Source organism: Bacillus sp. Y3, from assembly GCF_008123875.1.
In the GTDB taxonomy this organism is placed as follows: domain Bacteria; phylum Bacillota; class Bacilli; order Bacillales; family Bacillaceae; genus Bacillus; species Bacillus altitudinis.
In genome coordinates, this window is the sequence record NZ_VSSC01000009.1 from 57,672 (window position 1) to 115,342 (window position 57,671).

The following is a 57,671-nucleotide window of genomic DNA, read 5'->3' on the forward strand; positions in this document are numbered from 1 at the left end:
ACGGAGCAGCATGAGTCAACAATGAGAGCGCTGATGCGTCAGGTTGAAAGTCAAGGCTATTTAGAACGTGCAGACGAAGTGACAGCCGGTTTACTTGAGCGTGAGCAGCAAGGTGGTTTAGGCATTCCGGGAACTGAGTTTGCTCTTTTTCACTTAAAGCATGATCTCATTAAGAAACCGGTCTTTCATATCTATGATCTTGATGAGGCATATGAGATCAAAAGCATGGATGGCGGGCAACAGCTCATGTCCAGAATGCTCCTCATGCTGGCGCCGCTAGAGCTTGGCAAAGAAGGGTCTGAAATGTTTAGCCTGATCAGTTCATCCATCATTGAAAGCGAAGAAAGCATGGCGCTTTATGGACAAGGAACAAAGGAAGAGATTGAACAGAAATTACATCAACTTTTTTATCAATTTGTCAAAGAGGCAAAATGGTAAGAAAAAAGCCGAGAGCTTATTCGCTTCTCGGCTTTTTTGCTGTGACACAGACAGCGAGGGTGGGACGAATCTCTTCATATTCAACAGAAAACTGATCAAATCCAGCAAATTCTAAGTCATTGAGGATGCTTTCGCCCATTTCTTTTGTCCGATTGGCGTCTGCTCCTTTTTCTCTTGGCTGCATCACAATGACGAGTTTTCCGCCAGGTTTCAAGGTGTGATAAAGGTTGAGTGCGCCAGCCTTTGGGTCATCCCAAATCGTATAATTGTTAACAGAGAGTACTTTGTCATACTGATCCGCCGGCAGGCGCGTTCTTTCAATTTTCCCGACATACAGCCGGACCTGCTTCTCTTTGGATCGTTTCTTTATACGCGAATGCGCCTGTTCCTTCATAGTTGAAGAAGCATCTAGTCCATCAATGTGAAGATCGTCATAATGCTTGAGCATATGTTTGATGCTATAGCCGGGGCCATAGCCTATTTCCAATATGTTTTCACCATCTGATAAATCTAAATGCTGGATCGCCCATTGATTCAGTGCCTTATTTTCATTTGCCATAATAAAACCTGCGATGCTTCCGAGCCAGCCTTTTGGTCTGCTAAAGGTTTTAGAAATGGTTGACAGCATGTGAGAACGCTCCTTTTTTATGTTTATGTAACCGATTTTTCCCATCCTGAAACCTGTCAGTTTTCAAAACGCATTGATGAAGCATAGGGATGTTTGAGTGAAAAAATGAAGTGGTAATGAAAGGATACATCAACAAATCAAGGAGGAGCTTACACATGGATTTACGTGAATACTTAACAAATGGCATTCCGCGCCAAACGCAGGATCAGCAGCCAGGCAGTGAAAGAGAAATGAATCCTGCGCCGATCTATGAGGATGAATCGTATAAAGGGTCTGGTAAGCTAAAAGGAAAAGTAGCGCTGATTACAGGGGGAGACAGCGGAATTGGACGTGCCGTTTCTGTTGCGTATGCCAAAGAAGGAGCTCATGTCGCGATTGTATACTTAAATGAACATGAGGATGCAGAAGATACGCAAAAACGTGTAGAACAGGAAGGCGTTAAATGTTTAACGATTGCAGGGGATGTCGGGGACGAAGCCTTTTGTGAGAAAGCGGTAGAAAAGACAGTTGAAGCCTTTGGGAAGCTGGACATCTTAGTCAATAATGCGGCCGAACAGCATCCGAAAGAACGTATTCAAGATATTTCTAGTGAACAGCTTCACCAAACCTTTAGAACCAATTTCTATTCTTATTTTTATTTTACGAAGAAGGCACTCGATTACTTAAAACCGGGAAGTTCCATTATTAATACAACATCTATTAACCCGTATCGAGGCAACAAAGTGCTCATTGATTATACGGCGACAAAAGGGGCCATCAACGGCTTTACTCGTTCTATGGCACAGTCGCTTGTGAAAGATGGAATTCGGGTCAACGGTGTAGCACCCGGTCCAATTTGGACGCCGCTCATTCCATCTACATTTGATGAAGACAGTGTCGAAAACTTCGGGGCCGAGACCCCAATGGGAAGACCAGGACAGCCTGTGGAGCATGTAGGCTGCTATGTACTGCTTGCTTCGGACGAATCGTCTTATATGACGGGACAGACACTTCACGTCAACGGTGGTTCCTTTATGAATACATGATCAATAGCACGCCGCCCAGCTTTGATTGGGCGGTGTATTTAGTATTTCTTCCGATTCTTCTGTACAGATGAGACAGACCATATGATAATGCCCACAACAACCGCTGCAATAACAAGTGAACTCAAATGGAACATCGTTTCATGATGCATGTTCAACTTCCCCTTTCAATGTGTCCGTTTTTTATAGCATCAGCTAGAAGATGTCTTTTTATGAAAAACACATTTCTTTGTTTAATGAATGGATTGTCGTGGAAACCTAAGAGTACGGATGACATTTTGAAGGAGTGAAGATACATGTCACAAGAAGAGTTAAAGCAAAAGGTAATGAACTTATTAGACGAACAAAAAGTTGGAACATTGGCGACTGTTGAACAAGATAAGCCGCATACCCGCTATATGACTTTTTTTCATGAAGGGCTGACATTATATACACCAACAAGCAAAGAAACACATAAAGCGGATGAGATTGAAAAAAATCCGAATGTTCATATTCTCATTGGTTATTCAGGTGAAGGATTTGGGGACACATATGCAGAAATTGCAGGTAAAGCCACATTAACTGATGATCCAGAACTGATCGACCGCCTTTGGTCTGATGAGATGGAGAAATGGTTTAAAGGAAAAGATGATCCAAACCTAGTGATCCTTAAGATTGACCCAACCTCCATTCGTTATATGAACGAAGGAAACCGGACACCAGCAGAATTATCACTTTAACACTTGCGTAAGTTGGGGGAACGTGTTATAGTTTTATATTAAGTGTTGAAATAGCAAATAAATAAAGAAAGTAAACTTTCTTTTTTCTATGACATAATGAGAAGCAATAGAGCTTCTACTTGATAAGAACGAGACGCTGTCAAAGCGAACAAACTTATTCTTTTCCTTCTGCAACCGCCCCCTATAAAAGCGGAAGAATGGAAAAAAGACGTTTTGATTTACAATTCACACTGGCACGGCTTCGGAGCCGTAAGGACGAATGAGAGGTAGGGCTTTCGTTGTCTTGTTATCCAGAACTTCCATGGCGTTTACTTTCAAACGTAGGTTCACTCGGAACACATATGACACACTGATATGATCGAATCTTAATTCATACACTCCGTGACGGAGATTAAACATTGATTATTTATTTGCATGAAAAGAGTAAGAAACGGGCTGCCATCTATTTGGCAGCCTTTTTAGGTTAAAAGCGGACACCATCCGCATGACATCCCCTTCAAAAAGATTCGCCGTCAACAATAGAACAACGAACACTCATCGACAGAAAGAGGAAATGCTTCATCATCACTCACTTCGCCCTTTCTTCTGATACCTCCAAATCCGGCCAATAAAAAAGAACATCACCGTAAACAAAATAGAGAAGATCAACATGTCCAGCAGTGTCACGCCTCTATCTGGATGCACAACCCCAAACCAAACCCATTGAAGAACAAAAGAGATAGCAAAATAAAAGATGGATTCTTTCATGAAATTCTCCTTTTTACTTGTTTTTTTGACTGTTTAGCCACACCATCCAGATGAAAAAGGAACAAATGGCGCATGCGAGCAAAGTGACAGGCGGCAAGGTGTACCAGCCAGTCAGCCCCTTTACAAAGCACATATAAAAAAAGAAAATGGTAATAGATACGAGCACCCCTTGCTTGAACCAACGGGGAACACGCAGCCAAGCCGCTAGAATGATCGATGATAGCTTATCCATTGAGATAACATCCTTTTTTTGAATCTGATTGGATTTTATCGTAAACAATCAAATATGTAAAATATGGATTTAGAAAGTTGGAATGGTATTCTTCTAGCATGAAACATTCTCGCTGCACTGACGTATAAGAAAAAGGAACTCCATGAAAGGAAGCGATCAAGTGAAAAGAATACCAGTGATTTTCCTCAGGTATATTGTCTTCTTTATTCCAGCAATCATTCTTAGTGTCTTGGTGTGGAACCATTACCAAGATGATTTGTCAGCAGGGAAAGCGACGCAATATGACGTCAAACAAATATTTACATTCGATGAAGGAAAACGAGTAGTGAGTGCTGTATCAAAAAACCAGCAGCTCCATTTTGCAATGTATGATCCTCAATCAGGAAAAAGAATCAGTGAATGGATAACGGAAAGCGATACGTTTAATGAAATGCTGCCATCTATTCAAGGGAACCATCTCTTACTTGCTTTAAAAAATAAAGACGATCAGCTGTTGATCGAAAAACTGTCTCCAAGCGGAGCAAAGAAAGAACTCGTCAAGCAAAACTTACAGATTCCCTCATTTTTAAAAACGAATACATATCAATGGAATGGACGTCTCGTGTTTACAGGAGAAATGGAAGGCGCTGCTGCGGTCCTCGGTGAGCTAAAGAATGGTCAGTTTCATGTCCACAATCTCAGCGAGCTGAAGCTACCAGCAAGACCTGTTTCCATCGATGTCGTCATGAATTCTTTTAGAGGGCAGACCCCATTCCCTATGTTTGAATTGACTTTGAAAAATGACCAGAAGGCGTATGTCAGCGGAATCTCAAACGAGAAGCATCAGCTTGGGGTCTATGTCTCCAAAAGTGCAGAACCGTTTAGCCTCATTGAAGATAAAGTCGTGCAGCAACTGAAAAAAACGATCGGATCATCACAAAACGTGGCTGTCGCTGTCGAATCCAACTATCCAAAAAGACCAAGGAAAGTGGATGCAGAGGGAAGGCTTGGGGAAGTCGTCCCAACACCAAAACCGATGTACCAAACCTTTATCTACCAGCTGAATGAAGAAGAAGTTCTTCTTTTAGGCTCTACAGCAAAGGACGAAGCAAAAGGCAAGCTGACTGGTTATATTTATAATCATCGCACGAATAAGGCGACGTCTGCCAGCAAGCTGTCTCAGTCGTTGTCATATGAATCTTTACAAAAAGAAGATCTCTCTTTTCATAAAAATGTGAAGAGCGATTGGCTCTATTATTCACTTGGCAACCAATTAACGGGGGCATTTGAGGCGAAAAGCAAACAGCTAAAGGAATTTCCTTTGCAAAAGGTTATCTCAATCGAAAATGCCAGTCCAGCCCACCAAACGTCTGTTGACACCTTTATGCAATATGTCATGAAGGGCGGACCACTTATTCTCAACTGGGCGATATGGCTCTTTATCCCACTGTTGTTATTTGTGCTAGCGATCTTCCTGCCACCGATTTTGAGGCTTGTGAGAAAGAACAAGATAAAAGACAGTGTCACATTAGAAGCCAATATTGTATCAGTCAAAGAAACGGGTACCTACATCAACGAACAGCCGCTGGTCAACATGCAACTTCAATTTCAATATGATGGGAAAAATATCGAAAAGGCGGTTAAAACGGTTGTATCCTATACTCAGATACCGCAACCGGGTCAGCGTATCGCCATTCTCTACAATCCGAAAAAGAAAAAAGCGATGCTCTTAAAAGAAGGTGACTTCTCGCAGCCAAGCGAGCCAAAGTTCATCAAAGGCGCTATTTTAAGAAACATAGAATCATATGGAATCGTAGGACGAGGCACCGTCTTATCACTTACATTTGAAGCAGATCAGAAAAGGTATACCATTCCGATGGTTCAAGCAGCTGGTTTTGAATTTAAACTAGGAGAAAAAGCCGATCTCGTTGACATCAGCGGTCAGTTGAAAATGGCAGCCTATGGCCATGAAGTGCGGAATCGATCGGGGAAAGACGTGACATTGACAGGAACGATCCAACGGGTGAAGCAATATCCAGTCACAATTCATGATCAGAAGCCTATTATGCTGGATGTGACGGTTTCTAGCGGAGATCAATCCATTACAAAAACGGTCAGTCAATTCATACCTGACCATATGGAGGTCGCGCCAGGAACTCAAATCACGATGCAGACAAAACAAGAAGAGCTAGATAAAGAAATCAGTCTTATGCAAGAGAAACAAGGAAGTGCAAAAGTGACCCATGTCACATTTTCCGGTGTCATCGGCAACCAGCCGTTAGCGATCATTCAGATTGAGAGAGAAGGCGTGATGTATGAAGTGAAACAGCCAATCGATCCGATCACTAGCGTCTTGCCAGGTGATGAATTATGGGTGGCATATCACGAAATGACACGTCAAGCAGCCATTGTGAAATATGCATCGATTTAAAAAATACGTCAGCGTGTAGAAAAAGGGCTAAAACGAATGTCGTTTTAGCCCTTTTTGATTAAGCTTTTGTATCATACTGGCGAAGCACCTTGTCATAGGCGAAGTTGCCGAAAGGAATGAATGCCGCAAAGAATCCGGCGATGGACCATTTCAAATGCCAGCGAACTTTAAAGGTCACATATGCCAAAATGAGCATATAGATCACAAACAATGCGCCATGAAGAGAGCCCACAATGGTGACCGCCATCGGAATATCCGCAAAATATTTTAGAGGCATGGCAATTAAAAGAAGGGTTAAAAGAGACATACCCTCAATAAAACCCGCCTGTCTCAGACGGCTAATACTTGTATGCATATACAAATCCTCCTGTATAAAAGCTAGTTTCTCATCTTCTAATATAAACGAAAGATCGCCTGAACATGCGATAATCTACGAAAAATTCAAAATATGTTCAACGAATGCTTAAAAAATGGGAAATGACACGCATTACTTTTCGGTTGTTTCAGAGAGTACTTGCTTTAAATGCGCCACATCATGTATGAGGTGGTCTGTCATCGCCTGAACGGCTTCAGCAGCCCGGCGTTCTTTTATTTGAGTGAAAATGGCCGTATGCTCTTTTTGAATCGTCTCGGCCCGAGGCCCGCCGCTAAAATGAAAGATGCGGCAATAATGAATGAGCGCATTCACGTGATTTAATTGTTTAGATAAACGGTGATTGTGACTGGCTTGTATGATTGTTTGATGAAACGCTTCGTGTAACTGAACGATATCCTGAGATGGCAGCTGCTGTTTGATCGCTTCGTCTGCCTTCGTGAGCACCTGTTCAATGTCATCTATTTCTCTATCTGTGGCTTCTTTGCAGGCAAGCTTAACGGCAAGCGTTTCTAAAGCCATTCGGACTTGATAGAGTTCCTCGACATCCCGCTCTGTTAACGTATAGACAGAGTAGCCTGATTTGGGATCAGCGATTAAAAGTTCGTCCTTTTCTAAAAGCCGCATGGCTTCTCTCACTGGTGAGCGGCTTACGCCAAATTGTTTGGCAAGCTGCGTTTCATTGATGCGCTCTCCTGGCTGAAACTGGCCATCAAAAATCATTTGCTTCAGCTGTTCATAAAATTGCATGTGATACGGTGCTGGTCTTTCCATCTCGAATGAATTCATCCCATCATTCCCTCTTTTGTACATCATCTTTTGTCTCATGTTATCCAAGTTCTTCCCTCTAGGCAAGCCTGCATCGAAAAGTCAATATCGTACAATCCAAGAGAAAAAGGGTGTGCTACACTAATGATCAGCTCAGTGAAAAGAGGGGATCGACATGAGAATACTAGAGGAACGAACAGTCCATTTTGATAAGGACTTGCAAATAGAGGCGTATCGCTTTCATGCCATCATCAAAAAGTTCCCAAAACATTTTCATCCATACTATGTGATTGGATTTATTGAAGGCGGTCAAAGACGTATGTTCTGCCAAAATCAAGAATACATCATTGAAAAAGGAGATATCCTTCTTTTCAATCCGTACGATAACCACGCATGTGAACAATTTGATCACATGCCGCTAGATTATCGCAGCTTAAATATTGAACCAGAGGTGCTGGAGAAGGTCTTTCAGCACAAGCCGCATTTTAAAGCCCCTGTGGTTTCACAAAGTGAACTAGCAAAGCAATTATATGACCTTCATCAAATGATCACAGAAGAAGCTCCTGCTTTGAATAAACAGGAAGCCTTTTACTTTTTGATGAAGCAGTTGATCGAAACCTATTCTGATACACCAGAGGAAAAAGCATCAGCAGCCAATGCCAATGAACAAAAAGTCCAAGACGTACAGCAATATATTGAAACACATCTCACGGAAAATATATCGTTAGATGACTTAGGTGAGCTTGTGTCCATGAACAAATATTCATTGCTGCGTGCTTTTACAAAGTTCAGAGGAATTACGCCGTATCGTTATTTACAGACAATCAGGGTGAACTATGCGAAGGAACTTCTCGCCCAAGGAATGAAGCCAATAGATGTAGCTGCTGCCGCTGGATTTTCTGATCAAAGTCATTTGACTCATTTCTTTTCGGAATTTATTGGGCTTACGCCAGGGCAGTATCAGCAAATTTTTGCAAAGCAGGTAACAGCAAAATGAAAAATAAACAGCTTCTTGGTCATCTAGCAGCCATGCTCACCATTTTTTTATGGGGATCTACCTTTATATCAACCAAAATATTATTAACGGCTTTTTCTCCAACAGAGATTTTATTTTTTCGTTTTTTCCTTGGGTACCTTGCCCTGATGATCATTTATCCAGTCACCATGAAGGTGCAGCATAGAAAGCATGAAGGGATGTTTGCGCTCGCAGGGTTATGCGGTGTGGTCTTATACTATTTTTTAGAAAATGTTGCACTTACCTATACGTTCGCTTCGAATGCAGGTGTTATCAGCTCCGTTGTCCCATTTTTCTCTTTTCTATTGTCTTATTATTTATTAAAAGATGAGCCGCTACATAGCCGGTTTTTTATCGGTTTTTTCATTGCGATGACGGGAATTGTGCTGATTAGCTTGAACGGGATGACGACATTCCAATTGAATCCACTCGGCGATGCTTTAGCATTTATGGCTACCATTGTCTGGGCATTTTATTCCATTTTATCGAAAATGATCAATCAATATGGCTACCATATTATTCAGGTGACAAGACGTGTCTTCTTTTACGGGCTGTTATGGATGATTCCACTGATCTGGCATTTTAAGATTCGTTTAGACTGGGAGCGGTTGACGAATCCATCGTTTGCCTTCCACTTGCTGTTTTTAGGCGTCTTTGCATCTGCTATTTGTTTTCTGACATGGAGCTTTTCCGTGAAGACGATCGGTGTGGTGAAATCGAGTATCTACATTTATGGCGTTCCAATCATCACGATGGTCATTTCAATGATCGTTCTCCATGAGAGATTGACCTTCATGTCACTGCTCGGAACAGCTCTGACTTTGGGAGGATTGCTTCTTTCAGATAAAAAAGGAGCAGGTAGAAAAAAACAGCCAGTCCCATTACAGTTGCAGAACAAAAAGGCGCTTTGATCAAAAAGCGTCTTTTTGTTTATTGAAAGAACATGAACTCTTTAGTAAACTCAACTTAATCGGTCGACGGTCGACCATTCATAAGGGGGAGAATACAATGAAACACTTTTCGATTGCGACGATACCTGGTGATGGGGTAGGAAAAGAAGTTGTACCAGAAGCAGTACGTGTTTTGAAAGCGATATCAGAGGTGCATGGCGGTCTGACTTTTTCTTTTCAGGATTTTCCGTGGAGCTGCGAATACTATTTAGAGCATGGCGAGATGATGCCAAAGGATGGATTGGAACAACTGAAAGCCTTTGACAGTATTTTCTTAGGGGCTGTCGGTGATGCCAACTTAGTGCCTGATCATATCTCGCTTTGGGGACTGCTCATAAAAATTAGACGGGAATTTGAACAGGTGATTAACGTTAGACCTGCAAAACAGCTGAGCGGCATCCGTTCTCCGCTTGCTCAGCCAAAAGATTTCGATCTACTAGTTGTAAGAGAAAATGGAGAAGGCGAATATAGTGAAATTGGGGGTCGGATTTATCAAGGGGAGGATCAGCTTGCGATTCAAAATGCCGTCTTCTCTAGAAAAGGGACAGAACGTGCGATGCGTTTTGCTTTTCAATTAGCAGAAAAGAGACGAAAGCATGTAACAAGTGCAACAAAGTCAAACGGCATCGTGCATACCATGCCATTTTGGGATGAAGTGTTTCAAGACGTCTCAAAGGACTACCCTAATGTGGCAGCAGATTCTCAGCACATTGATGCACTCTCAGCCTTCTTTGTCACAAGACCAGAGAAATTCGATGTGATTGTTGCCAGCAATTTATTTGGTGACATTTTGACGGATCTTGGTGCCGCTATCATGGGTAGTATTGGTGTCGCACCAGCAGCCAATATCAATGTAAATGGCAAATATCCATCCATGTTTGAGCCAGTACATGGATCAGCACCAGATATCGCTGGAAAAGGGATCGCAAACCCTATCGGACAAATCTGGACCGCTAAACTCATGCTTGATCATTTCGGAGAGGAAGAATTAGGCACACACCTTCTCGATACGATTGAATCTGTCACAGCAGACGGCTTTTTAACGGCAGATATCGGCGGAGCTTATCAAACACAAGAGGTCACAAACGAAATCATTAAACGATTGAAGAAATAATCCGTCATTAGAACCGCATCTCCACGTCTGCTATAATAAAAGGATGGATAGAAGAAAGAGATGTGAAATCTAGTGTCAAAAACAGTTGTATTAGCAGAGAAACCTTCGGTAGGACGTGACCTTGCACGTGTGCTGAAGTGTCATAAAAAAGGAAATGGTTTCTTAGAAGGAGATCAATACATTGTCACGTGGGCGCTTGGCCACTTGGTGACACTGGCTGATCCAGAAGGCTACGGGAAAGAATTTCAATCTTGGCGCCTAGAGGATTTACCCATTATTCCAGAACCACTCAAGCTTGTCGTGATGAAAAAGACAGGGAAGCAGTTCCAAGCGGTCAAAGCGCAGCTGGCGAGAAAAGATGTAAAAGACATTGTCATCGCAACAGATGCTGGACGTGAAGGGGAGCTTGTGGCAAGGTGGATTCTTGAAAAAACACATGTGAAAAAGCCTCTAAAACGCTTATGGATTTCGTCTGTTACAGACAAAGCCATTCAAGAAGGGTTCAAACGATTAAAAGACGGCAGAGAGTATGATAACCTGTATCGCTCGGCGGTTGCGCGTGCAGAGGCCGACTGGATTGTAGGGATCAACGCAACAAGAGCGCTGACAACGAAGTTCAATGCGCAGTTATCCTGTGGACGTGTGCAAACGCCAACGATTGCTATGATCGCCAAGCGAGAGGAAGACATTCAGCAATTCCAGCCGAAGCTGTTCTTTGGGCTGACTGCACAAGTAGATGGACTGACGCTGACTTGGCAGGATGCAAAGACAAAACAAAACCGTACATTCCAAGAGGATGTAGTGAAGGAGCGCTTGGCAGCCTGTAAAGGCAAACCTGCAGTGATTGATGCACTGAAAAAAACAGCGAAAAAATCCTTTGCTCCAGGATTGTATGACCTGACAGAATTGCAGCGTGATGCCCATAAACGCTACGGTTTTTCAGCAAAAGAAACACTGTCTACACTTCAGCGTCTGTATGAGCAGCATAAGCTCGTCACATACCCGCGTACGGATTCACGTTTCATTTCGGCAGATATCGTGCCTACATTAAAAGATCGACTCAAAGGAATGAACGTTAGACCTTACGCGCAGCATGTGAATCGTATTTTACAATCAGGCATTAAAGCACATAAAGGTTTTGTCAACGATGCCAAAGTGTCAGATCACCATGCGATCATTCCAACCGAGGAAGAGCTGTATCCAGGGGCATTAAGCGATAAAGAGCGTAAATTATATGACCTGATTGCCAAGCGATTCCTTGCTGTACTGATGACCCCATTTGAATATGAGGAAACAACAGTGATCGCCAAGATCGGCAGTGAGACATTCACAGCGAAAGGAAAAATTGTGCAATCAGCCGGCTGGAAAGCCGTGTACGATGATTCCTATGAAGACGAGGAATCAGCCGAAGCAGATCAGCACTTGCCGGCATTAACAGAGGGGCAGTCACTTGACGTACGCCAATTAAAAGAGACAAAAGGCGAAACGAAACCTCCTGCTCGTTTTAACGAAGCGACCCTTTTATCTGCCATGGAGAACCCGTCTGCATTTATGGAGAACAAGGAAAAAGACTTAGTGAAAACCCTTGGCGAAACGGGTGGATTGGGGACAGTGGCCACAAGAGCTGATATCATTGAGAAATTGTTTAACAGCTTCTTAATTGAGAAAAAAGGCAAAGACATCTTCATCACATCGAAAGGGAAGCAGCTTCTTTCTTTAGTACCTGAAGATTTAAAGTCACCTGCGTTAACAGCGGAATGGGAACAAAAGCTTTCTAAAATTGCGAAAGGCCAATTGAAAGCTTCTCAATTCATGAGTGAAATGAAGTCATATGCAAAACAAGCCGTATCTGAAATCAAACAAACGAACCAAACCTTTAAGCATGACAACATGACAGGCACACATTGTCCTGACTGCGGAAAACTCATGTTAAAAGTGAACGGGAAAAACGGCACCATGCTTGTTTGTCAGGATAGAGAATGCGGACATCGAAAAAATGTGGCAAAGAAAACAAATGCACGCTGCCCGAACTGTCATAAAAAGCTTGAGCTGCGCGGGGAAGGCGATGGCAAAATATTTGCCTGTGTTTGTGGTCATAGAGAGAAACTGTCTGTTTTCGAAAAACGCAAATCACAATCCAATCAAAAACGAGCCAGTAAGCACGATGTGTCTAAATATATGAAAAAACAAAAGAAAGTGGAAGAACCAATCAATAACGCACTTGCAGAACAATTGAAGAAACTAAAATTAGATCAATAGTTGTGTAAAAACCCATGTGAATTCGCATGGGTTTTTTGTTTGTTCGAGTATTTTGACATGTTGTTTTTCTGTAAATGGGAATATGTAAGCGAAAAGACTCGTAATTTGGTATAAAATATTTATTTTCATTTAAACAGAAACGCTCTATAATAAATCGTTAGATGCTTAGAGAGAACAAGGATTGAAAGGGGACACGAATGGATACACCCATACATCGTACAGCTATCGCTATACTCATTGTCATTCTACTAGGTGGATGTACCTGGAAACAGCAGCAACATTCAGCTCAACCAGAACCTGCAAAGCCAGTATTGTCAGGAGAGTACTTTATGACTCACCACTTAATGACAGACCAAGGCATGATTCGAACCTCGCTAGCGGAACAGCCCACTTACTTATCAGAATCGCTCGGACTTTGGATGGATTATCTTGTTAGAAAAAAAGATCAAACATCTTTTGATCAACAGGTAGACGTCCTGCGCACTCAATTCTTACTGGAACATGATCTTCTTAGCTGGCAAATCGAATCTCATCAAAAAAGCAAAGTCAATGCTTTAGTTGATGACTTACGTGTAGTAACAGCACTTCAAAAAGCAGATCAATTGTGGCAGAAGTCAGTGTATCAAACCACAGCCAAAAAAATCGCAAAAGCGTTAAAAGACAAAAACATGTTCAAGGGTATGTTGACCGACTATTATGATGCATCGACAAAGCAAACTTCACATACAATCACACTTTCATATCTTGACCCAAAAGCAATCAAAGAACTAGTATCCCTCCACCTATTCACAGAACAAATGATGAACAACCAATTGGCTATTCTACAAAATGCACCGAGACAAAAAGGATTTTTTCCAAAATCCTATGACATAGCGAAGAAAGTCTACTCATTTGATCAGGAAATCAACTTGATCGACCAGCTTTATACGGCTCTTTATGCCGAACGTGCACAGGTTGATACAAAAGTCATCATGAAATGGCTGAAAACCAACTTCCAAAAGGAAGGAAAACTGTATGGACGATATAAACTGAGCACATTACAGCCAGCAGTGACGTATGAATCACCTTCAGTCTATGCACTGGTGATCTTCTATGCACTCAAACAAGGAGAAGATGATTTTGCAAAAGACGTCTATCACCGAATGAAAGAGCTGCAAATCCAAGATCCTCTCAAGCCTTATTACGGAGGCTATATGAACGAAAAAGATACACACTCATTTGATAATTTATTGCCTCTAATTGCAGAAAGGGAGCTTCTAAATGAAAAGGTTATTCAGTAACACCTATCGCACGTATTATACGGTGCTCCTCACGTTTGCGGGACTCATTTTATTTATGGGCTACTTGAATGGACGTGATGCGGAGAGTGTCATGATCATCACACTCACATTTGTCGTGATAGGATGCGGCATTTTATTTGGTATTTTGCCAGCATTGGTTTTTACTTTGTTGATTTTGTTCTTTATAGGAAGCGGGATGTTCTTTACAGAGCTTGGTCACACAAATTCACTCTTTTCTCATCAAACGTTGCAAGATGTCGTGATATGGGGCGTGGCGCTTCTCTTTTTTGCTATTTCTGCTGGAAACGTGCATGAGCGAATAAAAACGATGCGTCACACCATTGACCAACAAAAGAGGGCCATCAAACAATTTGTAGCGATTGACTCAACCACAGGATTTGACAATGCAGAGCGGATGAGGCTCGAGTTATCTGAGGAAATGAAACGAGCAGAACGATATAAACAGCCATTCGTCTTTATCCTTCTTCATATGCACTACTCAGCGGAATTCAAAACATTATATGGAGAAAAAGAAATGCAGCATCTTTTCCAGCAACTCAGTATGAAGATACGCGAAAGTGTGAGAGAAACCGATAAGAAATTTCGATTATCCGAAGAACGAATCGGGCTGCTGCTCACTCACACACCTGCAGAAAACGTCTCGATCGTTCTTGAAAAGCTAAAGGACAAACTGCAAACGCATGTCCTGCTAAATGGTCGTGAAGTGACCTTAACTTTTCATGTCTGTCATTTAACAAGCAGCTCGGACTATCGGACACCAGAGCAATTTTTAGAAGAACTAGAAAACGAGATGATGATGAATGAACTTTAATGTTTTGACGAAATGTTGTTTGTTAATCGTTCTTTTCTCTATGCTTTTGATCAAAGACAGTACATCAGCCGGTGCACTTGAGAAAGAGTCCAGGACCCTCATCGTCTATTCCACACAATCAGGTGAGGCAACTCCATCTGTTCATATGCTTGATGTACTTGTGGGGCATTTTTCCACACGAACGACCATTTTATCTGATGAACAAATAACTGAAAAGAACCTCAATAACTTTCAGCAAGTTATCTATATAGGTGAAGAAAAGAGAACGTTGAAAGCACAAACCATTCGTCTCATAAACGAATCAAAACGCTTAATTGCAATTGGATACAATGCGGAACAGCTTCGCCCATTCTCCAAGCTTACTTTTCACAAACAAGATCACATCAGTCAAATCAAAGATACTGATGATCAAGAATACCGTCAGCTAGAGAGAGGAATCACAGCTCAGACGGTTCAAGGGACAGATCTGCAACGTAAATTCTTAATAAAGAAAAATCAAGCTGAGCAGCCATTTGTGATTCAAACAAAAGAAGGTGTGGCATATGTCGGAATGCTAAATATGCTTCAGCACGACAAGCTACTTGCAGAGGTGCTTGAAAGTCTTCTCCTGCCGGTTTCTAGTCAGACGAAGACAAAGTACTTACAGCTTGGGAAGATTAACCCCGTCACGGATGAGAAGAAGTTACTTGAACTTGGGCGATACGTAACAGCTCGCCATATCCCTTTTCTGCTGGCGGTGACCCCTATATGGATTGATCCAGCAACAGGGGATGAAGTGACGCTGAGTGACCGACCTAAACTTGTCCACGTGTTAAAACAATTGCAAAGCAATGGAGCTAGTGTCGTTCTTCATGGGTTTAGCCGTACGTATCGAACGGAGGAGTCGGGTAAAGGCTTTGAATTTTGGGATGTAAAGTACGATCAGCCCGTTACGTCAAATGAACCAGAGAAAGCTGATCAGCAGCTTAACAAAAGCTTTTTTCCGAATGAAAAAGATTTTAATGCGTATATCACATCCAATCAACATCAAGAAGCCATCTATACAGAAGAAAAGCTGACAAAAGGCATTGAACTGCTCACGCAGCAGGGGTTATATCCACTTGCATTTGAAGTGCCGAATGACGCCATATCCCTGCAAGGCTATGAAGTGATTTCCCGCCATGTGTCCAGTCTATTTGGACAGGTGCAGCTCTCAGGCCGTACATGGAAAACAAGAAGTGCATCACCGTTTTTGTCGACACCCGCCATGCTTCATGGCATGACTTTATATCCTGAACAGTCTATAGATACAGCGTCTGACCAAGAAGGTGCAAACATACTGGCTGAGCAGACAATTCAATCCATGCAGCATATCCAATCCGCCGCCATTGGGCTGTCCTACGATGTGGAAGCGGGGATAGATGGTCTGCAAGAGTTAATCACACAAATGGATGCGATCCCTTCTAGTGAATGGCTAGATTTAAAGAAAACAAAACAGACTGTTGAAACCCCGCATGTCCAGATCAAAACAACAGGAAATGGACATATTCAAATAGAGCAATCCAATATAGCTGAACCAAAAACAAACAAACGAAGCGGGATGGAAAATATGCTTCGAATGCTCACAATGGTGGTGCTGCTCTTTATTGTGGCATTTGCTTTTTACACATTGTATTTAAGGCTGACGATGAAAAAACGGATCTTTAAGGAGAGAAAATCAGGTGGCTGATATCTTATTTTACCTATCATTAATACTGATTTGGATCATGCTCCTATATCATATGTTTCTGATGCAGGGAGGCTTTCAGCACTATTTAACTTACGAAAAAGTGCTGCCTAAATGGACGAAACAAGGGAAAGATCTGCCGACCGTCAGCATTCTCATTCCAGCACATAATGAAGAATTGGTCATTCGGCAGACGCTAAAAGCCATGGTCCAGTTATCCTATCCCAAACACCTTCTTGAAATCATTGTGATTAATGACAATTCCTCTGATTGTACAGGGGAGATTGTGCAATCATTTAGTGAGCAATACGATCATGTCCATATGATTGAAACAAAACCGCCATTTGCAGGAAAGGGGAAATCTACTGCACTGAATGAAGGCTTGAAGGCTTCGACAGGAGACGTTATTTGTGTATACGATGCAGATAATATGCCTGAAAAGAAAGCCGTCTACCATTTGGTTCTTGGATTATTGAATGATCCTAAAGCAGGTGCTGTTGTCGGGAAATTCAGGGTCATCAATGCAGCCAAAAACCTCCTGACAAAATTCATTAACATAGAAACGATCTGCTTCCAGTGGATGGCGCAAGGCGGGAGATGGAAATGGTTTGGCATTGCGACAATACCAGGCACCAACTTTGCGATCCGCCGGCACATTTTAGAAGAGCTTGGCGGCTGGGATGTCCATGCACTAGCTGAAGACACTGAATTAACGATTCGTGTGTATAACCTGGGCTATGTGATTCGGTTCTTTCCTGCTGCGATTACATGGGAACAAGAGCCTGAAACATGGAAAGTCTGGTGGCGGCAACGAACACGTTGGGCTAGAGGCAACCAATATGTTGTGCTCAAATTTTTAAGACAGTTTATGAAATTAAAACGAAAACGAATGATTTTCGATTTATTTTATTTTTTCTTTACGTATTTCTTATTTTTCTTTGGTGTACTGCTCTCCAACGGCATTTTTATCGTAAACTTATTCGTTGATCTTCACTTATCTGTGGGAGCTGTGGCACTCATTCTATGGGGCTTAGCCTTCTTCCTCTTTTTAACAGAAGTGATGATTACGTTAAGCATAGAGAAAACAGAGCTGACCAAACAAAACATTCTCATTGTGATTCTCATGTACTTTACCTATTCCCAAGTATGGATTGCGCTTGTTGTGTACTCCTTATGTGTAGAGGCGAAAAGCCGATTATTGAAACAAGAAGTGAAATGGTACAAAACCGAGCGTTACAATCAACAACAAAAGAAAAGCGGGTGACATATTGAAATCGTTAAAATGGTTGATTTATATATTAGGATTATCCTTAGCGATCCAGCCTTTTTTCATGGCAGGTCAAGCAATGGCGCAATCCAACCGAGTTCAAGTCAAAGATGATTGGGTTCATTCTTCAAAAGAAAGCAAAACAAAAACGCAGCATCTATCAGAAGACGTAGTGACCTTATATGGACAAGAAGACCGCACTGAATTTACCTATCAAGTGGATCAGGAAAAAACAGAGTCAAGCACATTGACGTTAAATATAGAGGCTTCACCATTATTGATTTCACCTTCTTCATTCACTGTTATGATTGATGGAGAGATCGAAAAGACCATCCCTGTATCAGGGAAAAACCAGAAGAAGTCGATTCAAATCAAGTTGAACAAAGCACAATTGAAAAAAGGTACTCACCGCATTCAGGTCACATTTTATGGTGTCTTAAAAGAAGGCGTGTGTATCAACCAAGAGACACCTGCTAATTGGCTAAAAGTGTATCCTGAAAGTGAACTTGTATTCAAAGGAATTCAAAAGAAAGACCTCGCATTAGACAACTTTCCATCACCTTTTATTCAAACGGGTGATCAGAAAGAACAGACAGACATTGTCATTCCTAATTCACCGGATGGAGCTGAATTAGAAGCAGCCATCAAAGTATACCGTACGTTGAAAAACAAAGATCGCCAAAAAGAGATCAAACTTATCCAAGAAAAGGACATCAAGCAAGTGACGCACCCAACGATTGCTGTGGGAGCTAAAGGAAGCTGGGATGGACTGATGAAAACGATTGAACAAGCTGCAGGAATTAAAACGAAAAGCAGTCATCTTACGTTAGCGATGAGAACTTTGACAGCAAAGAAAACAGAACAGCCCATTTTATTTGTGACAGCGGAAAAACCTGTGACAATTGCTGAAAAAATCAACGTTCTGACTCAGTCAGCATTAACGGGTCAACTGACTGGAACGGACTTACTGATTCAAAAGACTGCAGCTCAAACGTCTAAACCATCTCACAAGATTCGTTTGAAAGATTTTGGCGGAGATGATGTCACGGTTGGGACCAACAAGACGGCATCCGACCACTACTATTATCCGAAAGCGCTACTGGCTAACCAAAAATCTGGTGCAAAGCTCAATCTTTCATTCAAAAAATCTGATACAGCAGCAAGCAAAACAGAACGGTTAACTGTTATGATCAATGACGAACCGCACGACGTACCCTTAACAAAACTAGGCAACAAAGATACGAATGGATTCTATCATGTCTCGATTCCAGTAGATTCAAAGATACTTCAAAAAAATGAATATATTGATTTGCAATTTGTCACAAGTGGTTTTAAAAACATGGAATCCTGCAGACATACGGATGAAGAAGGCTGGATATTCATTGACAAAAATAGTTCTCTTCAAATACCAGAAGGAACAATGAGTGAAAAGCCAGATTTAGCCGCATGGCCGCTCCCGTTCAGTTCGAAAAATACATTGATCATCATACCAGATCAAATCAAACGTGAAACAATCAATCAAATGACCATGTTGACGGAATCTTTTAGTCAGCCAGAAGTAGCTCAATATCATTTAATGAAAGCATCTCAAGTGACAAATGAACAATTGAAAAATCACCCTCTCATTTTCATCGGAGGCATTCAAACATTCTCTCTTCTGAAAGAAAATGCAGCCGATCTCGTTGTTCCGGTGAAAAAGGATCAGTATGATGTATCTTCTTTCGGAATGATCAACGAAACAACGGCCCGAATTGTATGGACGCAGCCATCTGTTTGGAATAAAGAACAGACAATGACAGTCTTTTCAGGAATGACTGCAGCTGAAGCTAACGTGTCAAATGAAGTGATGCAATTTCTTCAAACAAATACAGAAAAAGCAACAGTTGCAATAGAGAGTAAAAACAAAGGCGTGTTTTCTAATCATCAATCCGTCAGCAGCACATCGAGCAGTCTGAAAACAAGTGAAAAACAAAGCAGCAGCGAGTCTTGGATTTACTTTGCGTGTATCGCTGCACTCATCCTTTTTGTGCTTGTGATGATTGTCTATTTCGTACGAAAAAACCGTAAAAAGACTGAGTTCTAAACGATCAAAAGACCTTGAAAAAATCTCTTTACTTTGGTGTCAAACGGGAGTATGATCTCTTTTATAAAAGACCAATCGCTGAATCATTTCGATGAGCGGGGGAACCAATTGTGGTGGTATAAAACACCACGTGGGGTGAATCCTTTTAAGGTAGGGCAAAATCTCATGCGCCCGAATCCGTCAGCTAACCTCGTAAGCGTTAAAGAGAGCAAAGACCAACCTGTGATCTAAACAATAGGCACAGGGGCATTCTATTGCCTCTGTGTCTTTTTGGCGATCCAAAATTTTGTAACTCAAATCGTTTGACACTAAAGGAGCGGGCAACACATGTACAGTTTGATGAAGCGTATTTTAATTGGTAAACCATTAAAATCACAGGCAGCAGGAGAACAAAAACTATCAAAAATCAAAGCTTTGGCATTATTGTCATCAGACGCATTGTCGTCAGTCGCATACGGTACAGAACAAATCTTGATTGTTCTATCAGTTGTCAGTGCGGCAGCGTTTTGGTACTCACTCCCGATTGCAGGTTGTGTATTAATCCTTTTAATGGCGTTAATTCTATCTTACCGCCAGATTATTTATGCTTATCCAGAAGGCGGCGGGGCGTATGTCGTCTCCAGCAGAAACTTAGGTGAAAAACCAGGGCTGGTTGCTGGTGGATCATTACTCGTCGATTACATTTTAACCGTAGCAGTGAGCATTTCTGCTGGGACCGATGCGATCACATCGGCTTTTCCAGCTCTATATCCATATCATGTCATGATTTCAATCGTATTGGTCCTAGTGATTATGGTGTTAAACCTTCGTGGACTGACAGAGTCGGCATCTATTTTGGCTTATCCTGTGTACCTATTTGTCTTTTCATTGCTCATTTTAATTGGGGTGGGCGGGTTTAAACTATTAACTGGGCAAGTGCCGCCAGCACCTGAACATACAGCATTTGGCACACATGTATCAGGCATCACGTTATTTCTTTTATTAAAGGCATTTTCGTCTGGCTGTTCTGCTTTAACTGGTGTTGAAGCGATTTCTAATACAATTCCATCCTTTAAAAAACCAGCTGCACAAAATGCAGCGAGAACTTTATTGATGATGGGGGGATTACTGGCCGTTCTATTTGTAGGAGTGACATTGCTTGCGTTTGGTTTTGGCATCTCGCCAAAGCCAGAAGAAACGGTTGTGTCACAGATTGCATCAGACACATTTGGACGGACATTTTTCTACTATGTCATTCAAGCTGTCACAGCATTAATTTTAATATTAGCGGCAAACACAGGCTTTTCAGCTTTTCCATTATTGGCTGTCAACTTAGCAAAAGATAAATATATGCCGCGCATGTTTACAGTGAGAGGAGATCGGCTCGGTTATTCCAATGGTATTATCTTTTTAGGTGTAGCTTCTATGCTGCTTATTTGGTTATTTGATGGGAAAACGGAACACCTCATTCCACTTTATGCTGTCGGTGTGTTTATTCCATTTACCTTGTCTCAGACAGGTATGTGTGTAAAGTGGATTCGTGAAAAACCACAGGGATGGAAAGTGAAAATGCCTATCAATATCGTGGGAGCACTTATTTCATTTACGGTTTTCATGATTCTCATTTTGACCAAGTTCCATCTTGTATGGCCAGTATTTGTTTTCATGCCAATTGTTCTATTTATTTTTCATTCTATTAAGAAACATTATCTGTCTGTTGGAGAACAATTACGTTTATTGAATGAAACCGAGCCTGTCGAAATCAAAGGAAATGTGGTCATCGTCCCAATAGCAGGTGTCACACGTGTCGTCGAACAATCTGTGCAATATGCAAAATCCTTATCAGACCAGGTCATAGCGGTTCATGTATCGTTTGATAAAGAGAAAGACAAGAAAATTGAAGCTGATTGGGAAAAGCTGAATAGTGATGTGCGTCTTGTGATTTTACATTCGTCTTATCGAAGTCTCATTCACCCGCTTGATAAATTTCTTGAAACGATTGAAGCGAAAGCAAATGCACATCAATATAGAGTGATGGTGCTCGTCCCTCAATTTATTCCGAAAAAAAGATGGCACACCATTTTGCACAATCAATCTGCTTTCTTATTAAGATTCCGTTTATTATGGAAACGGGATATTGTTGTCGCCACTCTTCCATATCACTTTAAAAAGTAGCAAGAGCAAGTTGAAACGTTTGATCAAAAGGGTGCGGTGGTATGGAGTAAGAAAAAAGGAGTTTTCTCACATGCCGCAAAGAACCGCAGGAAAAGAAGTAACAGCGCTATTGGAAGAGTGGGGCGTGAAACATATTTATGGAATGCCCGGCGACAGTATTAACGAATTAATCGAAGAACTAAGGCATGAATCAAGCAAAATTCAATTTATACAAACAAGACATGAAGAAGTGGCAGCACTTTCAGCAGCAGCTGATGCGAAACTAACAGGCAAACTTGGTGTTTGTTTATCAATTGCTGGGCCAGGTGCTGTCCACTTATTAAATGGACTATACGATGCAAAAGCGGATGGTGCACCTGTATTAGCGATAGCAGGGCAGGTTGCCTCAACTGAAGTAGGCAGAGATGCATTTCAAGAAATCAAATTAGAGCGGATGTTTGACGATGTTGCTGTCTTTAATCAGCAAGTACAAACAGCAGAAGCTCTGCCTGACTTATTGAATCAAGCAATCAAAGCTGCTTATACCCATAAAGGGGTGGCGGTTCTCACTGTCTCAGATGATTTATTTTCTCAGAAAATTAAGCGGAGTCCCGTTTATACATCACCTCTTTACGTAGAGGGAGACGTGCGGCCCAAGAAAGATCAACTGCTAAAGTCTGCTCAACTCATTAACAATGCGAAGAAGCCAGTCATCTTAGCAGGAAAAGGATTAAGAAATGCAAAAGAAGAGCTTCTTTCGTTTGCAGAAAAGGCAGCTGCGCCGATCGTCATTACACTTCCTGCAAAAGGTGTTGTTCCAGACAGGCATCCATACTTTTTAGGGAACCTAGGTCAGATCGGGACGAAGCCTGCATATGAAGCGATGGAAGAGTGCGATTTATTAATCATGCTTGGAACCTCCTTCCCATATAGGGATTACTTACCGGAAGACACACCTGCCATTCAATTGGATATCAAACCGGATCAGATAGGTAAAAGATATCCAGTAGAAGTGGGGATTGTAAGTGACAGTAAAAATGGTCTTCATGAACTAACCTCTTATATTGAATATAAAGAGCAGCGCGGTTTCCTTGAAGCTTGTACAGAGCATATGATGAAGTGGCGAGAAGAAATGGATAAGGAAAAATCTATTGCCACATCACCGCTTAAACCGCAGCAAGTCATCGCTAGATTAGAAGAAGCGGTAGATGATGATGCCATTCTTTCAGTTGATGTCGGTAATGTGACGGTATGGATGGCACGTCATTTCGAAATGAAACAGCAGGATTTCATTATTTCCAGCTGGCTTGCCACAATGGGCTGTGGTTTACCTGGCGCAATATCAGCTAAATTAAACGAACCAAACCGCCAAGCCATTGCTGTCTGTGGTGACGGAGGCTTCACAATGGTGATGCAAGATTTTGTGACGGCGGTAAAATATAAACTGCCAATTGTCGTTGTGATCTTAAACAACAACAACCTTGGTATGATTGAATATGAACAACAGGTAAAAGGCAACATCAACTATGGTATAGAGCTGGAAGATATTGATTTTGCAAAATTTGCAGAGGCATGCGGCGGTAAAGGAATCTCGGTGTCATCACATGAAGAACTAGCACCAGCCTTTGATCAAGCACTTCAAGCTGATAAACCTGTGATCATTGATGTTGCGGTGACCAATGAACCACCGTTACCTGGTAAAATCACATACACACAAGCAGCAGGCTTTAGTAAATATTTATTGAAAAAATTCTTTGAAAAAGGTGAGCTGGATATCCCTCCACTCAAGAAAAGCCTCAAACGCTTTTTCTAAACAGCAGGTAGTCGGTCCTCCAATTAGGGGGACTGACTTTTTTGTTGAACAAGGAAAAACATTTCAATTGTCACTTGTTTTCTTTTGTATAAAAATATACAGACTGGATTTTTGTAACTTAAAGCCTATTTTTCCAATTCGATGAGAAAGGTAAAATAGACTTTATGATCAATAATGGAGGGAGTGGATTTTTCTGGGTAAGATACTTGATGCAAAAGCACTAACCAGTGCCATGGATACAAGGGCGAAACACTATCAGGCACTCCGTGAAGAAATGGTTGATTTAAAAAAAGCGCTACAGGGCGTGGCGAATCTAGGTGATGACTTTACTGGAAAAGGTGCCGATAATATTAAAAGCTTCTACAAAGAACTCGCCGGAAATGTGGACATGTTCATCAGCTTTATTGATAAGCAAAAAGCCTTTCATGAAGGTGTTTCTGGAACGCTTGATGATACAAACTTTGGCGGCGATACCTTTGTAGAAGAACACTTTTTAGACAACGCTGTACATATGGGCATCAAAAACGCCAAAAGCATCGTGAAGGATCAAAAAAAGGCACTCAAAACGATTTTTCAAGATATTGATGACCTCATTTCTCTGGAGGTATTTGATAGTAAAACCTTTGACGAAAAGATTGCAGATGCGGAAGATGAACGGAAGAAAACGGTTAAAGATTTAATAGAACTTGATCAAAATCTAAAAGATGAATATGCTTTGTCAGAGACGGAGCAGCAGGCTACAATGGCATTGTACGCAGAAATGATGAATGCGACAAATGACGGAAAATCCATTTCGCCTATGAATTTTGACAAGAAAGCGTATCAAAATAGCGAAATCTACAAGGCAAAAAGCGATATTGAGAAGCAAACTTCTGAATATCTAAAAATCAAAAAAGATCAAGAAGAAGCCCGCAAGATCGCAAAGGAACAAGAAGCGCTCGCCAACCGTCCTTGGTATGAAAAAGCCCTTGATTATGGGGGAAACATTGTCAATGAGCTAACCGGTGTGAATGATGCAAAACGAGCAGCAACAGGCATTGATCCAATAACAGGCGAGGAACTCACGGCAGGCCAACGAGTCGCTGCAGGTGGCATGGCAGCAGCAGGCTATATCCCAATCGTCGGTTGGGCAGGACGCATTTTCAAAGGCGGAAAAGCCGTCTATAAAACGACTCAAGCCACGTCCGCCGCAGTCAGAGCAGTCGACATTTACAAGACATCACAAAAATCCTTTGACGCCCTGAAAACGTCTCAAAAAGGCTTATATGGCCTCATCGCAACAAACGGCTTCAGCGAAGCGATTACGGGTCGAGATATGTTTGGAAATAAAGTCTCGAAAGAACAGCAGGAAGCGAGTATGAATGCGGCGCTGGGCATGCTTTTGCCGTTTGGGGCGAAAGGGTTTCATGGGAAGATGGGGATTAAAAAAACAAGTGGTTTAAGTAAAATACCTGAAAATAGCATTAAACATTCTAATAAAGGAGATTTCACAACAAACCCTAAAACAGGGGATATTTCAAAAATGAAGGGTGGAGGACACGGACAACACAATATAAAATTCTTACAAGAAAATAATATAGAATATAATATAAATAAAGTATATGAGAACGGTGTTAGGATAGGGAATGTGCCTGGTCATAAGGTGAAAGCAAAACGAACAGGTTCTAACCAATCTTGGTTCCCAGAAAACTGGACAGAATCTGATATTGCGGCAGCGGGTGCCAAAATTGTTGAGTCACCTGATTTTTCTAAAGTGGAAAATGGAGTGGCTATCTTTGGTGAATATAAAGGAGTAAGAGTTGGAGTTATTAAAACCAATGGAGAAGTAGGAACTATTTTTCCGGATGCTACAAAACAACCTTAATGTGGAGGATCAACATGGACATTGAAAATACATTAAATAGAGTATTAGATAAAAGAAAAAAATTAGATTTAAATGATGATTACGGTATACAGAAGAGTTGGGATGAAATAATAGAAATTCTCGGAGAAAACGAAGAGAGAACGTTGGAATATTTAGAACGTTGCAGTAAAGAAGATTTATATTGGATAAGTGAAGTGTTTGAAGACATATCAGAAGTTTTACAAAGTAAGGAATTAATTAAATGTTTGCGTAGGTTGGATAAAAAATATCCTGAATTAGAGATGAAACAAGATATTGATCTAGCAGAAAGCTATATTGAAGATTAAATTTTATGATCTATTTAACTAATAATAATATGTTAATCTAATCCAATCACCACATAAAAGGAGAATCAGCCATGTTATGGATTTTCACACAAAACCAGCAAAGTCTGGTCCACGTCAATGAAGTCACAGTACAGGGTAAAAAAATTGAAGGGATCATGGGAAATGATTCTTGGACAAAAACTCTCGGCAAGTATGACTCAAGCGATCGAGCAGCAGAGATTCTGCAAGACATTGTAAAGTCGGTTGAAGAAAATCAAGGTGCATCTATTACGTACCGAATGCCTCATCAATAAAAAAGAAACCACCTTTCCATTGCGAAAAGGTGGTTTTGTTTATGAAGGTGTTTTGGTAAAGGCTAAAAATAACGGAATGCCTGTGCCGACAAGTGTTGTGGCAAATAGGAACATACCGCAAATGAATAGAAAATGACTGGCTGAAAAGACGAGTGCCAGAATAAGAAATACGATGCTGAGTCCTGCCATGCTATATGATGGGACAAAGCGGCGTTTGTATGTGGCTTTCTTTGTTAGGAATGAGAAGAAAATGCCAAATAATAAAGGGACAATCCATAAGTAAAATAAAATAATAAGAGACATACATCATACCTCGATTTTTTCCTTCTATTTTATCAGATGCCAATCACAACGGATACTACAAAGCTTCACTTTGTAAAATAGTTCATGCAATCGACACAATTAAGTGGGCTGATTGATCGAATTTGTTTTTTGTTTCATATATTCAGGCTGTAAAAGTGCGTACACACAGTGATCGGCAAAGTGGTCGCCCAGCCATTCACATTGTCTTAATATGCCTTCAAGTGAAAAAGATAAACGCTCTGCGATGCGTCTGCTTTTTTGATTATCAACAGCGGCCCTTATTTCAATGCGGTGCAGACCGCACTCTTCAAATAAATAGTGAATGACCGCTTTGCATGCTTTTGTCATGATGCCTTTTCCTTGATAGCCTTCCCCGAGCCAATAGCCAATGGAAACCGTCCGATTAATCCAATGAATTTGGTGGGTGCCAATGATACCAACGAGTTCTCCATGTGACCAGATGCCAGCCTGAAAACCATTGTTTTGCAAAGCTTGCTGCATGGCACCTTGAATAAACGCCATGCTGTCTTCTTCTGTCTGTGTGGAATCGACCCATAGCATCCATTCACGTAAGTGCTCTCTTGAGCGTTGGATGAGCAGATACAGACTTCTCGCGTCTCTTGGTTCAAGTAGCCGCATGGATAGATCTTGATCCTGATAAAAAAACATGTGATCACATCCTTTCAAGGGAAATTCTACCACAACCCGATATAAAAGACAGCCTGATCACTGTCTTTTACATAAACGTATCCACAATTAAAAACAGATTAAGTGCGACAACAAGAGCTGCTATCACCCAAGATATTCCGGTCACCCAGCGAGCATTCGTCAAATCGCCCATAATTCGTTTTTTACTTGTAAACAAAATGAGCGGAATTAAAGCAAACGCAATGCCAAAGGATAAGACCACTTGACTCATCACAAGCGCAGATGTCGGATTGACCCCAGATGCAATGATCGCAATAGGGGGAATGATGGTAATCAGCCGGCGGACATATAGCGGAATTCGGTACTGAATAAAACCCTGCATAATAATATCGCCTGACAGTGTACCGACAGAAGAACTGGAAAGTCCGGCTACAAGCAGACCTACACCAAATAAGATCGCTGATACAGGACCTGCGAGAGTGCCAAAATGCTGAAATGCTACATCTAAATCCTCAACAAAAAGACCATTTTTAAAAAATAAAGCAGCTGCTACAATCAACATGCTGGCATTGATGGCGCCAGCAACTACCATCGCAATGAGGATGTCTAAAAACTCAAAACGAAAAATCAGCTTTTTCTCTTTTTCCGTTCTGCCGACGACTCTTCTTTGCGTTAAGGCTGAATGGAGATAGATCGCATGCGGCATCACCGTAGCGCCTAAAATACCAGCGGCAAGCAGTACGCTGTCTGTCCCTTCAAACCTTGGAATGAACAGTCCACCGGCGACACTTGCAAGATCAGGTTTGGCGACAAAGGTTTGTACAGCGAAAGCAATCACGACAACAAACAGCATGCCGGTAATTCCTGCTTCTAACGCTCGATAACCTCGCCTTTGGAGCTCTAAAATGGCAAAAGAACCGATCGCTGCAATAATCGATGCTTCAAGCAGCGGGATACGAAAGAGTAAGTATAAACCAAGGGCAGCCCCGATAAATTCGGCTAAATCTGTGGCGATAATGACGAGCTCGCCCTGAATCCATAAACCAATCGAGACTGGTTTTGGAAACTCTTCTCGCGCAATTTCAGGTAAATTTTTCCCTGTTGCGATTCCAAGCTTTGCAGACAAAGACTGGATGAGTAAGGCCATGAGATTGGATATGAGAATGACCCATAACAGAAGATAGCCATATTTCGAGCCAGCCGCAATGTTGGTCGCAAAGTTTCCTGGATCAATATAGGCAATGGCTGCGATAAAAGCAGGCCCGAGAAAAGGAAGGAGCCTTCTAAAACCCTTCACCTTTCCTTCAAGTGCACGCTCCGCTGCCACTGACATGTGGGCTTGTGCCTCGATGTATTTGTTTGTCATATGTCATCACCTAGATTCTACAAAGTTTTGCTTTGGCACAAAAAGTTTCCTCGATGCAATTTTTAATCATCATATGCCCATCTTCATGAAAAGTCAACTATCTGAACTAATAGGTTTGTTTATCATATGTAAGTGAAAAAAATAGATACCTTGTCAATCAAAACATAAAAAACACCGCCTCTTATCTTAGGCGGTGCATCCTCTGCTTCCTCTTCTTTTCTATCGTTTTTTAAGAAACCCTTGATCCAACGCTGCGGAAGATCAGGCTTAAAATAATGACAAAAATGGCTGCTCCTAAGATCGCTGGAATGATCGCAAATCCTGCCAGACTAGGACCCCACGTTCCAAGTAATCCATGACCAATCCAAGCACCTGCAAGCCCGGCAATCATTGAACCGATCCAGCCTCCTGGTACACTGCCTCCAGCGAGTGCACTCCCAATGAGACCAATGACAATCGCCACAACTAATGAAATCAGAAATCCTAACATGTTGATCACTCCTCTTTTGTTTATTGTTTACTAAGCAATAACCGTTTTAAAAGAGATTAAAACCTTTCGGAACCACTTCAATGTTCGATACGTATGATGGACAAGGATTGTGTATAATAACAGACATATACTTGAACGGCATCTAAGGAGGCAAATCGCATGGAGGAAAGAGAGTGGTTAAAAGCACAATTAAAAGAGATTGAAAAGTGGGAGAAAGACCAGCAAAAGGTATGGTTTTGGGAGAAACTTAGCCGGCTTCCATTTCAAATGCTGGACAAGCTGACCCCTGCCTTTATTCAAAAGAAAATCGGTGTGTTATTAGATGAGATGGGGCACTACATTCAATCAGGCGGTGTCTATTTGACGTCAGAGAAAGGCATTATTCATCAATTTCAAAAGAAATGTGCCGATGAATCGATTCAGCGTATTGAAGATATTGAGGCGGCTCCGATCGAGGTCATGGATGCCATTAGTGATCAGATGGGGAAAAACCGAACAAACCTCGCCACTGTACAAGGTGCGACAACAGGTGTCGGAGGTATGTTTACATTAGCGGCAGATATTCCGGCTGTCCTCGGTCTCTCTTTAAAAACATTACAGGATATCGCCGTCACCTATGGCTATGATCCGAAAAATAAAGAAGAACGAGTCTTTATCATTAAATGTTTACAGCTGAATTCTGCTGACGTTGTTGGGAAACAATCAATATTAAAAGAGCTGAAGAGCTATCATGCATCAGAAGGGAAGCACGAAAACATGATCTCTCAAATTCAAGGATGGCGTGAGGTCGTATATAACTACCGTGATTCGTTTGGTTGGAAGAAGCTGTTTCAACTTGTTCCAATTGCGGGGATTTTGTTTGGTGCAGCGTCCAACCGCTCACAGTTAAAAGGAATTGCTGAAACAGGCATCATGCAATATCGAAAGCGCAGAATATTATCAAGATTAGAGGAGCTCGCTCAGCAAGAACAGCGTGACTCCGGCGCATAAAAAAATCCCTCTCTAAAGGGATTTTTTATTTGGTCTCAGCATCTTCTTCAAACGCTTGAATCGGAGAATATTCATAGCGTGCCCGGAGCTCGCGGATTTGTTTGATCAAGGTGGAACCGATGATCCTTTCTGCTTCATCATACAAAGGATCGAGCGCTTTCATCCATTTTTGCCGCTCTGCTGGTGTTAATTCGTGTATGGCAATTGGAGATTCGCGTTTAATTTCCTCCAGCTGATCCTTGTTCATTTGTTCGGCATGTTTTTCGTTCCATGCCGTTGTTTCTTCCATCGCTTCGAGTAAAATTCGTTTCGTCTCAGGTGTCTGACGATCAAAAAAAGATTGATCCGTTAAGACGACATACCCTAAATACCCGTGATTACTGATCGTCATATAGTCTTGTATATGATAGAATTTTTTTGAATAAATATTTGAAATTGTATTTTCTTCACCGTCTACTTTTTTTGTTTCTAGCAGCTGAAATGTTGAATTAAACGATTCCTGATAGGGTTTTGCGCCAAGAAGCTTGAATTGTTTTTCAATCATGTCACTTTGCATAATACGGAGAGATTGCTTTTTTAAATCACTAGGCTGCTTGATTGGGCCTTTATTCGAAGTGATTTGCTTAAAGCCATTTGTCCAGTAGGCCATTCCCTTTAGTCCGTCTTTTTGCAGTGTGCCGAACAGTCTCTGTCCAATCGCACCATGTAACCCTTCTTGGACAGCATCGTAGTTAGAAAAGGCAAAGGGCAGATCAAGTGCCAGCCATTCAGGGGACAGCATGCCGAGCTTTGACGTAGACGGAGCAATAAATTGAACTTGATTCTCTTTTAGTGCATTAATTTCTTCGATATCAGAATAAAGACTCCCGTTTGAAAAGATTTGAATGCTGATCCTGCCGTCGGATTTTTCATGAACAAGCTCAGCAAATTTCTTTGCAGCCAGCCCTTTTGGGGTATTATCTGCGACAACATGGCTGAATTTGAACACAAGCTGATCCTTCAGCCCAGTCTGTTCATCGTCGAAGGTCGTCGCTGATTTAGGCATCATATGATAAAAACCAAAGTATAAAGCGGTTACAAAACCGATGATGAGCAATAGCGTATAGGCGAGTAAATTCTTCATGCGTCAGATCCCCCTTATGTCAAGGATACTTGACAGAGGAAGAATTCGTAAAGATACAGGTGAAAAAATGATGAGAAATCGACTGAAATTACAACAATTATCTATTAGATGGAAGCTCACCATCCTCACATATTTCGTTGTCATTTTTGCCCTTTTAATCGGAGGAATTGTTCTGGTCGGGGGAATTCAGCAAACAGAGGAACGAGAACTTCGAAAAAGGCTCATGAACACGGCAAGAACAGTAGCTGAGATGAATGAGGTAAAGCAGGCATTGGATGATCAGACAAAGGAGCGTGCGCGTTTGCAGCATGCCATTGAAGAGATTCGGATTATCCAAGATGCTGACTACATTGTTGTCATGGATATGGATCACGTGCGACTGACACATCCAGTGAAAACAAGAATTGGCCAGCGCTCAGAGGGGACAGATGAAGAACCTGCCTTTGCAGAGCATATCTATTTCTCAGAAGCACAGGGAGAGCTTGGCACAGCCATTAGAGCCTTTTATCCAGTAAAGGATGAAAAATTTAACCAAACAGGGGTTGTACTAGTCGGAAGAACATTACCGAGTATGGCAGATATATTAGGAGAAATGAAGCAGGATATCCTCATGATCCTTTTGCTGACGCTTAGCTTTGGTCTTGTCGGTTCATTTTTGCTCGCCCGTCATATTAAACAGCAAATGTTTAAGCTGGAGCCGCATGAGATTGTCAGAATGCTAGAGGAACGCACCGCTACCTTTCATTCCATTAATGAAGGGGTCATTGCCATTGATAACCAGCACATGATCACCATTTTTAATGAAAAAGCAAAGCAAATTTTCAGCGTGACTGGTGATGTAGTGGGCCGAAATATTTGGGATGTGCTGTCAGATACAAGGCTTCCAGAAATCATTGACCGCGCAGAACCTGTCTACAATGAAGAAATTCATATGAGCGGAAAGCGGATCATGAGCAGCCGAATTCCGATTGTGATGAAAAAGAAAATCATCGGAGCGGTTGCGATTTTTCAGGACCGGACAGAGGCGGCCAAATTGGCGGAGGAATTAACCGGGGTGAAGAACTTCGTTGATGGCCTGCGGGTGCAAAATCATGAACATATGAATAAGCTTCATACAATTGCGGGATTAATTCAGCTGGGGAAAGCCGATCAAGCGCTCGATTTAGCGTTTCAAACGACCGAAGAACAGGAGCATGTGACGGACTTTCTCCACCGTGTAATACAGCATGATGCAGTTGCAGGTTTATTGATGAGCAAGATAAGAAGGGGCAAGGAGCTAGGCATAAAGGTTGAAGTAGATGAAAATAGCAGTCTGCGCGATTTCCCAGAGCGGCTGGATCAGCATGATATGACGAAGCTACTTGGCAACCTGATCGAGAATGCCTTTGCCGCGTATGATACTGTAGAAAGAGACACAAAACTCATTTCTATTAGTATTGATCAAACAGAGGATGTCCTCGCGATCTTAATTGAAGATTATGGATCTGGAATAGAAGAGGACATGATTCCTCATATTTTCGACAAAGGCTTTACTCACGGTAAAGAAGGCGGAACAGGCTACGGGCTGTATATTGTAAAAACGATTATCGACAAAGGAATGGGAAATGTAGAAGTCACATCAAGCATCGGCATTGGTACCACCTTCTCAATCGAATTCCCAATGACAATAGAGGAGAGAGACAGATGACTCAGATTAAGGTGCTATTAATTGAAGATGACCCGATGGTGCAAGAAGTCAATAAAGAGTTCATTAAGAGTGTCCCTGGCTTTCAAGTTGCGGCTGTAGCAGGAAATGGCGAGCAGGGCATCCAGCTGATCAAAGACATTCGCCCAGATCTTGTGGTGCTCGATGTGTATATGCCTAAAAAAGATGGCGTCAAAACACTGCAAGACATCAGAAAGCAAAAGATGCAGGTGGATGTGATTGTGATTTCGGCAGCAAAGGACAAAGAGACGATCGGCACCATGCTTCAAAATGGTGCCCGAGATTATATCATTAAGCCATTTAAGTTTGAACGGATGAAAGAATCTCTTGAAAGCTATAAAGCGTTCAAATCAAAAATTCGTACCGCAGCAGAATTTTCTCAAGAGATGCTCGATGATATCATACGAAAGCCTGCAGTTAAGCAGGAAGAGACATGGCTTCCTAAGGGGCTGAATGTGCATACGATGAATGAAATTAAAGCCTATATGCGTCTGCAAGACGGAGCGCAGTCTGCAGAGGAAGTCGCCAATGCACTTGGGATTGCACGTGTTACGGCACGCCGTTATTTAGACTTCCTTGTAAAAGAAGGCGAGCTGAAATTAGATATGCAATATGGCGGGGTCGGACGCCCTGTGAATAAATATATCGTACATTCTGACTAAGAGACCAAAAAGACCAAAATGTACGATATGTCCATAAGCTTCACAGCCTTTGATGAAATCGCTATCATTTACCTACAGATAACAGTTAAGCGTTTACATCAAAGGGTGAGGGAGTTGATTTTTTATGAAGAGGCTATTGAAGAACCTGACATTTCAGGTCATTGCAGCTGTCATTATCGGGATCATTGTTGGGATGGTTTGGCCAAACGTCGGGAAAGAAATGAAGCCGCTTGGTGACACATTTATTAATGCAGTGAAAATGGTCATTGCACCCATTATTTTCTTAACCATTGTTCTTGGAATTGCCAAGATGGGGGATATGAAAAAGGTTGGAAAAGTTGGGGGAAAAGCTTTTATCTATTTCGAAGTTGTGACGACGCTTGCGCTTGTCATCGGACTGTTTGTGGTCAATATCATGAAGCCAGGAGCAGGTCTTGACTATAGTAAGCTTGAAAAAGGGGATGTCTCGCAATATACCCAAAACGGGGGACAGGGTATCGACTGGATGGAGTTTGTCACACACATTGTGCCATCTAACATGGTAGATGCCTTTGCAAAGGGAGATATTTTACAGGTCTTATTCTTCTCTATTTTATTCGGTGTTGCGCTCGCTGCACTTGGCGAGAAGGGGAAAGGCATCATCGAATGGCTTGATAAGCTGTCGCTTGTCTTCTTTAAAATCATTGGTTACATCATGCGTGCCGCGCCATTAGGGGCATTTGGAGCAATGGCTTATACAATTGGACACTTCGGTTTAGCTTCAATTAAACCACTGGCTAGTCTGATGCTTTCCGTTTATATGACGATGTTCCTGTTTATTTTCGTCGTGCTGAACATCATTTGTAAAATGTATGGCTTCAGCTTGTTCGGTTACCTCCGTTTTATCAAAGATGAAATTTTAATTGTTCTTGGCACAAGTTCTTCAGAATCTGTTCTGCCAAGAATGATGGATAAAATGGAACGCTACGGGTGCTCTAAGTCGGTTGTTGGACTTGTCATTCCGACAGGCTATTCCTTTAACTTAGATGGAACCTCCATTTACTTGTCCATGGCTGTGGTCTTCTTAGCGCAAGTGTTTGGGGTGGACCTATCCATCGGACAGCAAATCACGATTATCCTTGTTCTGATGCTCACATCAAAGGGAGCAGCTGGAGTCACAGGAAGCGGATTTATCGTGCTGGCTTCTACACTTGCTGCACTTCAGGTTATCCCGCTAGAAGGTCTTGCACTGCTATTAGGGGTCGACCGTTTCATGAGTGAAGGAAGAGCGATTACGAACCTGATTGGAAATGGAATTGCTACAATTGTTGTAGCGAAAAGTGAAGGGGAATTTGACGAAGCGAAGAGTAAAACAGCGCTACAGGAAATGCGAAATATCAAGCAGGCTGTTTAGTATAAAAACAACCAAAAACCGAAACCTTATGTTCTACATGGGGTTCGGTTTTTTCTTGTGTAAAAAAGAAAAAAACATAAAAGCTTGATAAATTTAGGACGAATCGTAAGACCTCATTGACCTTTTGTTATATAATTTACAGAAAGATCCGATATAATGAATATGAGATCCAACGAAAAATAGACTTTAGTCCTGGCAGGTGTGTAACGTATGGCGGCATTTTTTAAATTGTTCGAAAAACCTGGTGTCAAGAGGTTTTCAGTATTTGTAGTATTAGCCACAGCATTATATCTATTAAGAGGAATGATGAATTTAATTCTCCTGACCTTCATTTTCACCTTTTTAATGAACCGGTTAGAAGAGGTCATAAGAGGCTTTTTAAATCGCTTCCTGAAAATAGGACAGAAATCAGTCATCACCATTTTGTACATCCTTCTGGCTGGTGGATTGACGTTTGGCGGCTTTGTGTTTGTGCCCATCATCGCTAAACAGGTGGAACAGTTATTTCATTTAGGGAAAAAGATTGCAGATCATCCACAAGATTTACCCTTCTTTGACGTCGTCACCAATGTGTTCGGAGATTTCAAAATATCTTCTTTCTTCGAGAAAGGGTTTAATTTCCTCTATACATACTTAACAGATTTCAGCACGTTCAGTATCCAGGTCATTATGTCCTTAATATTAAGCATGTTCTTCCTGTTCGAAAAGGAACGCCTCATTCAATTCATGAATAAGTTCAAAACGAGTAAAATCTCCGTGTTCTATCATGAAATTGCCTTCTTTGGACGTAAGTTTTCCAGAACATTTGGTAAGGTACTTGAAGCACAGTTCATCATTGCAACAGTTAACTGTGTCTTAACGACAATTGCGCTTGGCATTATGGGCTTCCCGCAATTATTTGGATTAGCGGTCATGGTCTTCTTGTTAGGTTTAATTCCGGTAGCGGGTGTGGTCATCTCTCTCGTTCCACTTAGCATCATTGCGTATACACTTGGAGGCGGAATGTACGTCCTATATATTGTGCTGGTGATCGTGATCATCCATGCCATTGAAGCCTACTTCTTAAATCCGAAGCTCATGTCAGCTAAAACAGAGCTCCCTATTTTCTTCACGTTTATTGTCCTGATCTTCTCTGAACACTATATTGGCATTTGGGGACTGATTATCGGCATCCCAATCTTTGTGTTTATCTTAGATATCTTGGAGGTCACGAATAAGGAAGAAAGTAATTAAAAAGTTCATATGAACCTGTTTACAATTTTCTAAAAATAAGGTATAAATAGTATGAAAATATCATATTACCACACGCTTAATCCTTCTAAAGGAATGGGGGACCCAAGTTTTTGGGGTGAATTTTTCTTATTTTAAGAAAAAAGGACATCTCTTCGTCCTAACCCGTCAGCTAACCTCATCAGCGTGAAGAGAGTAGACAGTGGTACACGTATGGACACGCAGGCCCACGAGAAGACTCTCTCGTGGGCCTTTTTGACGAGGAAGGGGAGATTTTATTGAAGCTTGCGACGAAAATTATTATTGCTTTAATTGTAGGTGCAATCACAGGACTACTACTCAACATTTTTGCTCCAAACGTATTCAAAGTGTTAGACCCTTATCTATTTACACCTCTAGGTCAAATCTTCTTAAACCTGATTAAAATGTTAGTTGTACCGATTGTCTTCTTTTCGATCACACTTGGTGTAGCAGGCCTTGGCGATCCGAAAAAACTTGGCAGAATCGGCGTGAAAACCATTACTTACTTTCTACTCACTACGACTTTTGCCATCATTATTGGCATTTCATTGGCCTTACTTATTAAGCCAGGCGCATTCGGTAATTTTGATACGAAAGCGGCAGAATATTCCGCTGAGGAAGCCCCGTCAATGGCAGACACACTACTCAACATTATTCCAACCAATCCAGTCCAATCTCTAGTTGAAGGAAACATGCTTCAAATTATCGTCTTTTGTGTATTTTTAGGTCTCGGCATTGCCTTGCTCGGTAAAAAAACAGAAGGTTTGCTGAAGCTGTTTGAACAAGGAAATGAATTAATGATGTATCTTGTCGGTGTTGTGATGAAATTCGCACCGTACGGGACATTCGGTTTGATCGCAACGGCGATTGGCAGTCAGGGGCTCGATGCCATGAAAGCGATGGGACTTTACTTCTCAGTCGTCTTAATTGCGCTGATCTTGCATTTCTTCCTGACCTATGGGTCAACCGTTGCCCTATTAGCTAAACGAAATCCAATGGCATTCTTCAAAGGATTTTCTCCAGCGATGGTTGTGGCATTTAGTACATCAAGCAGTAACGCAGTACTGCCAGTATCAATGGAAACAGCTCAAAAGCGCTTAAAGGTGCCAGAACCTATTTCAAGCTTTGTGCAGCCGCTAGGTGCGACCATTAATATGGATGGTACAGCGATCATGCAAGGGGTTGCGACTATTTTTATCGCACAAGTGTATGGAGTTGAATTAACCCTTGTTCAAATGCTGACAGTTGTCTTAACGGCAGTACTAGCAAGTATTGGCACAGCAGGTGTCCCAGGGGTAGGGCTCATCATGCTAGCCATGGTTTTAAATTCCGTGAATCTTCCTGTTGAGGGCATTGCGCTGATCCTTGGCATAGACCGCTTATTAGACATGGCAAGAACCGTGGTCAATATTACAGGTGACGCAGCATGTGCGGTGATTGTTTCTGAAACCGAGAAGAAACATGAGAAGGAAGCACCAACACCTAACTTATCACTGTAGCAACAAGAAGGGCTGACTGGATCAGCCCTTTTTTTCGTGGAACGGCTTGTCTAGCGTGATATACTTTTTACAGGATGAGCGGCCGTAACTGCCGCCATAGGTTTTACATCAGAAGGAGGAACCACTTTGCAGTCTGCTGTTTTACACATAGAGAACGTCGATAAACAAATTGGCCGGCATCAAATTTTGCAACATATTTCGATGGATATTAGGCAAGGGGAAATTGTCGGTTTACTTGGACCAAATGGGTCTGGAAAAACGACCTTGATTCGATTGATCGTTGGCTTGATGAAAAAAAACAACGGCCGGATCATCATAAATGGATATTCTCAAGATGATGATCATCAAAAGGCGATGTCATCTGTTGGGGCGATCATAGAAAATCCGGAATTTTATTCATATTTAACAGGTTTTGAAAACCTTGAGCTGTATGCCTCTATGCATGATGGAGTTTCAGAAGAGCGCATTCTTGAAGTGGTAAAAAGAGTTCGTCTGGAGCACGCCATTCATCAGAAGGTCAAAACGTATTCACTAGGGATGAAACAAAGGCTTGGGATTGCACAAGCCATTTTGCATAAGCCCAATTTGCTCATTTTAGATGAACCAACAAATGGGCTTGATCCCGCAGGAATGAAGGAGTTTCGAGAGCACTTGCAACTGCTTGTACAAGAAGAAGGTGTCTCTGTGTTATTTGCTACACATCTTTTGCATGAAGTAGAAGAGCTTTGTGACCGTATGATCATCATCCAAAAAGGACAGATCAAAGCTAATACAAACCTTCGCGACATGGAAGGGAAAGAGCAGGTGCTGATGAATATTCAGCCAGTAGAAAAGGCAGTTTCATGGCTAGATACGCAAGGATATACATATGAACAAAGGGATCAGCATGTGCTGGTTCAACTGAATAAAGACCGTGTGCCGGAGCTGAATAAACAGCTTGTCTTAGCAGAATTTGATGTACTTGAAATGACGCCTCAAAAACAATCAATTGAAGAGGCCTTTATGAAATGGACGGAAGGTGGGACGGCAGATGCTTCAACTCATCAAGAATGAACATAAAAAAATCACGAGACAAAAGATCACATTCATTGCACTTGGACTGATTGTTGTCTTTCAATTGACGATGGCTCTAGCATTGAAACGAGTCATTTCCGGGCTTGGCGGGCAAGATACAGTCGCGAACTATTTTGCTTATTCCACGAATGTTGTGTTTATTTTACAAGTGTTCGCTGTCGTGATTGGCGCCACATTGATCTCAACAGAGTTTCAAAAAAGAACCATCAAGTTCTTGTTGATTCGGCCAAAGACAAGGCTTCATATTTTCTTGTCAAAATACATCACTCTTGTGCTGATGGTCCTTTACCTGTTTGTTTTTTATTATGTGTTCGCTTTTCTTTTTGGCCTTATTTTCTTTGGTACTGATTTTGATGAAAGCACTGGACGGTTATTTCTGCACACATTTGCTGTGATTGGATCACAGTGGGTGGAAGTGGTCATGATGGCAAGCTTTGCTTTTCTGTGCTCAAGTTTGTTTAGAAACAGTCTGATTGCACTTGTGACTTCATTTTTCGTCTTATACGCGGCGAAATCACTAGTGTCGATCATGTCTCTGTTAGAAAATCAGTGGGGGAAGATTCTACTTTTCGCTAATACGGACTTCACACAATACAGTTTTCAAGGTCCGCCGCTCTTTCAGGGCATGAGCCCTCTGTTTTCGCTATTCATTGTAGGGGCGCATTTTGTTTTCTTTGTTGGTGCTGCTTGGCTCCTTTTTTGGAAGCGTGATGTAAATGTGTAAAAATTGTGTCAAATAACAAGAAAAATTCGTGACATCTTTGTGAAAACGAGTCTGTATTTCACGATAACCGGCTGATTTTGTCTTATAATAAGACAGAGTCATGGAGGTGGCACTATCGTGAAAAATTTTATTACGGCTTTACCCATTTTGTTGCTGTTGTCGTTTTCGTTTGTGTCTTTTGCCTTCCAGTTTGATCATCTTGTTTATTTCAGACTAGCGCTAGGGATCTTTTCATTAGCGGGTCTTTTCTTTCTGTATACACTTAAAAGAAACATGAAATGGTTCATGGTCTATTTATATGCGAGCTGGATCGTGCTTGCTGCCGTTACGACATTTGAAGAACCCGTGTTTTCACAATTCTTCTTCGGTGGTTTAACGATGACAATGGGTTATCTAACATATATGCTCATCTATTTAGGAATGAAGCAAGACCGTGTAGCGAAATCACATTAAAACAAAAGCCGATAAAATCGAAGAATAGATTTTATCGGCTTTTTCTTTTCTTCGGGCAAATAAAAAAGCAGCCATCTGTTTGACTGCTCTTCTTGTGTTTATGATTCACGTCCAGCAGCGGCAAGCTGCTTCTGGTGCTTTTTGTCGATGGTTTCGTATATACTTTCCATCATTTTAGGGTCTTGCATGATTGCTTCCTTGTTTTCTTCGATCAATTGCTGATACGTTTTGATTTTCTTCTTAGACATGTAACTCAACGCTCCTTTGGTAGAATGGACTCTATAAGATTTCACACAGATGAAATTGATAATCATTTTCAATTAGCAACTCCATTATACAAAGCAGAATGTCATAAGTAAAGATTCAATTCAGAAAATTCACGTAACCGACATATTCCCATCCATATCGACGATGAATTCTTTCCCAGGAAATAATTCGCTGTCAAACCTTGTCATGAAATCAGATCAAACATTCCTGCCTATGTTGAAACGTTTTAGCCGCACATCTCGTCTTATGAAGAGATTTGATTTAAAAGGATATAAAAAAGACACCAGCATGAGTTGGCTGATGTCTCCATTCAATTGAGTTATGAAACGTGTTCTTGAAGAAACTCTGTTACTTCTTCAGGTGATTTAGCGTTGGCACTGTGTAAATGACCTGTTTTTTCGCCATTTTTGAAAATTAACAGGCTAGGAATTCCCATGACCTGATACGTTTCCGCTAACTCAGGAAAGTCGTCTTTGTTTATTTCAAACCATTCATTCTGAGCATAAGCCTCTAAGATGTCTGGAATGAACATGTCCATTCTAGTGCAATCAGGGCACCATGTCGCAAAGAATTTAACGATGACCTCTTTGTCTGATTGAATGATTTCGTTGAATTGTTCAGTGCTTGTAATTTTTTTCAATTTGTCACAACTCCTTTTCAATGTCATTTTAATATAAAATAAAGGCGAATGACATACAAATGCTCGGGGGGCGCTTACAACCTTTACAAATCATTTCAATTCCGTAACAACAAAAATTAATTAGAGCATTTTTGCTTGAAAGTGATAAGATAGTAAAGATGAATTTTAGTGGGGGGAGTATCCATTGAAAATAAGTTTAGGATTGGTTTACGGCGGAAAGTCAGCCGAACATAATGTATCACTGCAAACAGCCCTTGCAGTTACAAAAGCACTTAACACTGAGAAGTTCGATATACATCCAATTTATATTACAGAAGAGGGCGAATGGCTAAGAGGAGAAAAACTCACTGAACCAGTATCAAACGTCAAAATGCTTCAATTTGAACAAAATGCAAAGACGTTTTTACCAACTTCTTTAAATGAAAGCATGTTTCCACAGCCTGCATCTGCTGATGAAAAGATTGATGTTGTCTTTCCATTGCTACATGGGCCAAATGGTGAAGATGGGACCATGCAAGGGTTACTTGAACTATTGAATATCCCGTATGTCGGTAACGGCGTTCTCGCGTCTGCTGCGGGTATGGATAAAGTCATGATGAAAGATGTGTTTGCTCAAGCTGGGCTTGCGCAGGCAAAGCATCTTTCCTTCAATAAAAAGGATTATGAGAAAGCCATATCAGACAGTCTAGAACAGGTAGAAGCAGTTCTCGGGTATCCTTGTTTTGTGAAACCTGCCAACATGGGATCAAGTGTCGGAATTAGTAAATGCCGCAGCAAAGAAGAGCTGCAAACAGCATTTGATTTGGCTTTCCAATATGATCGTCGTGTTGTTGTGGAAGAAGGCGTTGTAGGACGAGAAATTGAAATTGGTGTATTAGGAAATGACGAGCCGAAATGCTCAGTCGTTGGTGAAATTGCACCTAAAACAGATTTTTATGACTACAAAGCAAAATATGAAGATGGCGATACAGATTTGATCATTCCTGCGAGTGTGTCAGAGGAAGAGTACAAGACGATTCACGATATGGCGATTAAGGCATTTAAAGCCATTGATGGATCTGGCCTCGTACGTGCAGATTTCTTCCTAACAGAAGAAGGCGAAGTGCTGATCAATGAAGTGAATACTATGCCAGGATTCACACCTTTTAGTATGTTCCCGCTTCTTTGGAAACATACTGGTGTAGAGTATCCTGAGCTGATTGAGAAGCTGGTGTCACTTGCAATTGAACGCCATCAAGAAAAACAAACCATTAAAACCACTTTTTAATGTAAGAAGCAAGCAGACACTATCCTACAGGTAGTGTCTCTTTTCCTTCAAACGTGAAATGAGAAAGAGAGGCGAAAAAACATGATCAAACGTACAGTGAAACAAGTCGCCCAAATGGCTGGTGGCACATTATCGAATGAAGCTTTTGGCGAAGAACAGATACACGGAGTGACAACAGATACACGAAAAGTATCAAAAGGCGCACTATTTATCCCGCTTATCGGGGAACATTTTAACGGTCACACTTTTGCTTCAAAAGCAGTGGAGCTTGGAGCGGCAGCGGTTCTTTGGAATGAAACAGAAGCGAACCCACCATCTGGTGTACCTGTCATTCTTGTAGAGGATACTTTGACAGCACTCCAACAACTTGCGAAATCATACTTAAAAGAGGAAAACCCTCAAGTTGTCGGTATTACTGGAAGTAATGGCAAAACAACGACGAAAGACATGATCCATTCTGTCCTACAAACGACATACAGAGTCCATAAAACAGATGGCAACTTTAATAATCATATTGGACTTCCACTGACCATCCTTGCAATGCCAGAAAAAACAGAGATTGCTGTATTAGAGATGGGCATGAGTGCAAAAGGAGAAATCGAATTTTTATCTAATCTCGCTGAACCTGATGCAGCTGTCATCACCAATATTGGAGAATCTCATATGCAGGATCTAGGATCAAGAGAAGCCATTGCAGATGCAAAATGTGAGATCACAAAAGGATTAAAAGAGGATGGGACTTTTTATTATTTAGGAGATGAGCCTTTACTCCGCCAAAGAGCAAATGCCCTGGCACGCAGCGTAAAAACGTTTGGAGAATCAGAGGACTGTGATATCAAGGTGATTCACATCCACCAACTCGCTGAAGGTACTGAATTTCAAGTGGAGGGATATGCTCAAGGGTTTCTCATTCCTGTATTAGGGAAACACAATGTAAAGAATGCTCTTGCAGCTATTGCAATCGGCCAGCATTTCGGTCTGAATGAAAGACAAATTGCCCAAGGGCTAATGCAAACGAAATTGACAGGCATGCGTTTAGAACTGTTTAAAACAGATAAGGGCATCACGGTTATCAACGATGCGTATAATGCGAGTCCTACGTCGATGAAAGCAGCGATTGATCTTGTAGGAGATATGGATGGCTTTGCTAACCGCATACTCGTTCTCGGAGATATGCTGGAGATGGGCAGTGAAGAAGAGAACTATCATTTTGAAGTAGGGGAGTACATCAAGCCTGAGTTTATTGATCATGTTTTAACGTTTGGCCGTCTTGGCGCATTCATTGCTGAAGGAGCAAAGAAAGCATTTGGAGACGACCGCGTGTCTTCTTATATGGACAAAGAAGAACTGAAGAAAAAACTAGCGGATGTGGCAGGACCTGACGATGTCGTTCTGGTCAAAGCTTCCCGTGGCATGAGATTGGAAGACGTGATTACTGCACTATAAATCAGATCGGCAAAGAAGGTGACAGGGTGATTGGCTGTCTATGTATACACGGTTTTACTGGTGCCCCGTATGAAGTAGAGCCGCTTGCGGAATATTTAAAGCAGACGACAGATTGGACGGTACAATCTGTCACGCTTCCGGGGCATGGGGAGGAACTTCAGCTCAAAGGTATTCTCTATCAGGAGTGGATTGCCACCGCTGAATTAGAACTCTTATCCCTTTACCGAACATGTGACACCATTTATTTGGTCGGCTTTTCGATGGGCGGGATGATTGCCTCATATTTAGCAGCGAAGTATCCAGTGGCCCGTCTTGTTCTGTTAAGTGCTGCTGCTAAATATGTTAACCCAAAACAAATGATTCAAGACACAAGGCAGATGGTGAAGGAATCCTTGTCTGGTTTGATTGATACGAACCCATTGTATGATCGATATCGTCATAAGCTGACGAGTACACCGCTATCAGCTGCTGTAGAATTTATGAAATTGGTGAAGCAAACGAAAGGTTCTCTTGAAAAGCTTCATCTACCTGTCTTGATCGTTCAAGGTGAAAGTGATGGGATCGTCCCCGCTTCTAGTGCAGAATTCATTTATCATAAAATCCCGTCCCGTCAGAAAGAAATGTTCTATTTACCTGATTGTAAACATCACGTTTGTCATGAGCCTTGTGCACAGCAATTGTTTGAGAAAGTCGAACAATTTCTAAAAAAAACAATTTAATCTATAGAAAAGCTAAAATGTGGCTAAACTAATATAAATTGAATCCCACTTGTTAAAATTTGCATCATTTTTGTCGAATGAGTGACAGGCCTATGTTACAATAGGTAAGAAAAGGTGGTCGATTCGGTTGTTTCAATATGACGGAAAAACCTTTGTCCCGCAGTCTAATTCGAGCAATGGGGAAGTATCGGAAGGAACCATATTTCAATATCGTCAGGACGGGAATATTTTAACGGGCACATATCAAGGCGGCAGTATTCAATCTGGCGTACTTGTAGGAACTGTGTATAAAGACGGAGCACTTCATTTTAGATATCACCATGTAAGCAAGGATGGCAGCATGAGAAGCGGTTCATGTCATTCCACTCCTAAGCAGCTGGATAACGGAAAAATTCAACTGTTTGAAAAGTGGAAATGGATGGACGGAGATCACAGTGAAGGTGAATCGGTCATTGTCGAGCAGTAGATATATCCATTTCTGTCTTGTTGAAAAACAAATAGTGTAATGGTAAGATATAATGTAGGGTAATTCGGGCTTTGTATATAATGGACCTGTCCTTTCATACAAAGGGCAGTTTTTAATGATCATTCACGAGATTACTGAAACAGCAATTAGAAGGAGTTTGAATAATTTGACTATAACGTTTCAAGATTTTCAATTAAGCGAAAGTCTCATGAAAGCTATTAACCGCATGGGATTTGAAGAAGCAACACCGATTCAAGCGGAAACAATTCCTCTCGGTCTTCAGAATAAAGATGTCATTGGACAAGCACAAACAGGAACAGGAAAAACTGCAGCGTTTGGTATTCCTCTTGTAGAAAAAATCGACCCAGCGTCTCCAAATATCCAAGCGATTATCATTGCGCCAACAAGAGAATTAGCGATTCAAGTATCTGAAGAGCTATACAAAATTGGCCAAGACAAGCGTGCGCGCGTACTTCCGATTTACGGTGGACAAGATATCGGTCGCCAAATCCGTTCGCTCAAGAAAAATCCTCATATCATCGTAGGGACTCCAGGACGTTTACTCGATCACATTAACCGTCGTACAATGCGTCTTCAAAATGTTGAAACAGTCGTGCTTGATGAAGCAGACGAAATGCTAAACATGGGTTTCATCGAAGACATTGAATCGATCCTTTCAAATGTACCAAGTGAACACCAAACACTTTTATTCTCTGCGACAATGCCTGCACCAATTAAGCGTATTGCAGAACGTTTCATGACAAACCCAGAACACGTAAAAGTAAAAGCGAAAGAAATGACTGTATCTAACATCCAGCAGTTCTACTTGGATATCCATGAGCGTAAGAAGTTTGATACATTGACTCGTCTTCTTGACATTCAATCACCTGAGCTTTCAATTGTCTTCGGTCGTACAAAGCGCCGCGTTGACGAATTGACTGAAGCACTGAACCTTAGAGGTTATACAGCTGAAGGAATTCATGGTGACTTGACTCAAGCGAAACGTATGGTTGCGCTTCGTAAATTCAAAGAAGGTTCAATCGATGTGCTTGTAGCAACAGACGTTGCAGCACGTGGACTTGATATTTCAGGCGTAACACACGTGTATAACTTTGACGTGCCACAAGATCCAGAAAGCTATGTACACCGTATTGGACGTACTGGACGTGCTGGACGTACAGGTATGGCGATGACATTCATCACACCACGTGAAAAAGATATGCTTCGTGCGATCGAGCAAACGACTAAACGTAAAATGGATCGTATGAAAGAACCAACACTAGATGAGGCAATCGAAGGACAACAACAAGTAACCATTGATCGTCTGCGCACAATCATCAGTGAAAACAACTTAAACTTCTACATGACAGCAGCTGCTGAATTATTAGAAGATCATGATTCTGTTACAGTGGTTGCGGCTGCCATCAAAATGATGACAAAAGAGCCAGATGCAACGCCTGTTCGTTTGACAGATGAAGCACCAATGGTTTCAAAACGCAATCGTAACAACCGCAGCTCTTCTAAACGCAGAGACGGCGGCGGTGGTGGCGGCTATCGCGGAAAAAGCCGTTCATCTTACGGTGATAAAAAGCGTTCTTCAAATGACCGCAATCGTTCTTCTAACGATCGTCGTCAAAAGAAATCTTATAACAACTAATTCAAAAGCGAATCCTTTGCAGGGTTCGCTTTTTTTAACAGGCCTAATGAAACTTTTTAGGCTTTCTTTCGTAATATATTGATAGAAAAGTAAGAGAATGGGGGAAGAATGTGAGAAAACAGCCGCAACGTCAAATCAGCTTAAATGGATTAAAAGTATGGCGTCTTCAAAATGGAATTATCTCATTGATTTTCTTATTCATCATCATTGGGGTATTTGTAGCTAGTTATTATTTTCAATGGCCATATTGGATTGGAGCCATCCTCATCGGTTTGTGGATTTTACAGGTCATCTTCGGAATCTGGCTCATCCCGAAAATCCGCCATCACATCTGGCGCTATGAAGTATTTGAGAACGAAATTGAAATACAGCACGGATTGATTCGTGTCACACGTGTCATTGTGCCAATGGTACGTGTTCAGCATGTGGATACATCTCAAGGGCCGCTTTTAAGGCGCTACCGGTTGGCATCTGTTCAAATTTCTACGGCTGCGACAGTGCATGATATTCCGGCACTGGAATTAGAAGAGGCAGATGAGCTTCGCGATTACATATCTCGATTAGCAAGGGTGACGGAAGATGATGTCTGAACCAAAACGTGTACATCCAATCTCGATGTTCATTGATTTTATATCAGATGCCGTATCCATGATCAAAAACTTCATTATCCCTTTTTTCGTGCTTATTTTTGTGAACTCGAATTCAAGTATTCGTTTTTATGCGTTCATTATTCTTGGGGTGCTTCTTTTATGGAAAGCTGTTTCAACCGTTTTAGCATGGAGACGATTCACCTACCGAATGGAAGACGATGAATTTCGAGTGGAATCAGGTGTCATCACCAAAAAGAAAAAGTATATCTCGTTAGAAAGAATTCAAACGGTGAATACAAGTGAAGGTATCTTCCAGCGGATCTTTGGTTTGGTTCGGGTGCAAATCGAAACGGCAGGCGGGACGGATGGACCTGAAGTGAGCCTGACGGCCATTACAAAAGCAGAAGCTGAGCAACTAAAGCAATCGATTTTCAACCGGAAGAAAAGCTTGCAACAAGAAGAAATGATTGATGAAAATTTAGATTTCCCTGATTCTCTGACAGCGCAACAGCCTGTAGAAAAAGAAATCAGTGTTTCCTACCGAATGGGTATACCAGAGCTGCTTTTGGCTGCGACCACTTCAAGCGGAATCGGCGTCATTATTTCTGGGTGTCTCGCCATTTACACACAAATAGATGAAATTCTACCTTTGGACGGATTCCTTAAACGGTTTTCTTTTTTAAGTCATGCGAGTGTTGAGATTTATGCGATTCTCATATTTATTGCCGTATTGATTGCGTGGATTCTTAGTGTTGGGGTAACAGCCCTTCAATATGCGAATTTTACCGCAAAACGAAAAGGGAAAGACATCATCATCACAAGAGGACTCATCGAAAGGCATCAAATGACCATTCCGCTTGCGAGAATTCAAGCAGTGAAAATCAAAGAAAATATTCTGCGTGAACCATTTGGTTTTGCGACGGTCATGCTTGTCAGCGCAGGAGGTTCCATTACAGAAAAAGAGACCTCTTCTGTCTTATTTCCACTCATACGGAAGAAAAAGATCAATGAATTGTTAACGCAATTTACAGATCAATATCAGCTGGCACCAGAAAGTGAATTGAAAAAAGTGCCGAAGCGTTCACTAAAACGTTATCTGATATCTTACGGATTTGTTCCATTACTTGTAGGTATAATCCTTTCTGTACGTTTTCCACCATGGGGGTATTTGGCGCTGATTCCATTACCATTTGCCTTGTTTTTTGGGTATTTAGCCTATAAACAATCAGGATATGTGATCAAAGATCAACTGATTCAATTAACGACAAGAGGTATCGGCAAGACCACCGGAATTGTTTTAAGAAAACGAATGCAAAACTATACGATGACCCAATCCTATTTTCAAAAGAAAGGGCGGGTGGCAAGTATTCACACCTTTGTGAAGTCCTCTGCCTTGCTTGATTCCTTTGGTGTGCATCACCTTGAAGAGGAAGATGCTGAACGTGTATGCGATTGGTATTCCTATGAAACGAATCAATCAACTTAAACAAAAAATGTCGATCAGCTCCCGTTAAACGGAGTGATCGACATTTTTTATGAGCTTAATAGCGTCGTTTTTTTGAATGGAAGAATAGAGTGATCGGTGCTAGGATCATGCCGCCTATCAATCCAAATAAGTGGGCCATGATGTTGATGTTCGAGTTGACGAACGTCATAATAACAGAGACGCCGAGAATCGTTAAGATCACCTGAGAATTACCACGGTCCATCATATGCGGTTTAAATAGGACAAGATAAAGATAGACGCCAAATAAACCAAATATCGCACCAGAAGCCCCGACATGTACGTACTCTAAAGGCTCCACCCAATAGGTTCCGAGATTGCCAATGAATCCAGCACCCAGATAAATCACAAGAAATCGAACCTTTCCAAGCAAATACTCAAGTGCTGGAGCGAATAGGAAGAGCGACATGGAATTGAACAGAATATGTGTCAGACTTCCGTGAAGAAAAATAGGCGTTAAAAGCCGCCACCATTCTCCTGCTGCAACACCATAATTAAAACCAACGAGATGGTCCTGCCCAAGCTGGATCATTGGAATAGGGATCGCAAATAAAAGCCATAGGCCGATTTGCAAAGCAAGGATCGCTGTTACGATTGGATACGATCTAATAAATTGTTGAAAGCTCTCCGTTCGAATAAACATAACAAACCCCTTTTGACTAGATAATGGTAAGTTTATAGTAACACGTTTATGAAGCGAACATCCAAATTAGTACGAGTATCATAGGAGGTACCTCATGATTAAAGGAATCGGTATGGATATTGTAGAGATCGGCCGGCTGTCACGAGTTCTTAGCAGGCAGCCCCGTTTACCAGAACGAATTTTGACTTTACGTGAACAGGAAGTCTTTCACACACTAAGTGAAAAGAGACAGCTGGAGTTTCTGGCAGGGCGTTTTGCGGCGAAAGAAGCATTCGCAAAAGCATACGGTACGGGAATTGGTCAGTATATAAGCTTTCACGACATCGAGATACAAAAAGATGCGAACGGAAAACCCCTCATCAAAAGTGAGAAAACAAAAGAAGACTACGTTCATGTATCCATTACACACACAAAAGAATATGCTGCAGCACAAGTTTTAATTGAAAGGTTGTCAAGCTAGTCTGCATATTGTTTGTCCCCCCTTCATATATTGGGTAGTGCGATAAGGAAGGGCGAGTTGCTAACAGGCTTTGATGGTTCGCGGTACGCAGTTAACTCTTGAGGCGTACTGTTAAAGTCAAACAAGCGGTTTCTTCCTTTTAACACAATTAACGAAGGGGTTGAAAAGGGTGAGAAAAAGCTTTGTTTTGCTTGTAACGGGGATCCTTTTTGTATTGATTCTCTCCGCATGCGGTCAAAAATCTCAACAAGATATCGTTGGAGATTTAAACAAAAAGGCAGAGGAAATGACATCATACAAAGCCAAAGCAAAAATGACCATTGAGACAGGAAATGATCCGCAGGAATACCATGTGGAAATTTGGTACAAGAAGCCGGAGCTTTACCGTGTCTATTTAGAAAATCCTAAGAAGGATCAGAGTCAAGTCATTTTAAGAAATGGCAATGGTGTATTTGTGCTGACACCTTCATTAAACAAAAGCTTCCGCTTCCATAGTGATTGGCCGAACAACAGCAGTCAGGTGTATTTATTTGAATCACTTGTGAAAGACATTAAAAATGACAGTGCAGCTCAGTTCAAAGCAAAAGAGTCGAAGTACGTTTTTGAAACAAAAACCAACTATCAGCACAACCAAATGCTGCCGACCCAAGAGATTACCTTTCATAAAAAAACAATGGCGCCTGCTAGTGTGAAAGTACTGGATAGCGATAAAAAGCCAATGGTGAAAGTAGAATTCTCTCACTTTGAATTCAACAAATCCTTTGACAAAGACGCCTTTGATGAGAAGAAAAATATGACACTTTCTCAAATGGATGTTGCCACAAGCGCAGATCCATCTGACAGCTTTGCTGTGAAAACGCCTGTGGATATGCCAGAGGGCGTGAAGAAAATGGAAGAGAAAGAAATGACAACAGATGCTGGAAAGCGGTATGTGATGACGTATGGCGGAAAGAAATCCTTCACGCTCATTCAGGAAAAAGCACGGGTAGCAGAAGCGTCTACGCCTGTGACGATGAACGGCGAGCCAGTCGATCTTGGCATGACAGTGGGTGTTCTGACAGACAAATCTCTTTCTTGGACATCTGATGGGGTTGACTACTTAATTTCTTCAAGTGATTTATCGAAAGAAGAACTCTTAATGGTCGCCAAAAGTGTAGAAGGACAGTCAGCGAAATAGGCGAGATTCTTAACATAACAACAAATCAGCCCTGTGCATGGGCTGATTTTCTTTGAGTTGTTTCACATTATTCTGGATTTTTAGTATCATAATGAAGTATTGAATCATTCAATAGGGAAGTGTGATGAATGGACACAAATGCCTTTTATAGAGACACATGGGCAGAAATTGATTTAACAGCAATCAAGCATAATGTTTCACATATGAAAGACCATATTGGTCAAAGCGTCCAACTAATGGCTGTTGTGAAAGCCAATGCATATGGACATGGAGATATAGAAGTGGCAAAAGCTGCCCTCGGAGCAGGAGCAGACCTATTAGCCGTCGCTTTTTTAGATGAAGCCATTTCTTTAAGAAATAAAGGCATCAAAGCCCCAATTCTTGTGCTCGGCGCAGTACCGTCAGAGTATGTCAAAGTGGCAGTCAGGTACAATGTGATCATGACCGCTTACTCGATCGATTGGCTGAGAGAAGTCGTCAAAGTGATGAAAGGGCAGATGGGACAACCCATTCGTTTCCACTTGAAAATCGACAGCGGCATGAATCGGTTAGGTGTGAAAACAATCGAGCAGGTGAGCGAAGTAAAAGAGCTTGTCCACGCTCATTCTTTTTTACAGCTGGAAGGAGTATTTACTCACTTTGCCACAGCGGATGAAAAAGATGAAAACTACTTCGGTATGCAGGTTGATACGTTTAAAACATTGCTTCAACCGCTTCATACGGACAAACTGCTCATTCATTGCGCCAACAGTGCAGCAGGTCTAAGGTTTAAAGACACTTTATTTAATATGGTTCGTTTTGGCATCAGTATGTACGGGCTGTCGCCGTCGGAAGAAATCATAGATGAATTGCCGTTTCAACTGGAAGAAGCATTATCTCTTCATACAAAACTTGCACATGTAAAGCCCATTCAAAAGGGTGAGAGTGTGAGCTATGGTGCAACTTATACAGCGAATCAAGATACATGGATTGGTACGATTCCAATCGGGTATGCAGACGGCTGGATCAGGAAGCTTGCCGGAACAGAAGTGCTCGTTGGCGGAAAACGCCGAAAAATTGCTGGAAGGGTGTGCATGGATCAATTCATGGTTGATTTGAAAAAGGACATTCCGGCAGGGGAGCCAGTCGTGCTCATCGGCACACAAGGCGAAGACAGGATATCTGTCGATGAAATAGCCAAGCGGCTTGAAACCATTAACTACGAAGTCACATGTTCTGTTGGCTACCGCGTCCCAAGAGTCTATATAGAGGACGGCAAAAGGGTTCATGTACGTAATCCGCTGCTTCAAGGCGGGCCAAGCTTTTTATAAACAGCATCCACGGGAACGATGTTCAAACTGACATCGTTCTCTTTTATTCTACAAAGGCATCATAAACATTCTCCCTTTTTTAGAGATTTTGGAAATACCGTATGATTTTCGGAAAAAAGCGTATAATGGGAAAGAGGAACTCCATTATCATCTTGATTTACGGGTGGCGAGCCGCTTCATGTTCTAATAAGAAATCATGAAAAAACAGCTTTGCTTGTGCATTGAATAATGGTATGATTAGTCTTGGAATGGATCGAAACGGTATCCGTAAGTTTTGTGGAGGTGTATGTTTTTTGTCTGAATCCAGCGCAACAAACGAAATGAAGATTCGACTGCCGGAGGCTTTAATGTCTGAGATCGAACGAGTAGCAGAGCAGGATAAGGTAACAAGAAATGAATTGATCTACCGAGCGACAAAAACGTATATTCGTGAACGTAATATTCGACAAAATCGTGAATCGATGAGACGCGGCTACATGGAGATGGCGAAAATTAATCTGAATATCTCTTCAGAGGCACAATACGCAGAATTTGAGGCTGAGAATACAGTTGAGCGATTAGTCAGCGGGGGTTAAACATTTGATTGTTAAACGCGGTGATGTTTACTTTGCTGATTTATCTCCTGTTGTTGGCTCCGAGCAGGGCGGGGTTCGCCCGGTATTGGTGATTCAAAATGACATTGGAAATCGCTTCAGCCCGACTGCTATCGTTGCAGCCATAACAGCCCAAATACAAAAAGCGAAATTACCGACTCACGTCGAAATTAATGCAAAGCGATACGGCTTTGAACGAGATTCTGTCATTCTTTTGGAACAGATTCGTACGATCGATAAACAAAGATTGACAGATAAAATCACACATCTTGATGATGAGATGATGGAGAAGGTTGATGAAGCCTTACAAGTTAGTTTGGCTCTTATTGATTTTTAATATGGTGAGATTTGGTTGCTCTCTTGTGAGCAACTTTTTTTTGTGTTCAATTTTTATTAACGTTATAATGAAGAAAGACTAAAAGAAGTGCTTTTTATGTACGCAGGGGGTAAAACATGTCGAATCATATCGTGTTAGCATTCGCAAGAGAGCATCAAAAGGAATTAGAAAAAGAGTGGACGGACATTTTTAAACGACTCGGTGAAGAAGAAACGGACATGATGCTGAACGACAAAATGTATGAAACCATCTGTTCGGAATATGTTCAGCTCATTATTGCCTCTCTTTCTGAGGGATATGCCGAAGATTTTGAAGAAAAAATGCAAACTTTTGCTTTAAAAATTGTTCAAATGGGTATATCACTTAAGTTACTGGCAAATGGTCTAACAGAAATCCGTACTCATTTATATCAAAAAATGAACAACGACAAAGATACAGCAGAAGAGAGCAATGACCTCATCTGGCAAATTGATCGATTCATCACACCGATTCATAATGAAATTTTGAATCAATATTCCATCTCATGGGAAAAAACCGTGAACCTTCAAAAAATCGCGCTGCAGGAACTGTCTGCCCCGCTGATCCCAGTATTTGAGCATATCACCGTCATGCCGCTTGTTGGAACAATTGATACAGAACGTGCGAAAAAAATTATGGAGAATTTACTGAATGGTGTCGTAAAGCATCGTTCACAGGTTGTCTTGATCGATATCACGGGTGTTCCTGTTGTTGATACGATGGTTGCGCACCACATCATTCAAGCGTCCGAGGCTGTGAGATTAGTAGGTGCGAAATGTTTGCTGGTCGGTATTCGCCCCGAAATTGCTCAAACGATCGTTAACCTCGGAATTGATTTATCTCAGGTTACAACAAAGAATACCCTTCAAAAAGGAATTCAAACTGCTTTGGAAATGACAAATCGAAAAATTGTTTCATTGGAGGGATAACCTAGTGAGAAATCACCCGAAGATTCCAATCTTAAAACTATATAACTGTCTTCTGATTTCGATTCAGTGGGAGCTTGATGACCAAACAGCTCTTCATTTTCAAGAAGACTTGCTGAATAAAATTCATGAAACAGGAGCAAACGGTGTTGTCATCGATCTAACGTCCGTCGATATGATTGATTCATTTATCGCCAAGGTATTAGGTGATGTCATTACCATGTCTAAGCTCATGGGGGCAAAAGTTGTATTAACAGGAATACAGCCGGCAGTTGCTGTGACGCTCATTGAACTTGGCATTTCGCTGGAAGAAATTCAGACAGCACTAGATCTTGAACAAGGGCTTGAGACACTGAAGCGGGAATTGGGGGAATAGATATGAAAGACCAATCCTGTGTAAAAATATTGACGGAATGGGACATAGTCGCAGCAAGACAATTGGGGCGCAATGTTGCAAAAGAACTTGGTTTTGGAACAGTTGACCAAGCAAGAATTACGACGGCCATTTCAGAATTAGCTCGTAACATCTATTTATACGCTGGTAAAGGTCAGATTTGTATAGAAGAAGTAATGGAGCGCGGAAAGCGTGGACTCAAAGTCATCGCAGCCGATGAGGGGCCTGGCATCATGGATATACGTAAAGTAATGGAAGACGGATTTTCTACATCAGGCGGACTCGGAGCAGGCTTGCCGGGCGTCAGAAGACTGATGGATGAATTTAAATTAGATTCCGCACCAGAACAAGGAACTGAGATACAAGCTGTCAAGTGGCTTCGCTAGGAGGGAAACCATGGATTTTAAGGAGGTAATGGAGCAGCGGTACCATCAGCTGCTCAGTCGTTATATCAGTGATTTAACTGAAACATCGCTTTATCAAGCTCAAAAATTTAGCCGTAAAACCATTGAGCATCAAATACCTCCTGAAGAAATAGTGAGTGTTCACCGAAAAGTGATTCAGGAGCTTTACCCTGATTTGCCGGAAGATGTCTTTCATTCACTAGACTTCTTAATTGAAGTCATGATTGGATACGGACTTGCCTACCAGGAGCATTTAACACTAAGAGGCATCCAGCAAGAAATTAAGTCGGAAATTGAAATTGCTGCAAATGTTCAGCAAACCCTTCTGGAAACGAAAATTCCAGAAGGAGACACATTTGATATCGGAGCCATCAGTGTGCCGGCAAAACAGATGAGTGGGGATTATTACCATTTCGTAACAGATCACGATACAATCAATATCGCGATTGCAGACGTCATTGGGAAAGGAATACCAGCTGCGCTCTGTATGTCGATGATTAAGTATGCGATGGATTCCTTGCCAGAGTCAGGTAGCGGCCCAACGAAAGTGCTCAAAACCCTTAATCGTGTGGTCGAGCAAAACGTAGACCCAAGCATGTTTATCACCATGTTTTATGGTAGCTATAATAAAGAAACACATGAATTTAAGTACGCATCGGCTGGACATGAGCCGGGCTTTTTCTATTGCAAAAAAGAGAATCAATTTTACGATTTAGATGCAAAGGGTCTTGTCCTTGGAATCGCACCAGACTTTGATTACAGGGAATATGAGCAGCATTTGGACGTAGGAGATATGGTGATCTTATTTTCAGATGGGGTCACCGAATCCAAGTCAGAGGACGGCTTCTTAGAGCGCGAAGATATCAAAGCGCTCATAGCAGAGCATCTTTCCTATTCAGCGCAGGAAATGGTCGACGCTATCTATGCAAGCTTACTCAAATTACAAGATTTTCAGCTTCACGATGACTTTACTTTACTTGTCCTTAAAAGAAAGGTTTAGAAAGTGAATATGCGGGTATATAAAACTTTAGGAAACAAGAATTTCGAGGTGAATGCATAATGAATATGTCTGTAAAAGAGCATCAAATAGATCATAAGACGAAAATTAGTGTCAGCGGAGAAATCGATGTGTACTCTGCTCCTGAGCTGAGAGAAACCCTTATGCCCAAAGCAGAGCAAGGAGAGCATCTTGACATTTGTCTGAAGGATGTTACTTACATGGATAGTACAGGTTTAGGTGTGTTTGTTGGGCTGTTCAAAGCGGCTCAAAAAGCAGGAGGATCATTAAAGCTTGAGAACTTGTCGGGTCGGCTTGTCAGATTGTTTGAAATCACTGGACTAAAGGACATCATTGACATTTCTGCAAAGTCAGAGGGTGGGGTACAATGAACGAATCAGTAGATCTAATCGAGATGAAAATACCGGCGAAACCAGAATACGTAGGCATCATTCGTCTGACTCTTTCAGGCGTTGCAAGCCGGATGGGCTATGCCTACGAAGAGATTGAGGACTTGAAAATTGCCGTCAGTGAGGCGTGTACCAATGCAGTTCAGCATGCCTATAAAGGTGCAGATGGCGAAGATGGAGAGGTAGCGGTTCGCTTTCTTGTCTATGAAGATCGTCTAGAAATCATTGTCGCTGATAAAGGCGGTAGCTTTGACTTTAAGCAAAAGCAGGAAGACCTAGGGCCGTACACATCTGCTCATACGGTGGATCAATTGGCAGAAGGAGGTCTTGGTTTATACTTAATGCAAACATTGATGGATGAAGTCGAGGTGCAAGCAAACTCCGGAGTTACCGTGGCGATGACAAAGTTTTTAAACAGGGAGCGAGTTGACCATGACACAACCATCCAAAACTATGAAACTAACTAAAGATGAAGTGGATCGCCTCATTCAAAGCTATCAATCCAACCAAGACGAGCAGGCGCAGCTAACACTAGTTGAGTGTTATACAAATCTTGTGGATATGCTCGCGAAGAAATACTCCAAAGGAAAAAGCTTTCATGAGGATTTAAGACAAGTTGGAATGATTGGTCTACTCGGCGCAATTAAGCGTTATGATCCACTTGTCGGTAAATCATTTGAGGCATTTGCCATTCCAACCATTATCGGGGAAATCAAACGCTTTTTACGTGATAAAACATGGAGTGTCCATGTACCAAGACGAATTAAAGAGCTTGGACCAAGAATCAAGATGGCAGTTGATCACCTGACAACGGAAACGCAAAAGTCACCTAAAGTACAAGAAATTGCAGAATATCTAGATGTAACAGAAGAAGAAGTTCTTGAAACAATGGAGATGGGCAAAAGCTATCAAGCGCTGTCTGTTGACCAAGGCGTAGAGGCAGATTCTGAAGGAAGCACTGTGACGATTTTAGACGTCGTCGGCTCACAAGAAGAAGGGTACGAACGTGTAAACCAAAAAATGATGCTTGAAAGTGTGCTTCACGTTCTGACAGATAGAGAAAAAGAAATTATCAATCTCACATATTTGCAAAATAAAAGCCAGAAAGAAACAGGCGATTTACTCGGCATATCTCAAATGCATGTATCAAGGCTGCAGCGGAAGGCAGTTAAAAAGCTACGAGATGCATTGTCAGAAGATGCGTCTATGGAGCTAGGGTAATGAAGCAGATCGAACAGCATGAGCATGTAAACGCCATTATCTATCAATCGAACAAAGAAGGAAAATCATGCTGCGGGGACAGTTTTTTTATTAAAGCAGATGATGAAGAACTAATTTGTGCTGTAGCAGACGGATTAGGCAGCGGCCAGTTCGCCAATGAATCATCTTCTTTAGTCAGCGAAATTGTCGAAGAATATGGACATGAGGATGTAACAACCCTCATTGATAGATGCAATCAGGCCATGAAAAATAAACGTGGGGCCACTGTGGCCA

60 protein-coding genes and 2 riboswitches (2 of these 62 cut by a window edge) are annotated in these 57,671 nt (G+C 41.6%); of the genes, 47 read left to right on the forward strand and 13 right to left on the reverse strand.

The window, feature by feature from the left end; genetic code table 11:
- Positions 1 to 438, forward strand: partial view of a BglG family transcription antiterminator gene (locus FXF70_RS17290; protein ID WP_007498087.1) — the final stretch only. Its footprint begins 1,650 nt before the window's first position; only the last 438 of its 2,088 coding nucleotides appear in the window; its start codon lies beyond the left edge, outside the window; it ends in the stop codon at positions 436 to 438.
- A 16-nt stretch (positions 439 to 454) separates the two neighbouring features.
- Here FXF70_RS17290 and FXF70_RS17295 read toward each other — a convergent pair whose 3' ends face one another.
- Positions 455 to 1,066 carry a class I SAM-dependent methyltransferase gene (locus FXF70_RS17295; protein WP_079919168.1) on the reverse strand — a complete coding sequence of 204 codons (612 nt, stop codon included), beginning with the start codon at positions 1,064 to 1,066 and terminating at the stop codon, positions 455 to 457.
- 155 nt (positions 1,067 to 1,221) lie between these two features.
- Between FXF70_RS17295 and FXF70_RS17300 the strand changes: the two genes are divergently transcribed.
- Positions 1,222 to 2,091 (forward strand): SDR family oxidoreductase, encoded by an 870-nt coding sequence (locus FXF70_RS17300; RefSeq protein ID WP_008347170.1) that lies wholly within the window; start codon positions 1,222 to 1,224, stop codon positions 2,089 to 2,091.
- A gap of 293 nt (positions 2,092 to 2,384) precedes the next feature.
- Positions 2,385 to 2,807, forward strand: a complete 423-nt coding sequence (locus FXF70_RS17305) for a pyridoxamine 5'-phosphate oxidase family protein (RefSeq protein ID WP_008347166.1) — start codon at positions 2,385 to 2,387, stop codon at positions 2,805 to 2,807.
- 564 nt (positions 2,808 to 3,371) lie between these two features.
- On the opposite strand, the gene FXF70_RS17310 is transcribed toward FXF70_RS17305, so the two are convergent.
- Together FXF70_RS17310 and FXF70_RS17315 are read right to left on the reverse strand one after the other, a co-directional pair.
- The gene (locus FXF70_RS17310) at positions 3,372 to 3,554 is read right to left on the reverse strand and encodes a hypothetical protein (protein ID WP_008347162.1); all 183 of its coding nucleotides are present in this window, start codon (positions 3,552 to 3,554) and stop codon (positions 3,372 to 3,374) included.
- 13 nt (positions 3,555 to 3,567) lie between these two features.
- Positions 3,568 to 3,786 carry a hypothetical protein gene (locus FXF70_RS17315; protein WP_048002380.1) on the reverse strand — a complete coding sequence of 73 codons (219 nt, stop codon included), beginning with the start codon at positions 3,784 to 3,786 and terminating at the stop codon, positions 3,568 to 3,570.
- Positions 3,787 to 3,946: 160 nt separating this feature from the next.
- Between FXF70_RS17315 and FXF70_RS17320 the strand changes: the two genes are divergently transcribed.
- Positions 3,947 to 6,196 carry a hypothetical protein gene (locus FXF70_RS17320; protein ID WP_262368874.1) on the forward strand — a complete coding sequence of 750 codons (2,250 nt, stop codon included), beginning with the start codon at positions 3,947 to 3,949 and terminating at the stop codon, positions 6,194 to 6,196.
- 58 nt (positions 6,197 to 6,254) lie between these two features.
- Here FXF70_RS17320 and FXF70_RS17325 read toward each other — a convergent pair whose 3' ends face one another.
- The gene (locus tag FXF70_RS17325; RefSeq protein ID WP_008347156.1) at positions 6,255 to 6,551 is read right to left on the reverse strand and encodes a DUF3817 domain-containing protein; all 297 of its coding nucleotides are present in this window, start codon (positions 6,549 to 6,551) and stop codon (positions 6,255 to 6,257) included.
- A gap of 132 nt (positions 6,552 to 6,683) precedes the next feature.
- A complete protein-coding gene (locus tag FXF70_RS17330) occupies positions 6,684 to 7,358 on the reverse strand; it encodes a GntR family transcriptional regulator (RefSeq protein WP_025206775.1) in 675 nt (224 codons plus the stop codon).
- 154 nt (positions 7,359 to 7,512) lie between these two features.
- Between FXF70_RS17330 and FXF70_RS17335 the strand changes: the two genes are divergently transcribed.
- The 14 genes from FXF70_RS17335 (at position 7,513) to FXF70_RS17400 (ending at position 26,271) form a co-directional block, all read left to right on the forward strand.
- On the forward strand, positions 7,513 to 8,334 hold the full coding sequence (locus FXF70_RS17335; protein ID WP_148780837.1) for an AraC family ligand binding domain-containing protein: 822 nt from the start codon (positions 7,513 to 7,515) through the stop codon (positions 8,332 to 8,334).
- The gene (locus tag FXF70_RS17340) at positions 8,331 to 9,263 is read left to right on the forward strand and encodes a DMT family transporter (RefSeq protein WP_148780838.1); all 933 of its coding nucleotides are present in this window, start codon (positions 8,331 to 8,333) and stop codon (positions 9,261 to 9,263) included. Before FXF70_RS17335 ends, FXF70_RS17340 begins: the two co-directional genes overlap by 4 nt.
- A 97-nt stretch (positions 9,264 to 9,360) precedes the next feature.
- Positions 9,361 to 10,416 (forward strand): tartrate dehydrogenase, encoded by a 1,056-nt coding sequence (locus tag FXF70_RS17345; protein ID WP_148780839.1) that lies wholly within the window; start codon positions 9,361 to 9,363, stop codon positions 10,414 to 10,416.
- A gap of 72 nt (positions 10,417 to 10,488) precedes the next feature.
- On the forward strand, positions 10,489 to 12,675 hold the full coding sequence (locus FXF70_RS17350) for a DNA topoisomerase III (RefSeq protein WP_148780840.1): 2,187 nt from the start codon (positions 10,489 to 10,491) through the stop codon (positions 12,673 to 12,675).
- A 197-nt stretch (positions 12,676 to 12,872) separates the two neighbouring features.
- Entirely contained in the window at positions 12,873 to 13,955 is a 1,083-nt protein-coding gene (locus FXF70_RS17355; RefSeq protein WP_148780841.1) for a glycosyl hydrolase family 8, read from the forward strand.
- Positions 13,936 to 14,787: a GGDEF domain-containing protein gene (locus FXF70_RS17360; protein ID WP_017358417.1), complete on the forward strand. Its 852-nt coding sequence runs from the start codon at positions 13,936 to 13,938 to the stop codon at positions 14,785 to 14,787. Before FXF70_RS17355 ends, FXF70_RS17360 begins: the two co-directional genes overlap by 20 nt.
- Positions 14,777 to 16,495: a DUF2334 domain-containing protein gene (locus FXF70_RS17365; protein WP_148780842.1), complete on the forward strand. Its 1,719-nt coding sequence runs from the start codon at positions 14,777 to 14,779 to the stop codon at positions 16,493 to 16,495. The genes FXF70_RS17360 and FXF70_RS17365 overlap by 11 nt, the downstream gene beginning before the upstream one ends.
- Positions 16,496 to 16,532: 37 nt before the next feature.
- Positions 16,533 to 17,756, forward strand: a complete 1,224-nt coding sequence (locus FXF70_RS17370; protein ID WP_394158238.1) for a glycosyltransferase family 2 protein — start codon at positions 16,533 to 16,535, stop codon at positions 17,754 to 17,756.
- 4 nt (positions 17,757 to 17,760) lie between these two features.
- Entirely contained in the window at positions 17,761 to 19,842 is a 2,082-nt protein-coding gene (locus FXF70_RS17375) for a cellulose biosynthesis cyclic di-GMP-binding regulatory protein BcsB (protein WP_148780844.1), read from the forward strand.
- 66 nt (positions 19,843 to 19,908) lie between these two features.
- Positions 19,909 to 20,056, forward strand: a riboswitch (cyclic di-AMP (ydaO/yuaA leader).
- Positions 20,057 to 20,169: 113 nt separating this feature from the next.
- Positions 20,170 to 21,996 carry an APC family permease gene (locus tag FXF70_RS17380; RefSeq protein WP_007498061.1) on the forward strand — a complete coding sequence of 609 codons (1,827 nt, stop codon included), beginning with the start codon at positions 20,170 to 20,172 and terminating at the stop codon, positions 21,994 to 21,996.
- A 70-nt stretch (positions 21,997 to 22,066) separates the two neighbouring features.
- Positions 22,067 to 23,788: a pyruvate oxidase gene (locus tag FXF70_RS17385; protein WP_148780845.1), complete on the forward strand. Its 1,722-nt coding sequence runs from the start codon at positions 22,067 to 22,069 to the stop codon at positions 23,786 to 23,788.
- A gap of 232 nt (positions 23,789 to 24,020) precedes the next feature.
- Positions 24,021 to 25,652 (forward strand): T7SS effector LXG polymorphic toxin, encoded by a 1,632-nt coding sequence (locus FXF70_RS17390; RefSeq protein WP_148780846.1) that lies wholly within the window; start codon positions 24,021 to 24,023, stop codon positions 25,650 to 25,652.
- Positions 25,653 to 25,666: 14 nt separating this feature from the next.
- Complete coding sequence (locus FXF70_RS17395) at positions 25,667 to 25,978, forward strand: hypothetical protein (RefSeq protein WP_072368456.1); 312 nt, start codon at positions 25,667 to 25,669, stop codon at positions 25,976 to 25,978.
- Positions 25,979 to 26,049: 71 nt separating this feature from the next.
- Positions 26,050 to 26,271, forward strand: a complete 222-nt coding sequence (locus tag FXF70_RS17400; protein ID WP_057078442.1) for a hypothetical protein — start codon at positions 26,050 to 26,052, stop codon at positions 26,269 to 26,271.
- Between the two features lie 39 nt (positions 26,272 to 26,310).
- Here FXF70_RS17400 and FXF70_RS17405 read toward each other — a convergent pair whose 3' ends face one another.
- The 4 genes from FXF70_RS17405 to FXF70_RS17420 form a co-directional block, all read right to left on the reverse strand.
- A complete protein-coding gene (locus tag FXF70_RS17405) occupies positions 26,311 to 26,574 on the reverse strand; it encodes a hypothetical protein (RefSeq protein ID WP_008346966.1) in 264 nt (87 codons plus the stop codon).
- A 99-nt stretch (positions 26,575 to 26,673) separates the two neighbouring features.
- Positions 26,674 to 27,243 (reverse strand): GNAT family N-acetyltransferase, encoded by a 570-nt coding sequence (locus FXF70_RS17410; protein ID WP_008346964.1) that lies wholly within the window; start codon positions 27,241 to 27,243, stop codon positions 26,674 to 26,676.
- A 67-nt stretch (positions 27,244 to 27,310) separates the two neighbouring features.
- Positions 27,311 to 28,588 carry an Nramp family divalent metal transporter gene (locus FXF70_RS17415; protein WP_008346963.1) on the reverse strand — a complete coding sequence of 426 codons (1,278 nt, stop codon included), beginning with the start codon at positions 28,586 to 28,588 and terminating at the stop codon, positions 27,311 to 27,313.
- Between the two features lie 229 nt (positions 28,589 to 28,817).
- Positions 28,818 to 29,078, reverse strand: a complete 261-nt coding sequence (locus tag FXF70_RS17420; protein ID WP_003214275.1) for a GlsB/YeaQ/YmgE family stress response membrane protein — start codon at positions 29,076 to 29,078, stop codon at positions 28,818 to 28,820.
- 159 nt (positions 29,079 to 29,237) lie between these two features.
- Here FXF70_RS17420 and FXF70_RS17425 point away from each other — a divergent pair, with 159 nt between their 5' ends.
- Positions 29,238 to 30,068 carry an EcsC family protein gene (locus tag FXF70_RS17425; protein WP_047946991.1) on the forward strand — a complete coding sequence of 277 codons (831 nt, stop codon included), beginning with the start codon at positions 29,238 to 29,240 and terminating at the stop codon, positions 30,066 to 30,068.
- A gap of 25 nt (positions 30,069 to 30,093) precedes the next feature.
- On the opposite strand, the gene FXF70_RS17430 is transcribed toward FXF70_RS17425, so the two are convergent.
- Positions 30,094 to 31,191, reverse strand: coding sequence for a TRAP transporter substrate-binding protein (locus tag FXF70_RS17430; RefSeq protein WP_035390390.1), 1,098 nt, complete (start codon positions 31,189 to 31,191; stop codon positions 30,094 to 30,096).
- Between the two features lie 67 nt (positions 31,192 to 31,258).
- Between FXF70_RS17430 and FXF70_RS17435 the strand changes: the two genes are divergently transcribed.
- The 8 genes from FXF70_RS17435 (at position 31,259) to FXF70_RS17470 (ending at position 39,952) form a co-directional block, all read left to right on the forward strand.
- Positions 31,259 to 32,878, forward strand: coding sequence for an ATP-binding protein (locus FXF70_RS17435; RefSeq protein WP_026050048.1), 1,620 nt, complete (start codon positions 31,259 to 31,261; stop codon positions 32,876 to 32,878).
- Positions 32,875 to 33,558: a response regulator gene (locus FXF70_RS17440; protein ID WP_046342720.1), complete on the forward strand. Its 684-nt coding sequence runs from the start codon at positions 32,875 to 32,877 to the stop codon at positions 33,556 to 33,558. The genes FXF70_RS17435 and FXF70_RS17440 overlap by 4 nt, the downstream gene beginning before the upstream one ends.
- Before the next feature lie 124 nt (positions 33,559 to 33,682).
- Positions 33,683 to 34,951, forward strand: coding sequence for a C4-dicarboxylate transporter DctP (gene dctP, locus FXF70_RS17445; protein WP_007496516.1), 1,269 nt, complete (start codon positions 33,683 to 33,685; stop codon positions 34,949 to 34,951).
- A gap of 210 nt (positions 34,952 to 35,161) precedes the next feature.
- Entirely contained in the window at positions 35,162 to 36,184 is a 1,023-nt protein-coding gene (locus tag FXF70_RS17450) for an AI-2E family transporter (protein ID WP_007496515.1), read from the forward strand.
- A gap of 63 nt (positions 36,185 to 36,247) precedes the next feature.
- Positions 36,248 to 36,382, forward strand: a riboswitch (cyclic di-AMP (ydaO/yuaA leader).
- A gap of 77 nt (positions 36,383 to 36,459) precedes the next feature.
- On the forward strand, positions 36,460 to 37,701 hold the full coding sequence (locus FXF70_RS17455) for a dicarboxylate/amino acid:cation symporter (RefSeq protein ID WP_025206789.1): 1,242 nt from the start codon (positions 36,460 to 36,462) through the stop codon (positions 37,699 to 37,701).
- A gap of 126 nt (positions 37,702 to 37,827) precedes the next feature.
- Positions 37,828 to 38,754, forward strand: a complete 927-nt coding sequence (locus tag FXF70_RS17460) for an ABC transporter ATP-binding protein (protein ID WP_046527090.1) — start codon at positions 37,828 to 37,830, stop codon at positions 38,752 to 38,754.
- Positions 38,732 to 39,499 carry an ABC transporter permease gene (locus FXF70_RS17465; protein ID WP_024720482.1) on the forward strand — a complete coding sequence of 256 codons (768 nt, stop codon included), beginning with the start codon at positions 38,732 to 38,734 and terminating at the stop codon, positions 39,497 to 39,499. Before FXF70_RS17460 ends, FXF70_RS17465 begins: the two co-directional genes overlap by 23 nt.
- A 117-nt stretch (positions 39,500 to 39,616) precedes the next feature.
- The gene (locus FXF70_RS17470; RefSeq protein ID WP_017366657.1) at positions 39,617 to 39,952 is read left to right on the forward strand and encodes a hypothetical protein; all 336 of its coding nucleotides are present in this window, start codon (positions 39,617 to 39,619) and stop codon (positions 39,950 to 39,952) included.
- 98 nt (positions 39,953 to 40,050) lie between these two features.
- Here the strand turns inward: FXF70_RS17470 and fbpB are convergent, their stop codons facing one another.
- Together fbpB and FXF70_RS17480 are read right to left on the reverse strand one after the other, a co-directional pair.
- On the reverse strand, positions 40,051 to 40,200 hold the full coding sequence (fbpB, locus tag FXF70_RS17475) for a Fur-regulated basic protein FbpB (RefSeq protein WP_065461547.1): 150 nt from the start codon (positions 40,198 to 40,200) through the stop codon (positions 40,051 to 40,053).
- A 338-nt stretch (positions 40,201 to 40,538) separates the two neighbouring features.
- The gene (locus FXF70_RS17480; protein WP_008346934.1) at positions 40,539 to 40,859 is read right to left on the reverse strand and encodes a thioredoxin family protein; all 321 of its coding nucleotides are present in this window, start codon (positions 40,857 to 40,859) and stop codon (positions 40,539 to 40,541) included.
- Positions 40,860 to 41,043: 184 nt separating this feature from the next.
- Here FXF70_RS17480 and FXF70_RS17485 point away from each other — a divergent pair, with 184 nt between their 5' ends.
- From FXF70_RS17485 to FXF70_RS17515, 7 genes are all read left to right on the forward strand, one after another.
- Complete coding sequence (locus tag FXF70_RS17485; protein ID WP_019744208.1) at positions 41,044 to 42,126, forward strand: D-alanine--D-alanine ligase; 1,083 nt, start codon at positions 41,044 to 41,046, stop codon at positions 42,124 to 42,126.
- 81 nt (positions 42,127 to 42,207) lie between these two features.
- Positions 42,208 to 43,572, forward strand: coding sequence for a UDP-N-acetylmuramoyl-tripeptide--D-alanyl-D-alanine ligase (locus FXF70_RS17490; protein ID WP_148780847.1), 1,365 nt, complete (start codon positions 42,208 to 42,210; stop codon positions 43,570 to 43,572).
- Between the two features lie 26 nt (positions 43,573 to 43,598).
- The gene (locus tag FXF70_RS17495; protein WP_008346929.1) at positions 43,599 to 44,291 is read left to right on the forward strand and encodes an alpha/beta hydrolase; all 693 of its coding nucleotides are present in this window, start codon (positions 43,599 to 43,601) and stop codon (positions 44,289 to 44,291) included.
- Positions 44,292 to 44,418: 127 nt separating this feature from the next.
- Positions 44,419 to 44,757, forward strand: coding sequence for an avidin-fold protein (locus FXF70_RS17500; RefSeq protein ID WP_065459903.1), 339 nt, complete (start codon positions 44,419 to 44,421; stop codon positions 44,755 to 44,757).
- A 166-nt stretch (positions 44,758 to 44,923) separates the two neighbouring features.
- Entirely contained in the window at positions 44,924 to 46,414 is a 1,491-nt protein-coding gene (gene cshA / locus FXF70_RS17505; protein ID WP_041507152.1) for a degradosome RNA helicase CshA, read from the forward strand.
- A 110-nt stretch (positions 46,415 to 46,524) separates the two neighbouring features.
- Complete coding sequence (locus FXF70_RS17510; protein WP_008346922.1) at positions 46,525 to 47,004, forward strand: PH domain-containing protein; 480 nt, start codon at positions 46,525 to 46,527, stop codon at positions 47,002 to 47,004.
- Complete coding sequence (locus FXF70_RS17515; RefSeq protein WP_017366662.1) at positions 46,994 to 48,490, forward strand: PH domain-containing protein; 1,497 nt, start codon at positions 46,994 to 46,996, stop codon at positions 48,488 to 48,490. The genes FXF70_RS17510 and FXF70_RS17515 overlap by 11 nt, the downstream gene beginning before the upstream one ends.
- A gap of 55 nt (positions 48,491 to 48,545) precedes the next feature.
- Here the strand turns inward: FXF70_RS17515 and FXF70_RS17520 are convergent, their stop codons facing one another.
- Complete coding sequence (locus FXF70_RS17520; RefSeq protein ID WP_007496491.1) at positions 48,546 to 49,151, reverse strand: rhomboid family intramembrane serine protease; 606 nt, start codon at positions 49,149 to 49,151, stop codon at positions 48,546 to 48,548.
- A gap of 94 nt (positions 49,152 to 49,245) precedes the next feature.
- Here FXF70_RS17520 and acpS point away from each other — a divergent pair, with 94 nt between their 5' ends.
- The 13 genes from acpS to FXF70_RS17585 all read left to right on the forward strand — a co-directional run.
- Entirely contained in the window at positions 49,246 to 49,611 is a 366-nt protein-coding gene (gene acpS, locus FXF70_RS17525; protein WP_017358398.1) for a holo-ACP synthase, read from the forward strand.
- A 160-nt stretch (positions 49,612 to 49,771) separates the two neighbouring features.
- A complete protein-coding gene (locus FXF70_RS17530; protein WP_007496489.1) occupies positions 49,772 to 50,788 on the forward strand; it encodes an outer membrane lipoprotein-sorting protein in 1,017 nt (338 codons plus the stop codon).
- Positions 50,789 to 50,916: 128 nt separating this feature from the next.
- Positions 50,917 to 52,098 carry an alanine racemase gene (alr, locus tag FXF70_RS17535; protein WP_148780848.1) on the forward strand — a complete coding sequence of 394 codons (1,182 nt, stop codon included), beginning with the start codon at positions 50,917 to 50,919 and terminating at the stop codon, positions 52,096 to 52,098.
- A gap of 293 nt (positions 52,099 to 52,391) precedes the next feature.
- A complete protein-coding gene (locus tag FXF70_RS17540) occupies positions 52,392 to 52,673 on the forward strand; it encodes a hypothetical protein (protein WP_003214273.1) in 282 nt (93 codons plus the stop codon).
- Positions 52,674 to 52,677: 4 nt separating this feature from the next.
- Positions 52,678 to 53,028 (forward strand): type II toxin-antitoxin system endoribonuclease NdoA, encoded by a 351-nt coding sequence (gene ndoA, locus FXF70_RS17545; protein ID WP_003214169.1) that lies wholly within the window; start codon positions 52,678 to 52,680, stop codon positions 53,026 to 53,028.
- Between the two features lie 116 nt (positions 53,029 to 53,144).
- Positions 53,145 to 53,975 (forward strand): RsbT co-antagonist protein RsbRA, encoded by an 831-nt coding sequence (locus FXF70_RS17550; protein ID WP_008346908.1) that lies wholly within the window; start codon positions 53,145 to 53,147, stop codon positions 53,973 to 53,975.
- Between the two features lie 4 nt (positions 53,976 to 53,979).
- The gene (gene rsbS, locus FXF70_RS17555; protein WP_003214235.1) at positions 53,980 to 54,348 is read left to right on the forward strand and encodes an RsbT antagonist protein RsbS; all 369 of its coding nucleotides are present in this window, start codon (positions 53,980 to 53,982) and stop codon (positions 54,346 to 54,348) included.
- 2 nt (positions 54,349 to 54,350) lie between these two features.
- On the forward strand, positions 54,351 to 54,752 hold the full coding sequence (locus FXF70_RS17560) for an anti-sigma regulatory factor (protein ID WP_003214085.1): 402 nt from the start codon (positions 54,351 to 54,353) through the stop codon (positions 54,750 to 54,752).
- A gap of 10 nt (positions 54,753 to 54,762) precedes the next feature.
- Complete coding sequence (locus FXF70_RS17565; protein ID WP_008346904.1) at positions 54,763 to 55,770, forward strand: PP2C family protein-serine/threonine phosphatase; 1,008 nt, start codon at positions 54,763 to 54,765, stop codon at positions 55,768 to 55,770.
- 59 nt (positions 55,771 to 55,829) lie between these two features.
- Entirely contained in the window at positions 55,830 to 56,159 is a 330-nt protein-coding gene (locus FXF70_RS17570) for an anti-sigma factor antagonist (protein WP_148780849.1), read from the forward strand.
- A complete protein-coding gene (rsbW, locus tag FXF70_RS17575) occupies positions 56,156 to 56,644 on the forward strand; it encodes an anti-sigma B factor RsbW (RefSeq protein ID WP_007496471.1) in 489 nt (162 codons plus the stop codon). The genes FXF70_RS17570 and rsbW overlap by 4 nt, the downstream gene beginning before the upstream one ends.
- Entirely contained in the window at positions 56,610 to 57,398 is a 789-nt protein-coding gene (gene sigB, locus FXF70_RS17580) for an RNA polymerase sigma factor SigB (RefSeq protein ID WP_012009000.1), read from the forward strand. The genes rsbW and sigB overlap by 35 nt, the downstream gene beginning before the upstream one ends.
- Positions 57,398 to 57,671, forward strand: partial view of a PP2C family serine/threonine-protein phosphatase gene (locus tag FXF70_RS17585; protein WP_008346897.1) — the start only. The gene runs 326 nt beyond the window's last position; the window shows 274 of its 600 coding nt (coding positions 1–274); the start codon lies at positions 57,398 to 57,400; its stop codon lies beyond the right edge, outside the window. Before sigB ends, FXF70_RS17585 begins: the two co-directional genes overlap by 1 nt.

What these genes read in the sequence shown, in the direction of transcription:
- FXF70_RS17295 (WP_079919168.1), bottom strand. Translation starts at nt 1,066, where the DNA reads ATGCTGTCAACCATTTCTAAAACCTTTAGCAGACCAAAAGGCTGGCTC.
- FXF70_RS17300 (WP_008347170.1), top strand. Translation starts at nt 1,222, where the DNA reads ATGGATTTACGTGAATACTTAACAAATGGCATTCCGCGCCAAACGCAG.
- FXF70_RS17305 (WP_008347166.1), top strand. Translation starts at nt 2,385, where the DNA reads ATGTCACAAGAAGAGTTAAAGCAAAAGGTAATGAACTTATTAGACGAA.
- FXF70_RS17310 (WP_008347162.1), bottom strand. Translation starts at nt 3,554, where the DNA reads ATGAAAGAATCCATCTTTTATTTTGCTATCTCTTTTGTTCTTCAATGG.
- FXF70_RS17315 (WP_048002380.1), bottom strand. Translation starts at nt 3,786, where the DNA reads ATGGATAAGCTATCATCGATCATTCTAGCGGCTTGGCTGCGTGTTCCC.
- FXF70_RS17325 (WP_008347156.1), bottom strand. Translation starts at nt 6,551, where the DNA reads ATGCATACAAGTATTAGCCGTCTGAGACAGGCGGGTTTTATTGAGGGT.
- FXF70_RS17330 (WP_025206775.1), bottom strand. Translation starts at nt 7,358, where the DNA reads ATGAATTCATTCGAGATGGAAAGACCAGCACCGTATCACATGCAATTT.
- FXF70_RS17335 (WP_148780837.1), top strand. Translation starts at nt 7,513, where the DNA reads ATGAGAATACTAGAGGAACGAACAGTCCATTTTGATAAGGACTTGCAA.
- FXF70_RS17340 (WP_148780838.1), top strand. Translation starts at nt 8,331, where the DNA reads ATGAAAAATAAACAGCTTCTTGGTCATCTAGCAGCCATGCTCACCATT.
- FXF70_RS17345 (WP_148780839.1), top strand. Translation starts at nt 9,361, where the DNA reads ATGAAACACTTTTCGATTGCGACGATACCTGGTGATGGGGTAGGAAAA.
- FXF70_RS17355 (WP_148780841.1), top strand. Translation starts at nt 12,873, where the DNA reads ATGGATACACCCATACATCGTACAGCTATCGCTATACTCATTGTCATT.
- FXF70_RS17360 (WP_017358417.1), top strand. Translation starts at nt 13,936, where the DNA reads ATGAAAAGGTTATTCAGTAACACCTATCGCACGTATTATACGGTGCTC.
- FXF70_RS17365 (WP_148780842.1), top strand. Translation starts at nt 14,777, where the DNA reads ATGAACTTTAATGTTTTGACGAAATGTTGTTTGTTAATCGTTCTTTTC.
- FXF70_RS17370 (WP_394158238.1), top strand. Translation starts at nt 16,533, where the DNA reads ATGCTCCTATATCATATGTTTCTGATGCAGGGAGGCTTTCAGCACTAT.
- FXF70_RS17380 (WP_007498061.1), top strand. Translation starts at nt 20,170, where the DNA reads ATGTACAGTTTGATGAAGCGTATTTTAATTGGTAAACCATTAAAATCA.
- FXF70_RS17385 (WP_148780845.1), top strand. Translation starts at nt 22,067, where the DNA reads ATGCCGCAAAGAACCGCAGGAAAAGAAGTAACAGCGCTATTGGAAGAG.
- FXF70_RS17390 (WP_148780846.1), top strand. Translation starts at nt 24,021, where the DNA reads ATGGATACAAGGGCGAAACACTATCAGGCACTCCGTGAAGAAATGGTT.
- FXF70_RS17395 (WP_072368456.1), top strand. Translation starts at nt 25,667, where the DNA reads ATGGACATTGAAAATACATTAAATAGAGTATTAGATAAAAGAAAAAAA.
- FXF70_RS17400 (WP_057078442.1), top strand. Translation starts at nt 26,050, where the DNA reads ATGTTATGGATTTTCACACAAAACCAGCAAAGTCTGGTCCACGTCAAT.
- FXF70_RS17405 (WP_008346966.1), bottom strand. Translation starts at nt 26,574, where the DNA reads ATGTCTCTTATTATTTTATTTTACTTATGGATTGTCCCTTTATTATTT.
- FXF70_RS17410 (WP_008346964.1), bottom strand. Translation starts at nt 27,243, where the DNA reads ATGTTTTTTTATCAGGATCAAGATCTATCCATGCGGCTACTTGAACCA.
- FXF70_RS17415 (WP_008346963.1), bottom strand. Translation starts at nt 28,588, where the DNA reads ATGACAAACAAATACATCGAGGCACAAGCCCACATGTCAGTGGCAGCG.
- FXF70_RS17420 (WP_003214275.1), bottom strand. Translation starts at nt 29,078, where the DNA reads ATGTTAGGATTTCTGATTTCATTAGTTGTGGCGATTGTCATTGGTCTC.
- FXF70_RS17425 (WP_047946991.1), top strand. Translation starts at nt 29,238, where the DNA reads ATGGAGGAAAGAGAGTGGTTAAAAGCACAATTAAAAGAGATTGAAAAG.
- FXF70_RS17430 (WP_035390390.1), bottom strand. Translation starts at nt 31,191, where the DNA reads ATGAAGAATTTACTCGCCTATACGCTATTGCTCATCATCGGTTTTGTA.
- FXF70_RS17435 (WP_026050048.1), top strand. Translation starts at nt 31,259, where the DNA reads ATGATGAGAAATCGACTGAAATTACAACAATTATCTATTAGATGGAAG.
- FXF70_RS17440 (WP_046342720.1), top strand. Translation starts at nt 32,875, where the DNA reads ATGACTCAGATTAAGGTGCTATTAATTGAAGATGACCCGATGGTGCAA.
- dctP (WP_007496516.1), top strand. Translation starts at nt 33,683, where the DNA reads ATGAAGAGGCTATTGAAGAACCTGACATTTCAGGTCATTGCAGCTGTC.
- FXF70_RS17450 (WP_007496515.1), top strand. Translation starts at nt 35,162, where the DNA reads ATGGCGGCATTTTTTAAATTGTTCGAAAAACCTGGTGTCAAGAGGTTT.
- FXF70_RS17465 (WP_024720482.1), top strand. Translation starts at nt 38,732, where the DNA reads ATGCTTCAACTCATCAAGAATGAACATAAAAAAATCACGAGACAAAAG.
- fbpB (WP_065461547.1), bottom strand. Translation starts at nt 40,200, where the DNA reads ATGTCTAAGAAGAAAATCAAAACGTATCAGCAATTGATCGAAGAAAAC.
- FXF70_RS17490 (WP_148780847.1), top strand. Translation starts at nt 42,208, where the DNA reads ATGATCAAACGTACAGTGAAACAAGTCGCCCAAATGGCTGGTGGCACA.
- FXF70_RS17515 (WP_017366662.1), top strand. Translation starts at nt 46,994, where the DNA reads ATGATGTCTGAACCAAAACGTGTACATCCAATCTCGATGTTCATTGAT.
- FXF70_RS17520 (WP_007496491.1), bottom strand. Translation starts at nt 49,151, where the DNA reads ATGTTTATTCGAACGGAGAGCTTTCAACAATTTATTAGATCGTATCCA.
- acpS (WP_017358398.1), top strand. Translation starts at nt 49,246, where the DNA reads ATGATTAAAGGAATCGGTATGGATATTGTAGAGATCGGCCGGCTGTCA.
- alr (WP_148780848.1), top strand. Translation starts at nt 50,917, where the DNA reads ATGGACACAAATGCCTTTTATAGAGACACATGGGCAGAAATTGATTTA.
- FXF70_RS17550 (WP_008346908.1), top strand. Translation starts at nt 53,145, where the DNA reads ATGTCGAATCATATCGTGTTAGCATTCGCAAGAGAGCATCAAAAGGAA.
- FXF70_RS17560 (WP_003214085.1), top strand. Translation starts at nt 54,351, where the DNA reads ATGAAAGACCAATCCTGTGTAAAAATATTGACGGAATGGGACATAGTC.
- FXF70_RS17565 (WP_008346904.1), top strand. Translation starts at nt 54,763, where the DNA reads ATGGATTTTAAGGAGGTAATGGAGCAGCGGTACCATCAGCTGCTCAGT.
- FXF70_RS17570 (WP_148780849.1), top strand. Translation starts at nt 55,830, where the DNA reads ATGAATATGTCTGTAAAAGAGCATCAAATAGATCATAAGACGAAAATT.
- rsbW (WP_007496471.1), top strand. Translation starts at nt 56,156, where the DNA reads ATGAACGAATCAGTAGATCTAATCGAGATGAAAATACCGGCGAAACCA.
- sigB (WP_012009000.1), top strand. Translation starts at nt 56,610, where the DNA reads ATGACACAACCATCCAAAACTATGAAACTAACTAAAGATGAAGTGGAT.